Origin of the sequence: Streptomyces sp. NPDC096324, from assembly GCF_044763015.1 — a bacterium.
Classification (GTDB): domain Bacteria; phylum Actinomycetota; class Actinomycetes; order Streptomycetales; family Streptomycetaceae; genus Streptomyces.
This window is the reverse complement of the sequence record NZ_JBIWFK010000006.1, coordinates 228987-285845: the sequence shown is the minus strand read 5'-3', so window position 1 is coordinate 285845 and position 56859 is coordinate 228987. Positions and strand designations below refer to the sequence as shown.

The following is a 56859-nucleotide window of genomic DNA, read 5'->3' as shown; positions in this document are numbered from 1 at the left end:
TTGCCGCCCCGGGTGGGCAGGTCGGCGGCGGTGAGGACGGCGAGTTCGGCGAGAAGGTCGGCGCCGGAGCGGCCCGTCTCGGGCAGACCCGGGTGGGCGGCGGGTGCGTCGGTGGCGGTCTGCTGGGGAGTCGTCATCAGGGGGTTTCCGTTTCTCCTGCGGCGCGGCGACGGCCGTAGGCGCGCAGGGCGGGCAGGGAGAGCAGCATGAGCAGGGCGGGGACGAGGCTGAAGCCGAGGAGGATGCCGGTGCGTGCGGTGGCGGTCTGGGCGACCGGGTGGTCCAGGGTCGAGGAGACGAAGCCGGTGGCGGCCAGGGCGATCGAGTAGGCGCCGGGTCCGGCCGCGAGGCCGACGGTCTCCCCGGCCGTCCACAGTCCGGTGAACGCGCCCGACTGGACCTGTCCGGTCCGCGCCGTGTCGGCGTGCACCGTGTCGGGCAGCAGGGCGAGCGGCAGGACCTGCAGGGCCGCGTAGCAGACGCCGAGCAGCCCGCAGAGCGCGAGGGTCGCGGCGACCGCGGCGGTGCCGCTGCCGCTTCCGGCGGCCGGGAGCAGGGCCGCGGCGCCGAGGGCGTAGCCGCAGGTGGCGACGGTGAGGCAGCGCAACCGTCCCCAGCGTGCGGCGGCCCTGGCCCAGAGCGGGACGGCGACGGCGCTCGGTGCGACCAGACAGACGAAGAGCATCGAGGTCAGTCCGTAGCCGCCGAGCCGGTAGGTGGCTACGTACGGCGCGGCGGCGAGCATGATCGCGACGGCGGCGGCCTGGAGCACGAAGGAGAGCAGCAGCGCGAAGAAGGCGCGGTTGCCGCGTGCGGTACGGAAGGCGGCCGCGAGTCCGAGGGGTTCGGGTCCGGGCCGTGAGCGCACCCAGCGGGTACCGAGCGCGGGCACCAGCAGAACCGCCGCGATGACGAGGCCCACGGTCAGGCCCATCGTCGCGTATCCCTTGCGGCCTCCGCCCGCGGCGTCCACCACGAGGGGCGCCGCGCCGCCCGCGACGAGGATGCCGAGCGTCAGGAAGACGATCTGCCAGACCATGATCCGGGTGCGGACGGACGGCACGGAGGACATCTCGGCGGGCAGGGCGACGTAGGGCACCTGGAAGAGCGAGAAGGCACTGGCGGCCAGGACGAAGGTGACCGTCACCCACACCGCCGCGCCCGTGCCGGTCATCGGGGACAGGAACATCGCCGCGAACGCGGCGGGCAGCGCGAGTCCGCCGGCGACGAGCAGCCGGGTCCGCCGGCCGGTGCGGACGGCCTCACGGTCGCTCGCGGCCCCGACCACCGGGTTGAACACGGCGTCCCAGGCCTTGGGCAGGGCGACGACGAGTCCGGCGACGCCGGCGGGGACGCCGAGCGCGTCGGTCATGAAGTAGAGGAGGAGCAGGCCGGGAACGGTGGAGAAGAGGCCGGTGCCGACCGAGCCGAGTCCGTAGACGAACAGGCGGCGTCGGGTGAGTTCGCCGACGGCGGTCGGGGGGACCAGGGCGGTCGTCATCCTTGCTCCTGGTCACGCGGTTCCGGGGCACGGAGCCCGAGGTCACGCAGGACGAGGGCGCGCAGGTGGGCGCGGAAGCGCGGGACCTGGGCGCGGATGCCCGAACGGCAGAAGCCGTGGGTGCTCCACAGCACCGTATGAACGGTCATCTCGACGTCGGCGGGCTCGGTGGACGGTCCGGAGGGGATGACCTCGCGCACGGTGTCGCGGACCGACTCGATGAGCGGCCGTGCGTACGCGGCCTCCAGATCGGCGAACTCGGCGGCGTCCGAGAGCCAGCGGCGCATCCACAGGGCCGGGATGTGCGGCTGGTCGAGGCAGAAGTCGAGGTACCGGTCGACCAGGCCGGTGACGGCCGCGGCCGGATCGGTGGGCGCGAGGTCCCGGAACGCGGCCAGCGCGTCCGTCAGCACCCGCTGTTCGGCGAGGTGGGCGCGGAGCATGACCTCCCGGTAGAGGTCCGGCTTCCCGCCGACGTGGTAGGCGACGGTGGCCATGTTCAGCCCGGCCTCGGCGGCGATCCGCCGGGTGCTCGTGCCGTCGTAACCGTGGTCGGCGAAGAGGGCGGTGGCGGCGGCGATGATGCGTTCGCGGCTCGCGTCGGCGGGCGACGGGGCGGGGGGCGGTGAGGCCGGTGGAGAGTCGGGCATGGCGGGGAGAATATGCCGCCGACTCCCATCGATCAATCGATTGATGGAGAGAATCTCACGGGCGGCGAGGAGTGCGACGAGGAGTGCGCGCCGTCCGACCGCGCCGGACCCTCGACCTGCGCGCCGACTGTGACACACGACACACGGAAACGGTCAGTTTTTACCCGGCGGAATGATCAACGGGGCCGTGGCATCCGTACCCCTGATGACATCTGATCGATACGTCAGGAGGCATCATGCCCGTCTCACGCAACTTGGCAGGAACGGTCTTCGTGGGCGGCGCGGTGACCCTGACTCTCGCCGCTCTGGTATACCCGACCATGCTCGGCTACCAGACCACGTCCAGCGCCCAGACCCGCGTCATCGAGGACACCCAGTGGGGCCCCCTCACCGAAGGGGACCGTGACTTCGTGGTCAAGGTGCGCGCGGCCGGGCTGTGGGAGTACCCCTTGGGCGAGATCGCGCTGAAGAAGGGCTCGACTCCGGCGATGCGGGAGGCCGGCAAGCACCTGATCGTGGGTCACGCCCGCCTGGACGAGCTGGACCGCAAGGTCGCCATCCAGCTCAACATCACCCTGCCCAACCAGGCGTCTCCGCAGCAGCAGCAGTTCGTGGCGACCTCCGCGGCCCTGAGCGGCAAGGAGTTCGACAGGACCGCCGCCAACATCCTGCGTGTCACGCACGGTTCCATCTTCTCGGTGATCGCCAAGGTGCGCGCCAACACCAACAACTCCCTGGTACGAGAGCTCGCGAACCTCGCGAACGACACGGTGCTCGACCACATCACCATGATGGAGAAGACCGGCACCATCGACTTCCCCGCGGTCCTCGCCCAGCAGAGCGCCCCGCCGACGCTCCCCAAGGACCAGCTCACGCCGCCCCCGCCGCAGCCGGGTGCCCCGATCGTCGTCCTGACGCCGCGCCCCGACCTCAACGTGAACACCAACAGCCCGACCCCCAGTCCGACGGTCGGCTGACCCAGGCACCGAACCCCGGTGCGGAGCAAGCGCCTTCGGCCGCCTCTCCGCGCCGGGCGACGAGGAGTCCTTCCGCCGTTTCCCGTGGTGAAGCCAACACGCAATGCATGGAAGGACGTTGAAGGTTCGGAGTGCGTCCGATGGTGCTTGGCTTCGGGCAAGATCGCACAGTCGGCAAGGGCGAAGTCGGGTTACCCGCGAGCTTCCAGGGAAAGACCTCGAGTGCATCTCAGTGGGTCGGAGGGGGCTGCTCATGAGCGATACATCACGGGCGCGGCAGGACAGGACAGAGCCGGTGCCGCCGCCCGCGCGCGGCTCCGATCGCTTCAGCGATGGTCCTCCTGATCCCCTCGCCTCGCTGCTGGCCAAGGTCAACAACGGAGAACACATCTCAACTCCCGGAGACAATGCGAACACCGAAGACCGAGACCCTCATGACGAGGAATGGCGGGAACATGATCGCCACGGCCCCCATGCGCAGGGGCGTCGCCGGAAGAACTGACGCCCAGGGCGGAGTCCCCGTCTGCGACAGCGTGAGCAGGGACTTGGCGTGAGGGCTACACGTGGGCGGGAGCAAGCTCACGCCGCGTCGGACGAGTACGAGATTCCACGGCCGGGTTCCCCGCACGATCTGGCACGCGTCTGGCATGGCCCCTTCGTCCCGAGCTCTCGGCTGAGAAGGCATTGCGGTTGTTTCGGCTGGTGAGGGGGTCGGGGTCGCCGGAAATCCGCTCGCGTCGGGCGAGGGTGGCCCCGTACAGGCTTGCCACGAATCCCGACACCCCTCTCTTCTGGTTGGCCGTCGCCTCCTGGGCTTCCTCGCTTCGCTTCTGAGTACGTGTACTCATGCGCGACATGCACCGGGCCGACATGCTGGGCCGCGGGCGATCGACGGACCGGCGAATGAGAACAGACAGGGTGCGTATGGCGCGCGGGGCCGAGCCGTACATCGGCGCGCAGGTGATGATCGGCGTACTGCTGCTCGCCGTCGACCTGGCGTACATCGCCGGGTTGTGGTTCGCCTACGGGTTCGCGGGATGGACCGACGATGGCGGCATCGCACCCGAGGCGCACATGTTCGCGTGGCGGACCACGTGGTACTTGGCCGGTGGTGCCGTGGTCACGGGCGGTGGTTTGCTGGTCTTGCGATGGCGCATCCCCGGCGCGGTGCAGCTCATCGTCCTGGGGATCGGAGCGCTCGAGTTCCACTCCCTCGCCGCACATCACTAGTGCGGCGCCCTGCACTTCGAATTGCAGGCATCCGGCAGAACAGCGATGTCACGCATACGGCTCGGAGGCATTGCCTTGGCCGCTCCCCGAGCGGGCCGGTCAAATGAACAGTGGCTTCCGTGCTCACCTCGGTGCTGGGCGGCACGATCTTCCGTGATGACGGCCACCTGGTTGTTCACGGAGAAGCAGCGGACGCCGGCGTCGGTCGGCACGACGGGCCAGGCGCCACTGCGTCTGGTGGGAGCGGCGGGGCCTGGGTCCGGTAGTGGGGTCAGTTGGGCGGGTGGATGAGTGTGCCGGAGTCGGCGTCGTTGATGTATCGGCCGGCCAGGTCGACGTAGTACGCGTCGGAGGGGTTGCCGTCCGAGAGGTCGGCGGGCCTGACGGTCGAGGACGTGGCGGTGCCGTCGGTGGAGACCGCTGCGGCGAAGTCGATCAACTCGCCGGGGTAGTTGTCGAGCAGGTAGGTGTTGACCTGCGCGCGGGCGGCTTCCTGGGCCGCGGTGCCGGGGTGGGAGACGGTGAACGGCGGGATGGTGGCGAGATAGACGGTGATGTTGGAGTTCTGGGTGACCGGCTGCTGGTTGATGTAGATCTGGCTGTCGTCGGTGTAGTACGAGTTCAGCCGGGTCTTGAGGGACGCCAGTCCGTTCTCCACTTCGGTGGCGCAGGTGTTGGCGTCGCCGGCGCAGTTCAGCAGGTCGTCGGCGCCGGTGGAGACGAGGACGGTGCGCACGTTGCCTTGGACCAGCACGTCGCGGTCCTGGGGGTTGGAAGCGCTGACCGGATTGGGGCTGTTGGTGATCTGCGGCAGCCGGCTGTTGTTGTCGGTGCCCGCGTTGAGCACGCCGTAGTTCGCGGAGCTGTCCCCGCCGGGGTCATTGACCAGGGCGTTGGTGATCGCATCGCTCAAGTGGTGCCGGCCGTCGTCGCTCGCTGTGTCCCCGTTGACGCTCTGGTCTCCGTAGAGGACCAGCGAGCCGGTGGGGTTTGAGGTGGAGGTGGTGACGTCGATGCCGGAGAGGTACGGCAGGCCGGTGTACGTGGTCTGCGTGTAGTGGGCGGCGGCTGTGTCACCGGTGCGGTTGGCGTGGTCACTGATCCAGACGGGAGTCCGGGCCACAGAGTGGCCGGGCATCGCGGGCGCCTCGCCGCGCACCTGCAAGCTGACCAGCAAGGTCGCTTGCTGTTGGACGGTCAGAGTGACTGGGTCGCTGGTGACGTCGCCGCCCGCCGGAATGGTGACGGAGGGCGAACCGTCGAAGGTCAGCACCACTGGTGGCGCGGCTGCGGTGGCGCCGGCCGCGGTGGTGTCCTGCAGGGCGACGGAGGCCGCGTGGAAGGTCACCGGCGTGGCACCCATCGCGTTGGACAGGTGGATGCGCGCTCCGCTTCCGCTGTCGGTGCCGATGCTGACGTGGGCCGGGATCCGTAGGGTCTGGCTGTTGACGGCCGCTGTACTGCCGTTGGACGACCGCACCTTGTCGGTGTCCTGGACCGAGGCCCAGGTGCCGACCCAGTGCTGGGCGCTGGAACCGCTGCCGGTGGCGGTCGTCGGCCGGATGCCCAGTCCGAGGATGTGCAGGGCGGGTTGGCCCGCCTGGACACCGCTGGTGAACTGGGGAAGGGAGATGCTGCTGATGGCCGAGCCGGGGCAGACCAGCGGGACGCTGATGGCATAGACCTTCGGGCCGGAGCTCGGGCTGGTCTGGGTGTTGTCGCTGTGGTTCTCGTGCGCCAGGGTGATCGAGGCCGCGGAGGACGGGCCGGAGAGCCAGTCCGGCACGGTGTCCAGGCCATAGTCCTGGTTGGTGGGGTCGCCGTCGGGGTTCAGGCAGTTGTTCTTGGCGTAGGTGATGGTGCCGGTGGCGCCCTTGGCTGCGGCGCCGGTGGCGAAGGCGAGGAAGACCACGGCGTCGCCGGTGTTGACCACGCCGCTGCCCGGCAGGGTGAGGGTCTGCCCGGAGGCCAGCATGTTGTCGTGGGTGCCGGTGCCGAACTTCGGCAGCGTGATGGTGGCGCCGTCGATGGTGACGGTTCTGCCGCTCTGCCAGCCCGCTGTCCTCGTCAGGTCGGCGGCGTTGAAGCTGTTGCCGGAGCCGTCGGCGTCGGCGGGGCTGGTCGTGGTGGTGAAGGTGCTGGTGGCGGTGTTGTTCAGGCAGCCGCTGGTGTCGTTGATCGCACAGGTCAGTTGGGCCGCCGACGAGGAGGGAGCATTGTGCGACGTAGTACGGGGAGCCTGGGCCGGGGTGCCGGATGCCGCGTGGGCCGACGCCGTGGTCGTCAGTGACCCGGCGGCCAGGGCCGCGGCCACGACGGTGACGGCGACGATCGGCCTCGACGCGGGACGTCTGGAGGCAGGCATGAGTAAGCGAAAGACGGACATGGACGTCGGGATCCTTCCCGGGGCACGAGCGGTCCCCCGGTGGGTCCGCGCCGCTGTGCATTCTGGGAGGGCGCTCTGCGCGCGGTCCATCGCAATTCGATCTCCAAGGTCTCACCTGTAGTCCGTTTTTGACTCATGTGGCTGGAGATGCACGCCGAGTTGGGTGATTCCTTTGTTCTTCCAGGGAAGATTCTTTGCGCTCTGCGTTCGGCTTCCAGGAGGGTCAGTTCGGGTGCGTGGGTTGCCAGCCGTTGTGGTGCAGGACCTGGTCCAGGGGTTGCCTCGGGCCCGGGTGGAAGGTCGTCCGGAGGGGGTGGGCCGTCGGGAGCAGGGCGCCCTGGCGGACCGTCGGCGGCAGGCCCAGCAGGTCGGCGACCTCTCGTTCACGGTCCAGGTGGACGGTCGTCCAGGCGGTGACCAGGCCGCGGCTGCGGGCAGCCAGGGCGTAGCTCCAGGCGGCCGGCAGCAGCGAACCCCACAGCCCGGCCTGGTTGCCCGTGGGCAGCCGTCCGCCGGGCACTTCGAGACACGGGATGACCAGGGCCGGTACCCGGTGCATCCGGTCGGCCAGTCTCCGGGCGCCGGTGAGGACCGAGCGCGAGGCCTCGGGCAGCTCCGACAGCCGGTCGAGCCCGGCCGCGTTGCGTTCGTAGAACGCGGTCCGGTACACCTCGGCGACCTTCGCCCGCACCCCGGGGTCGGTGAGCAGGATCCAGCGCCAGTTCTGCCGGTTGTTGCCGTTCGGTGCCTGCAGGGCGATACGCAGACAGTCCTCGACGAGGGCCGGTGACACGGCCCGGTCCAGGTCGAGGCCATGCCGCACCGACCGCGTGGTGGTCAGCAACTCCTCACAGGTGAGGGGGGGTTCGCCGGTCACGGCAGCAGCACCGCCAGGACGGTCAGCGCGAGATAGGTGAATACGACGAAGGCGATCGCGACGGGCAGCGGCCACGCGCCGCGCCCGGCGGCCAGGAACCGCCGGGTGCCGTGGGCGGGAAGGACGGCCGCCAGGCAGGGCAGCAGCGCGAGCGGACCGCGCGGGGCGAACAGCAGGATCTCGCAGACGACGGCACCGGCCGCGAACCCGGCCGTCACCGCCGCGGCACGCCCCGGACCGAGCTCGGCCGAGTACAGCCGGGCGCCCGGCGGCGCCTCCCAGGCGGTCTTGCGCGCGAACTCGAAGTGCAGGAAGACACAGGCGCACAGGGCGAGCAGCGCGGCGCCGCGCCAGTCGGCGGTGACGGTCCCCGCGGTGGCGAGGGACCCGTAGATGTAGACGCTGAGCAGGAGTTGGACCGGATAGGTGACCGCCAGGCCGAGCAGTGGCCGGTCGGCCACAGCGGGAAACAGCCGTTCCAGCAGGGCGAGGAACAGTCCGTATCCGAGGGCCGCGAGGATCAGCAGGGCGTCGGCCGCGGAGCGGGCCGCGTTCAGAGCGGTCACCAGCACGGTGATCACCACCATCGCACCGCGCAGTTCGCCCGCGGTGATCGCGCCGGTGACGAGCGGCCGGTCCGGGTGGTGCACACGGTCGTGGGCGAGGTCCTTCTGTTCGTCCAGCATCCGCAGGAACAGCAGGGCCAGTACGACGCTGACGACCCGGATCGCGGTGGCGCCGTCGGGTCGCCAGACCGTACCCGTGGCGGCCACCGCCGTGCCCTCCAGGGCGAGGACCCACAGCAGTCCGTACGTGACGTAGATCTGCGGCCGGAACATGCGCAGCACGAACCGGCCCAGTCGGGCGGGGACGTGTGGCGCTGCGAGGGTGGTCACTCCGGAGACCTTCCGGTCGGGTGGGTGTCGATTCTGTGGGCCGAACTCATGCGGCCCTGTGGGTGGTTGGCGCCGCGAAGTCACGCGCGGGTCCGGCATCCGCGTCGGCGAGCCTGATACGGGCCTCGGCGGCCAGGGTGCCGGGCTGGCGCAGGGTGCACGCGATGTCGGCGCCCGGCACGGCCGGAGCGGCCCGGCACTCCAGCGGCAGATCCATCTCGGCGAAACGGCGGAACCGCGCGGCCAGGGCGACCGGCATCGGGCTGGGCGTGCGAACCGTTCCGGCGGACACGCAGGCGCGCAGGGCGAGTTGGCGGAAGGCCTCCAGTTCCAGCATGCCCGGCACGTGGTCCACCCAGTGGTCGTAGAGGGTGGGGTGGTCGGTCTCGGCGAGCAGGCGTGCCGTGTGGGTGCCGTCCTCCTCGGCGCGCGGCGGGGAGATCACCGTGTTGGCCCGGGTGCGCCGGCCGACGAGTGCGGGATCGGCGTGGGGTCCACGCAGTGCGACGGGCACGGCCGGCAGCCCTAGCGCGCGCCGCTGCCCGGCCCGCAGCCTCGTCCAGTCCTCGGGCGGCATCCAGGAGTAGTCGATGCGGGCCAGCAGGGCCTGGCGGCCGCCGATGGCGAGGGCGAAGCGGAGCCGCAGACCCCGCACTCCGACCGGGGTGCGGTACCGCCTCTCGATCCGGGTGGCGACGACCGCCTCGGTGGGCCGGTCGCCCCGGGTGAGGGCGGCCGGGTCCGGCACCTCGAACTCGACTGCCCGGAGCAGGAATTTGTGCCCCAGCCGGACGCCGAGGTGGCGGTGGGCCACCACGAAGATGCCCTGCCGGCACGCCTCCAGGAGCAGGAAGGGGTCGAGCCGGTCGCCGGGGCCGAGGGTGTCGTCGTAGAAGGCGTGGCGGTGGGGGAAGCGTGCGGCCAGCAGCATCTCGTCCTCGCCACGGCGCTCGGCGTCGGTCAGGAAGACCTCCGCGACCGCGGAGCGGTGCACCAGTTCCTTCGGGAGTGTCCGGGTGAACTGCATGGGCCGCTCCTCACTTCGCGGTCGCGTGGACGATGTCCAGGTGGCGGCGCCAGGTGTCGGCGTCGGCTCCGTCCAGCACGGGTGCCCGGCCCGGCTGCCGCATGGGAAGCACCTTCGAGCCGACGATGACGGTGTCCCACGGGTCGAGGTCGATGCCCAGCCGCCAGGCGGTCTCCAGCAGGGTGCGCGGGGTGGCGGAGGAGTCGGCTTCCCGGTGCCGGGCCATGGTGTCGCGCAGCCGGGCGACTGCGGGGTCGAAGTCGAGGTCCCGGGGTTCCGTGGCGGCGTACAGCAGGGCGGCCGACTCCCGTGCGTGCGGGGTGCGGTCCTCGTCGGCGAGGGCGGAGCGGAACAGGCGGTCGCGCTCGGCCTCGTCGAAGTGGACGGCCAACTCGCGCAGCACGTCGGCGGGTTCGTCGGGGGTGTGCACCAGGTTCAGCAAGTAGCTGTAGCGGCCCAGGAGATGACGGAGCTGTCCGGGTCGGCGGGCGTCCGGGTCCGTGGGGCCCTTGAGCCGGGTGAGTTCGACCGAGGCGGGCACGTCCAGGTCGTGGACGGGCCGGACGAGGAGCACGAGGGCGTCGGCGTCCTCCAGGAAGAGTGCGGCCAGGCGCCTGCGGTAGGGGGTGGCGAGGTTCCACTGGAAGTACCAGAGGGAGCGGATCATGGTGCGGGTCAGCCGGGTGACGGCCGCGCCGACGATCCTGAAGCCCTGCCCGGCCAGCCAGTCCGCGGCCGCCTCCAGCCGGCGTGCCACGACGGCGTCGGGCTTGAGCAGCAGCAGCGCGTGCCGGTGGGCGAAGCCGGTGATGTCCTCGGTGAGGGCGGCGAGTTGGCCGTGGCTCTCCTGGTAGTAGGTGTCGGCGCCGTACAGCCGCCGCTTGTCGGGATGGCAGGTCAGCAGTGGCGAGACGGGTATGCCGTACGAGGGTTCGGCGAGGTGGGCGGTGGTCATCGGTTCGCGCTCCCGTCGGGTCGGGCGGCCGGCTCCCTGGGCGGGGGCGGGCCGAGATAGCCGGTGGCGAGGCAGTGGTCGAGGAGGCGGCGCAGGTAGGCGTGCGCGCCCGTCGCGGGCGGGCGGTGGCCGAAGGCTTCGGCCTGGGTGGTGTCGAAGCGGACGCGACGCCGGAAGTAGGGGGCGTACAGGGAGACGACCCGGTCGTAGTAGGGGCGTTCGCGGCCGGGCAGGGCCGTGGCGGAGAACGCGGACGGGGGGACGAACCGGGGCACGTGGAGGGACGGGTACTCGGCGAGGACGTCGGACATGTCCCGCAGGGTCAGCGCGTGGCCGACGGCGTGCAGGGTGCGCCCCTCGGCGTCCGGGAAACGGGTGGCGGCCTCGGTCACCAGGTCGGCGACCCGGTCGACCGGGACCAGGTCGAGGACGGCGTCCAGGTGGCCTGGCACGGTGCGCACCAGGCCCCTGGTCAGCACCCGCAGCACGGGGTAGATGGTCTTGAGGTCGCGGACCCGGCCGGTGCGGGTGGCGCCGGTGACGATGCTCGGGCGGACCACGGTGACCGGCAGGCCGTCCGCCGCCGCCTTGCGGACCAGGGTCTCGGCGGCCAGCTTGCTCTTCTCGTAGTCGTTTCCGGGGCGTTGACCGAGGTCGAGTTCGTCCTCGTACGCGGTGCCGTCGCGTTCGCCGCACACGTAGGCGGTGCCGACGTGGACCAAGGGGGTACGGGCCGCCAGGGCTTGGACCAGGACGTGCCGGGTGCCCTCGACGTTGACGCGCTCGTACCGGCCCGGTGGCAGTCCGAAGTCGGTGACGGCGGCGCAGTGGACGATCCGGTCGGCGGTGGCGGCGAGCCGCCGGTCGGCCCCGCTCAGCCCGAGACCGGGGTGGGTGATGTCACCGGTCATCCGGGTGAGGGTGCCCGGCCCCGGGTCGAGTTTTCTGCCGTTGTTGCGGACGAGGTCGCCGTTGCGGTGCAGCACGGCCAGGACGGTGTGGCCGGCGGCCGTGAGCCGGGCGGTCACCTCGGCGCCCACGAACCCGCTGGCGCCGGTCACCAGCACGGTCATCGGCTCGGACCCCGGGGTGCCGGACGCCATCGGGTGGGGCACCGCGAGGCCGGTTGCCCTGGGCTCGGACGCCCTCGCACGGGACGCCCGGGGCTCGGCCGCCCTCGCACGAGACGCCCGGGGCTCGGCCGCCCTCGCACGAGACGCCCGGGGCTCGGCCGCCTTCGCACGATCCGGCTTGGGCTCGGCCGCCTTCGCACGATCCGGCTTGGGTTCAACCGTCTTCACACGAGACGCTTTGGGTTCGCCCGCCTGCGAACGAGACGCCTTGGTTTCGGAGTTCATCGGATCGGACATCGGTGGATCCTCCGCACGGAACGTCGGGTGGGATGCTCGGGCGCTCGGCGCCGTCACCGGGCCTGATGGGGCTGGGCCCCGTTGCCGGCCAGCAGGTCGCGGGCCTCCTCGATGGGCAGCTCCGCGCCGAGGTGGGCGCCCATGCGCAGCCAGTCGTGGCCGAGTTGCAGCGTGGCCCGCCAGGTGTACGCGGAGTCGAACGAGAGCGGGAAGGAGTCGGCGCCCACGGCACCGCGTACCCGGGCGATGAAGCGGCGCAGTTCCGCCCGGAGGGCCTCGCCGTCGTCCGCCGAGTCCACGCCGCGCCCCAGCAGTTCGACGGCGTGCGCTCCGATCGGCACGGTGGCGGCGGGCAGCAGGTCCATACGGCGTACGAGATCGGCGTCCGCGGGCAGCGGATTGACGCCGTAGGCGCTGAACAGCCCCCGCAGCGCGGCGTGCACGGCTCGGCGCGCGGTGAGCTCGGCCACCCGGCGCTGACCGCGCCGCAGCGCTCCGGTCAGGTCCTCGACGGCGTTCTCGACCACGACGTTGGACCACACCAGGGCCATGGCGGCGGCGGCGAACCGGTCGGCGGGCAGGGGCATCAGGTCGACCGAGCGGGATCCGCCGACGGCCGCGCCGCGTACGGACAGCAGCGGCTGGGCGGTGGAGGGGGGCGGGGTCAGGGGCCCGGGCGGGGCGGCGAGCGGGAGCGCGGGGCTGACGGTTCCGGCGCCCTTCCAGGCGAGACGGACCAGCCCGTAGCGCAGGAACGCGGCGAGCAGCGGGCCGGGGTCGGTGACGCCGGTGGCGGCGCTGTCCGCCAGTACGCGGGGCAGCGGCCGGCCGAGGACGAGGGAGCGCCAGACGGCTCCGGCGTCGGCGCCGAGGGCGAACACGTCGCGTCGGCCGCGCACGACGTGGATCCGTTCGCCGGTCTGCCAGGTGGTCACCTGGGCGACGCGTTCGACGGTGAGTCGCTCGGGCCGCCGGGGGACCTTGGCGAGTCCGAGGTCCTCGGCGAAGTCGAGACAGGCGGTCAGGTGGGCCTGGGCGGCATCGGCGTCGCCGGGCCGGACGACGGCGGATTCCAGCTCCCAGTAGCGGTCGCGTACGTCCGCCCGTCCCGCCCGGTCGAGCTGCATGGACAGCCACTTGGGTTCGAGATAGGTCTCGCCGAGGCCGGCCGCCCAGGACTTGACGCTCTGCACGAGCGCGGCGCGGGTCCAGTCGACCGCCTCGTCGCCCTCGCCGAGGCACTGGAGGGCCGTCGCGTGCCGCAGGGACTGCCGAGCCCGGTGTGCCCACCAGTCGGCGGTGATCCGGCGGAACCGCTCGACGGGCAGCAGGGACTTCACCTCCTCGATGAGGGAGTGGCCGCGCAGCGGGTGACTGTGCAGGATCCGCTGGCAGCGGTTGAGGAGGTCCTCGGAGAGCCGGCCCGGCCGTCCGGCTCCTTGCTCCACCGCCGTGAGCTGGTCGGCGAGTTGGCGCACGGAGCGGGTGCGGATCTCCACCCGCCTCCCGTCGAGGAACAGTAGGGACGGCATGGTCGGCAGCTCGTCGTCGAAGCGGCTCACGAGCAGGAAGTCGATGTCGGAGGAGGGGTTGCCGAACCCTTCGGCTATGGAGCCTTCCAGGGTGACGGCCCATTCGGTGTCCGGGGGGAGTTCGGCGAGGGACTTGTCGAGCAGGTCCTGCAGCCGTTCCTCGGTCAGAATCACGGGTGGGTCTCCGTTCGGGGGCTGTCCGGGGCCGCGGCCGTGCCGACGTGGGTCCGGTCCTCGATGACGGCGGCCGTGCCGCCATGGGTCCGGTCCTCGTCCTCGATGACGGCGGCCGGGTCGGCATGGGGCGGGTCGGCGAGGACGGTGCCCGTGCGGTCGGACGGCGCGTCGGCGAGCACGATGACCGTCCCGGCGGCCCCGTCGACGCGCAGCCGTGCGCCGGTGCGGATCTCGGTGGTGGCGCCCTTGACCTGGACCACGGTCGGGATGTTCAACTCCCTTGCCACGACGGCCACATGGGTCAGCGGGCTGCCCCGTTCGATGACGAGGGCCGCGGCCGAGGACAGCGCGGTCACCCATCCCGGGTCGGTCCGGTAGGTGAGCAGGACGCCGCCGCCGACGTCGCGCGGGGTGTCCGTGACCACGGCGGGCCCTTCGGCGACGCCGGGGCAGCAGGGGACGCCGCTCAGTTCGCGGGCTCCGCTGGGGGTGGCCGGGCCGCCGCCCCAGCCGGCCCTTTCGAGGTTTCCCCACCAGTACGGCGCGCCGCGGGTGGTGAAGCGGGACGGGGCGTGCAGCGCGCTGTCGGCGGCCTGTTGACGGCGGCGCAACACGACGAGGTCCCGCAGTTCGGTGTGGGCGATCATGCCTTCGTACGCGCCCTGGATCTCTTCCAGGCGCAGGAAGAAGACGTCGTCCCAGGTGTCGATGGCACCGGCCCGCGCCAGATCGCGGCCGAGGGCGCGCAGCATGCGCTTGGCCGCTCCGAAGGCGCGGGTGCGGCAGAACCTGAGCCGTTCCCGGTCGGCGAGCGCGGTCCGGGCCTTGCCCCGTACCCGTTCGTACACCAGGCGCCGCGGACGGCTCAGGTGCTCGTCGAGGTAGGCGTCGGCCTCGCCGCCCCGGTCCGGCGCGCCCCCGCCCCCAACCTCGCCGTCGCCGGGCTCCGGCAGGACGTCGCGCAGCAGGGTGAAGACGCCCGCCGGGTTCTCCCGCAGGTCGGGGACCTCCAGCTTGAGTTCGTCGGGGCTGCGGTAGCCGTAGTCGGCGATGTACGCGTCGACGGACCGCAGGAAGCCGGTGTACCCGGCGTCGAGCAGCGCCTGGCGCGCCTCGGGGTCGGGAGTGCGTTCCAGCAGGGCCAGGATCCCGGCGTCGGCACGCGCCTGGGCCGCCAACTCGCGCAGGGCCCATACCGGTTCGGCGGACTCGACCGCGCCGCCCGGGGCCGCCGCGGCCCAGGTGAACCACTCGGGCGCCTCGGGCAGCCATCTGCGGGTGAGCAGGGCGAGAAGGCCGACGGAAAGCAGGATCGTCGCGTCGAGGGTCTGCATCGGGCCCCATTTTTCGATGAGTTCCCGCTGGAGCCGCCGGAATCGGCGGTAGGTCTCGTCCCCCGGCAATGCGTCGTAGTCGACGTTGTTGAAAACCGTGTACGCGCGATAGAAATCTCGATGAAACGTGTCGACGGATTTTCGGATGGTGAGAAATCTTCCGGCAAAGATGACCGTACGTGTCAGACGCGCGACCTGACCGCGCAGTCCGGGCCGGGGCGTGAACGGATGGAGCGTGTCGGCGAGTTCGTCGGAAATACTCTCGGCGACCCCCAGGGATTTCTCCAGGACGCGCCGGTTGAGCGGGTACAGCGGCGCGAGACGCACCATGCGGTACCAGTGGAAGAGGTTGTAGTAGACCCGTCCGTGGACATGGCCGAGGAGGTACGGGGTCCACTCCCGCACCTCGCGCAGCCGCTCCCCGCGCACTCCCAGGGCGCGGGCGTAGCTGTCGTATACCTTCGCGTAGGTGTCCGCGGCGAAGCTGAAGGTGAGCGGGGAGACGACACCGCTGAAGCTCTCGATGATGTTGGAGTTGTCCCAGAGCCGCACGTTCTGCTCGGGCTCCGCCGAGGCGCCGGCGGCCGGGGCGAGGGTCGTGACGGGCCGGCTCTGGAGGATCCACAGGGCGTCGTCGTCGATGGCCCACTCGATGTCCTGAGGGGCGTCGTACCGGGCGGTGACGCGCCGCCCGGCCGCGTGCAGGCGGGCCAGTTGGGCGGCTGTCAGCGCGGGTCGGTCGCGGTCCTCGTCGGCGACGGGTGACACCTGGCAGCCGGGGCCGGATCCGGCGTCGTAGCGCTCCTGTTTGTCACCGATGACCGTGGTCAGCGGCTCGCCGGTGACGGCGTCCAGGACGACGGTGTCGGCGTCGACGGCGCCCGAGACCAGCCCCTCCCCCAGTCCGTGGACGGCGCTGACGACGTACCGGTCGGCGCGTCCGCTCGCCGGGTCGGCGGTGAACAGCACGCCGCTCAGTTCCGCGGCCACCATGCGCTGCACGATGACGGCGACGCCGCCGGTGTCGATCGCCAGCCCGTGCCGCGCGCGGTAGCGCAGGGAGCGTTCGCAGAAGGCCGAGGCCCAGCAGCGGCGGACGTGGGCGACGACCTCGTCGAGGCCGCGGACGTTGAGGAAACTGTCGAACTGGCCGGCGAACGAGTGGCGCGCGCCGTCCTCCTGGGCGCCGGACGACCGCACGGCCACCGCACCGCCGCCGGCCAGACCGTAGGCCAGTCCGATGGCATCGGTGAGGCGGTCGTCGAGCGGCGCGGCCTCGATCAGGCCGGCGATCTCGGCGGCGATCCGGCCCGCCTTCGGCTCCCAGCCGTCGACGAGCAGCCGTTTCAGATGCCCGTCAAGACCGCTGCCGCGGCTGAATTCGGCGAATACGTCGAGGCCGATGATCGACCAGCGCGGTACTTGAAATCCGGACGCGGTCAGCGTGTGCAGGTTCTTCCCTTTTCCGCCGGCCCATTCGGTGATAAGGGATGCGTCGCTGGACGATGTGAGGACGTGCGGGGACCGGTGTTCGGATCCCGTGGTGGGCGACAATGCGTTTCCCCTCCGAGGGTGGTGCTCGACCTCGCTCGAATGTTGCACAGCAGGGCCGGTCGAAAAAACTCCGGCGGCCCGCCACCGGCGTTTTTCGGTCGTCGTATCCCTTTCAAATTCTGATCACGCGCCACTGTCCAGGAGGAACGCCGGAGACTCGGTGGGAAACGGGATGATCCAGCCGAAGTGGGTCGAGCACGCTCCTGCGGTCAGCCACCGCGTGATGGCGATACGCGGCAGTACCACCGCGTACGTCCCCGCCACAGCCGTCCCGGCCACCCTGGGAAGCGGCGCCCCGAGCAGACCACCCCAGGAAGCGACGGGTACCACAAAGCCACAGGTTCGGACACGCATCGAGGGCCGAGCAGAAAGGAAAGCAACAAATATTGACGCAATCGACCAGCGCTTGTAACTTCCGTCTCAGTCGCCAGGCAGCCCTGAACTCGGCTGTCCCGAGGGCGAGTTGTAGCTCCACCCTCCACTCCGGGAGCACACATGCGCAGAAGAAGATCTGCCTCCTCGCGTCTCTTCCCCTCCCCCACGGCTGGTGCGTTACCCCGGCTGCGCCACGCCCTGCTGTCCGTCGGAGCCGTCCTCGGCCTCCTGGTGACCGTCCTCGTCGGCATGCCCGGCATCGCTCAGGCCGCGGGTTCCCAGCCCTGCGACATCTACGCCGCCGCGGGCACCCCGTGCGTCGCCGCCCACAGCTCCACACGCGCGCTGTTCTCGGCGTACAACGGCCCGCTCTATCAGGTCACCCGCGTCTCCGACGGCGCGACCGCCGACATCGGGCTGCTGGCGGCCGGCGGCTACGCGAACGCCGCCCAGCAGGACGGCTTCTGCGCGAACACGACGTGCAGCATCTCGAAGGTGTACGACCAGACGTCCCGTCACAACGACCTGTTCCCCGGTCCCGCGGGCACGGCCGGAATGGGTGCCGACCGGGGTGCGGACGCCGGTGAACTGTCCGTCACGGCGGGCGGTCACAAGGTCTACGGCATCTGGATCTCTCCCGGGGTCGGCTACCGCTCGCACGGCGCCGCGTCCGGCACCGCGGTCAACGGCCAGGCCGAAGGCGCCTACATGGTCGCCAGCGGCACCCATGTCGGCTCCGCCTGCTGCTTCGACTACGGCAACGCCGAGGCCACACCGGCCGACACCGGCAACGGCCACATGGACGCCGTGTCCATCGCCACCACCTGCTACTTCGCGCCGTGCAGCGGATCCGGACCGTGGATCGAGGCCGACCTGGAGAACGGCATGTTCCAGGGCGACAACGGCTCCAACACCGCGAACAAGGGCAATAGCAGCACGTACGTCACCGCCGTCCTCAAGAACAACGGCCAGACCACCTACGCGCTGAAGGGAGGCAACTCGCAGTCAGGGGGCCTGACCACCTGGTGGGACGGGGCGCTGCCCTCACGCGGCGGCTACCGGCCCATGCAGCAGGAGGGCGGCATCATCCTGGGCACGGGCGGCGACAACAGCAACTGGAACATGGGCACGTTCTTCGAGGGTGTCATGGTCTCCGGCTATCCGACCGACGCCGCCGAGAACGCCGTCCAGGCGAACATCGTCTCCGTGGGCTACGCGGGCCAGACCAACGTCCCCAACGGTCCGCAGGGCACCATCGGCGGCCCCGGCGGTCAGTGCGTCGACGTCGCTGCGGACGACACCGGGGTGAACGGCACCGCCGTACAGCTCTGGAACTGCCAGTCGTACGCCGAGGACCAGTTCTGGACGCACAACGCCAACGGCTCGCTCGGCACCATCGGACGCTGCCTGGACATCGTCGGCAACGGCACCGCCAACGGCACCCAGGTCGAACTGTGGGACTGCAACGGGGTCGGAGGTCAGAAGTGGGTGCAGCGCGCCGACGGTTCGCTCTTCAACCCGCAGTCCGGCCGCTGCCTCGACTCGCCGAACGGCGCCACGGCCAACGGCACCCGGCTGCGGATCTGGGACTGCAACGGCTCCGCTGCCCAGAGGTTCGCGGTCAACGCGGGCGCGCCCGTCATCGGGCCCGGTGGCACCTGCGCCGACGTGGCCGGTGACGACAACGGCTCCAACGCGACCGCCGTGCAGCTCTGGAACTGCCAGTCCTACGCGGTCGACCAGCACTGGTTCCACGGCTCGGACGGCCGGCTGCACACGCTGGGCCGCTGCCTCGACATCGTCGGCAACGGCACCGCCAACGGCACCCAGGTCGAACTGTGGGACTGCAACGGAGCCGGAGGTCAGGTCTGGCAGCAACAGGCCGACGGCTCCCTGCTCAACCCGCAGTCCGGCCGCTGCCTCGACTCCCCCAACGGCGCCACGGCCAACGGCACCCGGCTCCAGATCTGGGACTGCAACGGAGCCGCCGCCCAGAAGTTCGCCCTGGGCTGACCCCTCCGCACCACCCATCGGCCCGGCCGGACCCGACGTCCGGCCGGGCCCACCCGTCCCGAGGAACGGATGGCTCGCCCCGTACAGGGTCACAGGTGGCCCGCCCCTGACCGTGTCCCGTGGCGTCCCGTCACGTCCGGCCGAGGCGGACCGCGTGTCGGCCGACCGTGACGCTGTCGGCGCCGCCGCCGTCTGTGGTAATCGATCTGCATGCCCAAAAAGGCTCCACCGGACGCCGACGACCAGGACCGGCCGCCCACCGCGCGGTCACGGATGCGTGCGGCGCTGCGCGACTCCCCGGCCGGCCGGGGATGGCGGCACGGCAAGGCCATCGAACTGGGACAGAGGTCTCTCGGCTTCGCGGCCCTCGGCTTCCTCACCCTGGTGCCGCTCCTGATCGTCGTCTCCGCAGCCGATCCGGAGCACGGGCGGGGGTTCGCCGAGTGGCTGGGCGACGGCCTCGGCGTGTCGAGCGCCGCCCGCGACGAGGTCGCGCGGCTGTTCGCCGGGCCCGCGCAGGTACGGCAGACCACGACGGCCTTCGGTCTCGCCGCGCTCGCCGTCTTCGGCCTGAGCTTCGGCGCGGCGGTGCAGACCGGCTACGAGAAGATCTGGGACCTGTCCGCGGCCCGCTGGCACGCGAGATGGCGCCAGGTCCTCTGGCTGGCCGTGCTCATCGGATCGATCTACGTGACCGCGACGACCACGCTGTGGCGCCACTCGGCCGCCGGAACCGTGGCCGCGGCTCTGAGCGCCGTCCTGTTCTTCTGGTGGTCGCAGTGGATGCTGCTCGGCGGCAGGATCGCCGCCTGGGCCCTGCTGCCCGGCGCGGTGCTGACGGCTCTCGGCCTGCTGGGGCTCCGGATGTTCTCGCGCCTCGTCTTCTCGCCCCTGATCGCCTCCAGCACCGTCTCCTACGGCCCCTTCGGCACCGTCCTCGTCGTCCAGTCCTGGCTGGTGGGTGTCGGCGTCGTCGTCTTCGGCGGGGCGCTGCTGGGACGGCTGGCGCACGAGGAGATCACCACCGCCACGGAGACCCTCCTGCGCCGGGCCCGGCAGCGCGGGCGGTGAGTCCGGGCGACCGCTCCTCGGACTCCGGCCCCCGCCGGGTCAGTTGGGCGCGCCGGCCGGAACGGTGACCTCCTTGCCCGGCGGGGGTGTCGCGGACGGCTCACGGTCCCAGCGCAGGACGAGGATCGTGGCCGGGACCGCGACCAGGGCCCAGATGACCACGGTCATGATCACAGCCGTCCAGGTGTCCCAGAAATGCCCGGCACAGATGGCCGCGACGAACGGCACGGCCATCACGCCGAGAGGCGCCGCCTTGGCGAACGGGACCCGGGGCACGACGGGGCGGCCGGTCGCGAGGGAGCGGGCTCGGCGGGCGCTGCCGAAAGCGGCGATGAAAGCCAGGGCCGCCGACCAGACGACGACCAAGGCGGCCCCGATGAAGGTGATGGGGCCGTCGTCGGGCAGTCCGTCGAGCCGCTCGCGCACTCCGCCCTGGCTGACGGAGACCACGTCGTTCCGCCATGTGGTGACGTCCACCCGCTCCCCCGGCCGGACGAGTTCGGAGAGGTCGCCGTGCGCGTCGAGGTCGATGGACTGATCGGCGGGGGCGGGAACCGGCGGCCGCAGCCATACGCGGAAGGCCTTCGACTTGCCGCTCTTGACCGTCCTGGCGGAGAGGACCGTGCCGCGGATCGTGCGCAGGCAGCTCGTACCGTCGTCCCGCACCCCGGCTTCACCCGCGCACGGCCGGGCATCGCGGAAAGCCGTCTCCGTGGCGACCTTTCCGGGGACGTAGAGGCTCGGCCCCACCGCCACCACCGACAGCACCAGTCCGAGCAGGGTCCACGCTGCCGCGTGCCACCACTCCTGCCGGATCCGTGCCGAGAGCCAACGGTCCGTCGTCTGCGCAGCCACTGCTGTCTCCTTCGTTCCGGAGCATTAGGTCACACGCGTCCGGTCGACCGACACGGCAGGTCCCGGAAGCGTCGGCCCCGGGCTGAACTGCCGGTTTCCGGCAAGATCGCGGGGGCGGGCGGGGCCGGACCCGCCCGGCGGCGGCCGTGGCCCGACCGGCTCCCCGATCAGCCGGAGTTGTAGCCCCAGCGCGCGTGGCCGTCCCTGCCCATGAAGCACTTCGCGGGGCGCCCGTCGGCCGTGGTCGCGGTGGCACCCACGGGAGAGCAGTACTGCCCGAACCCGATGCCGAAGCCGCCGCCCGAGCCGCCGGTGCTTCCGCTCGAGGTGCCGGAGGAACCGCCGGAGGTGCCGGGGGAACCACCCGTGGAACCACCGCTGCCGCTGCCTCCTCCTGACGCTCCGCCCACCGTGGTGGAACCGCTCGTGCCCCCGGTGCGCGGCTTCGGCTCGGGTTTCGACTTGGCCTTCGGCTTGGGTTCGGGAGTGGGCTTCGGCTTCGGACTGGGCTTCGGGCTGGGCTCGGCGCAGGAGTCGCCCGGCCCGATCAGCCACAGGTCGGCCCGCGTCGACAGCATGACCTCGCGGTCGGGTTCCGGCTGCTGCCGGCACACCCTCCAGTCCTCCAGGTCCCGGGTACTGGCGCCGAGCCGGCCACCCGTGTGCGCGTGCCGGACGGCGGTGTACGTGAACCCGAGGTCGTCCAGGGCATCCGAGGCAGCGCCGTAACTCTCCCCCCGGAGGTCCGGCATGACCACGCGTCGGGGGGCGAGGAGGCTGTTGGGGCACGCCTCCTTCTCGGGGACCGCGTAGAGCGTCAGAGCGCGGACGGCCGGGCGGACCTCTTGCTTTCGAGAGGGCGTCTGGAAGCAGACCTTCCAGCCGGGCTCCGAGCCCTTCACCGGCCGGAAGGACGAGGAGGCGTCGGCCGTCGTCACCGACATCCAGGACTGGCGTCGTGCGTCCGCGACGGCCGTGGTGAGGGCCGTTCCCTTGAAGTCCCGCACCACCACGGCGCGGTCGGCGCGGGCGGGAGCCGACGAGTCGTGTCCCACACCCCAGACGGCGACGAGCATCGTGGCCGCGAGCATGCAAGCGAGGACGGGGCGTCTGTGCGCCCACTCCAGCACACGCGCTCCGCCGCGCGGGCGGGCGAAGGAGCCGGCGGGCAGGGGTTCACCCCTCGCCGCGAGGAGTTCTCCCTTGGGATCGAGCCGGGACCCGTGAAGACCGTACCCCTTGCCGTCGGTGACGATCACGGTGGAGTCGAGGGTGCCGTGCCCGCGGCGCACGATGGACACGGGTTCGGCCACCCGAGTCGCCTTGGGGGATATGAGACCGCGGAGAAGGACGAGTCCGTTGTCGGTGAGCGCAGCATAGCCCGAGCCGCAGTGGTAGAGGGCCCGGACGGATTCGCCCGGTCCGAGTTCCGCGAGGAGCACCTTCCTGTGGTCGTCGGGCAGCGACAGCTTCTCTCCGGCGACGACCGCGGCCAGGCGAGGATCGTCGGCGGGGGAACCGGGTGTCGCGCGGTCGATCCCCTGCACGAAGGCACCGGACGCGTCGATCCGCGACCCCCACACGGTGATCCGTCGTCCCTTCACGGCCAGGTCCACGCGCGACGCGGCCCCGTAGGCGGGGCGCAGAACCACCAGGGGCCTCGCGATCCGCGAAGGCTCCTCTCCGCTCAGCAGGATCAGCGCGCGATCGGTGAGAGCGGCGTACCCCAGCCCCTGGTGGTAGAGGGCCAGCACCGACTCCCCGGGCCGAAGCGTACGGAGCAGTGCCTCCGCCTTGGGGAGGGGCAGGGCGACTTCGCGGGCGGCCACCTCGGCGGTGCGCGGGTCGTCACGCAGCCGACGCTGCGCGGGGGTTGGGGACATAGGCGGAGAATAGCCGCTGTCGATCTTCGACAGAAACGCCGCCCCCTGAACCGATACACGGCCGTGACCTGCAAAGATGTCGTACGGGAAGCGGTCAGCCGATCAGTTCCGGCGTGAGCCGGTGATACCGCACCAGGATCACGTTGAGCGCCGCGATGATCAGGACCGCGGCGGCGATGGCGAGCAACGCACGACCCGTCCCCCACGGCGTGATGAGCGTGCCGAGGGCGCCGCCCGCGAAGATGCCGACGACGGTGGCGACGAGCCGAGGACGGATCGTGTGCCGTTCCGAGGTCGCGGGGACGGCTCCGGAGAGGCCGTGGATGAGACGGACCAGGGACACCTGGACCAGCAGGGTCGGCATGCCGGGAACAGCGGCACGCAGTGCGGTGTCGGCGCGCAGGCCCATGGCGAAGCCGACGATGGCGATGACCAGGTTGTCCGGGTGATCGGTGAGTGAGCCGGAACCGTGCCGCCACAGCGCTGTCGCACCGGCGAGCGCCAGCAGTGCCCCCTCGACCGCCAGCGCGGCCGCGAACCAGTGCCGGTGGTGTGCGACGAGACCCTTGGTGGCCAGGGCCCCGGCCAGGGCACCGAGGACGAACGCGCCCAGAGCGATGGCGGGGCGGGCCACCGGCACCTGTCCCTCTCCGGCGACGGCGAAAGACAGGAAGAGCACGTTTCCCGTGGCCAGGGCGGTGAACACGTGCCCCATGGTCAGGAAGCTGACCGCGTCCGCGGCGCCCGCCAGGACGGTGAGGGTCGCCATGACGACGGTCCGTTGGCGTTCACGTTGTTCGGCGGACGGTCGCGGTGCGGATTCTTCACTCATCCGGACAGTCTCGGCAACGGCGACTTCACAGCCGCAGTCCCCGGGCCGACACGCACCGACCGTGCCGCCAATGGACGGCGCGCCGGGGCCCGGCGGACGCCAGAGCCGGCGGAACCCGCGCCCACCGGAGCGTGGGGATCAAAGTGCCAGGCGGCGGATCGCGACGACGGCCGCGTCGTCGTCGAGGTGGCCGTGGACGTGGGCCAGCAGGTCGCCCCGGAGGTGGCGCAGCAGTACGTCCGGGTCGTCCTTCGTCCACTGCGGCGCCCGTTCGGTGAAGGGGTAGAAGACTCCGTCGGCGTCACGGGCTTCGATGACGCCGTCCGTGTAGAGCAGCAGGAGGTCGCCGACCTCGAAGGGGAAGGTCTGGACGTCGTAGGCGGCGATGCCGAAGGCCCCGCCGAATCCGATCGGGAGGTGGCTCGCCTCGGCCGTGAGGGGGGTGAGGTCATGTCCGCGAAGGAGGAGCGGGGGCGGGTGGCCGCAGGTGATGAGGTGAACGACCGGTTCGTGGTCGGGGATGTCGAGCAGCGTCACGGTGGCGAAGTCCTCGTTGGTGTCCTGCTCCGCCGGTGACCGCCACTGGCTGGTGTCCCAGCGGAACGCGGCGTCCAGATGGACGGCCAGGCGAGGGAGGGTGGCCTGCCGATGGGCGGCCGCGCGGAAGGCGCCGAGGAGCAGGGCGGCGTTGTTGATCGCGGCCAGGCCGTTACCGCGTACATCACCGATCAGGAGCCGGGTGCTGTCGTGGACGGTCCGTGCCGCCGCGTACAGGTCTCCGCCCAGGTCCGCCTCTTCCTCGGCGGGGATGTACAGGCCGGCGATCCGCAGTGGACCGGCATGTGTGGGCAATGGCCGCAGCAACACGCTCTGCGCCGCCTCGGCCACCGACCGCACTCGGTGCAACTGCCTCTCGCTGCGGTCCTGCACCACGCAGATGGCGACGCAGACGACGGAGACGATGATCAGGGCGGCGATCTGGGCCATGATGTTGGCGGTGGACAGGACCCCTCTGATAGCGCCGATCAGCACCTGGGCCACCACCGCGAGAGCTCCCATCAGCGCCGTGACGCGGGCCCCGGCGAACGCCACCGTGATCGCGGGCGCCGCCACCAGGAGCGGACCGAGGTGGATGTGCGGCGGAGACAGCACGTCCACCACACAGACCGCGACGATCAGCCCCACTGGGATCACGACCAGTGCGGGCGCGTGACCCGGCCGCCAGGAACGCCGCAAGTCCAGCCGTGGTCGAAGGGCCATGCCGCAAGCCTTCCACTTCCTTCCTCGTACAGGGATGTGCGCCGCTCCGAGGACCGGGAGGCGAACCTGGCGGTCCGCGGGGAGCGGGTCGACCCCCTTCGTGCAGTTACCAGCGGTTTGTCACCGGCAAGTCCTTGCCATGGCGAGGACTTGCCGTCGTTCTGCCTTCTCGCCGGTGGGGGGCGGCCGATAGACCCAGGGGCATGGTCTCTTCCTCCCTGTCCTCCGCCTCCTGGCGCAGGCGGTGGCATCTGATATCGGCTGCCGCCGTGGCGTCGTTGCTGGCGTCGGGGCTCGCGATGCTGCACGAGCCCGCGCAAGCCGCCCCGCTCAAGCCCACCGGTCCCGCCAAGTCCACGGCGACCCACAAGGTCACTCTGGTCACCGGCGACGTCGTCACGGTCACCACGACGGCCGACGGCAAACAGACCGCCGATGTCGACCGGCCGGACAACGCCGTCGGCGGTGTGAAAATGCAGACGGTCCACGGTGATCTGTTCGTCGTCCCGGACGAGGCGGTGCCCCTGCTGGGCGCGGGCAAGCTGGACCGGCGGCTGTTCGACGTCACCGACCTGATCGAGATGGGGTACGACGACGCGAAGACGTCCGCGGTGCCATTGATCGCGACGTACGCCACGTCGAAGTCCCGCACAGCCATCCAGCCGACGGCTCCCCGGGGCAGCAAGCTGACCCGCACGCTCAAGGGCATTCACGGTGCCGTGCTCAGCACCCAGAAGAGGCGGGTCCGGACCTTCTGGAACACCCTCGCGCCGAAGGACGGCAAGGCGATGGGCGCGGGGGTGGCGAACCTGTGGCTCGACGGCCGTGTGAAGGTCAACCTGAAGGAGAGCGTGCCGTTGATCGGCGCGCCCGAGGCCTGGGCGGCGGGCTACACCGGAAAAGGCGTCAAGGTCGCGGTGCTCGACACCGGCATCGACGTCAACCACCCCGATTTCGCCGGGCTGATCGACGGCACGGCCAGCTTCGTACCGGGTGAGGCCATCACCGACCTCAACGGGCACGGCACGCATGTGGCCTCCACCATCGTCGGTTCCGGCGCCGCCTCCGGGGGTGACTACAAGGGCGTCGCCCCCGGCGCCGACCTGTACGTCGGCAAGGTGCTCGGTGGCGCGGAGGGCTATGGCCAGGACTCCTGGGTCATGGCGGGCATGCAGTGGGCCGCCGAGTCCGGTGCGGACGTCGTCAACATGAGCCTCGGCGACTCCTACCCGACCGACGGCAGCGACCCGATGTCGCAGACGGTCGACGCGCTGTCGGCGAAGTACGGCACGTTGTTCGTCATCGCGGCCGGCAACGCGGGCCCGGAGAGCATCTCCGCCCCGGGCGCGGCCGCCTCGGCGCTGACCGTGGCCGCCACGGACAAGCAGGATCAGCTCGCGTCCTTCTCCAGCACCGGTCCACTGGCCTCCTCCGGCGCGATGAAGCCGGACATCGCGGCGCCCGGCGTGGACATCACCGCCGCCCGCTCGCAGGAGATGACCGACGGCGGGACGGGCCTGTACCGCACGCTCAGCGGTACCTCCATGGCCACTCCGCACGTGGTCGGCGCGGCGGCGATCCTGGCCCAGCGGCACCCGGACTGGACCGGCGCGCAGCTCAAGGAACAGCTGATGAGCACGGCGAAGGGCCTGGACCCGGGGTATTCGCCGTACGAGGTCGGCACCGGCCGCGTCGACGTGGCCGCCGCGGTGCGGACCACGGTCCGCGGCACCGGATCGCTCTTCTTCGGCAACTACACGTGGCCGCACAAGCCGGGCGACGTCGCCGTCACGAAGGATCTGGCCTTCACCAACACCGGTCCCGCCGACGTCACGCTGAAGCTGGCGCTGACCGACGACGGCGGACCGTTCACGCTCAAAGCCGCCGAGGTGACCGTCCCGGCGGGCGGCACCGCCGCCGTCCCGGTGACCGGTGACCCGCAGGCCGCCCCGGCAGGCCGGCATGTCGGCTACGTGATCGCCACCGACGCGGCCACCGGGAAGCCAGTGACCCGCACGTCCGTGGCGCTGCTCAAGGAGGAGGAGCGCTACGACCTGAACATCAAGCTGGTCGGCCGGGACGGTGCGCCGGCCTCCGGCTGGGTCGGGATCAACCTGGCCGGCGACGTCTGGCCGTGGAACATCTACGTCGACGGCTCGACCACCCTGCGCATGGCACCCGGCACGTACACCGTCGCGGGGTACGTCGACGTGGCCGGTGAGAAGGCGGACCGCTCCGGTCTCGCCGTGCTGGTCGACCCGGAGACGGTGCTCAAGGACGGCCCCATGGATGTGGTGCTGGATGCGAGCAAGGCCCGTCTGCTGCAGACCCGGGCGCCGCAGCGCACCGAGGACCGCCAGCGCAAGGTCGACTTCAACGTCCACTACAAGGGCCTCGACCCGTACACGGACTACCGCAGCGCGTATGTGCTGCCGCCGACGTACGACGACGTCTACGTCTCGCCGACGGAGCCGATGAAGCAGGGCGAGTTCATCCTGACCACCCGCTGGCGCAAGGGCGAGCCGCGACTCGCTCTGAGCGCGTCGGGCGGCCGCCTCCGCTTCGACGCACTGGTACAGGCGGGCAGCGCACTGGGCACCGGCGCGGAGACAACGGGCGCCGTCTACGCGGGGAACGGCTCGGCGGCCGAGTACGGGAAGGTCAGGGCCAGGGGCAAGATCGTCGTCATCAAGCGCAGTGACGGGGTCTCGCCGCAGGAGCGCGCCGAAGCCGCGGTGGCGGCCGGTGCCAAGGCGCTGATCGTCGTCAATGACGGCGTCGGCCCCTTGATGGAGTACGTCGGCGAGTCGGCCGTCCCGGTCGCCACCGTTCACCGTGACGCGGGCAGGGCCCTTGTCGCGATGGCCAAGGCCGGCTTCCTCGAACTGACGGTGAAACAGACCGAGTACACGCCGTTCGTCTACGACCTGACCCGGAACTACCCCGGCCGCGTGCCGGATCGCCCCTTGGTCTACGAGCCGACCAAGCGTGACCTGGCCCGGATCGACGCCCGCTACTACTCGGCCGCGGGCGGCAAGGCCGCGGAAGGCTACCGGTCCGACTTCACCCTCAGCCCGTCGTTCAACCTCCCCGAGGCCGAGTGGCACCCGGGCACCCGCACCGAATGGGTGACCCCGGGCCAGGTCTGGAGGGAGTTCCACGCGCAGGGCGTCGACGGCACCCTGCCGTGGGTGATGGTGTCGGGCGACAACACGTATGCCAAGGGCGGCACCACCCGTCTGGACTGGTTCGCTCCGGCGACCCGCCCCGGCCAGAGCGAGTCCTTCGGCGTGTACAACTCCCGCTGGCAGAACTACATGACCTGGAACGTGCAGGCGTGGGCCTCGGCCAGCGAGAACATGCGGTTGGGCGGCTTCCTGCCGTGGGGTGAGACACCGTCACACCTGCAGGTCTTCCAAGGCGACACGCGGATCTACGACAACCCCGGCGGCGGAGACATGCAGTGGCAGGAGGTACCGGCGGGCAACCTGCCCTACCGCGCCGTCCTCGACGCGGAGCGGCCCGGTGACGTCTTCCGGCTGTCGACGCGTACCCACAGCGAGTGGACGTTCCTGTCCGACACCGTCGAATCGGACTCCTTCGAGCCGTTCTCGGTGCTGAACCTGGACTACAGGCTGGAGTCGGACCTGCACGGTGACGTGAAGGCCGGCGCGACCCAGCGGATCGCGCTCAAGCCGGTGTCGATGGACCTCGGCACCGTACCGGGCAAGGTCACCACGGTGAAGCTGGACGTCTCGTACGACGACGGTGTCACGTGGCGGAAGGTGACCCTGGCCAAGGGCGCAGGCGGCTACTGGAAGGGCTCGTTCAAGACGGCCAAGAAACCTGGCGGTTTCCTCTCGGTCCGCGCGAGCGCCGGGACGAGCAGCGGCTTCGGTGTCAAGAACGACATCATCCGGGCGTACGGCCTGCGATGAACCACGCTGTCGGGCCCCGGGGAGGCAACTCTCCGGGGCCTCTCGGTCCGCACCCGCTTCCACCAGGGGCTATTCGAAGTCCGCCGCCATGGCGCATACTCTCCCCTCTGCGACAAGCGGAAGAGAGTCGGTCGCCGATGCTGGACGTTCTGGGCCTCGAACCGGATGACGAGCGCGTCTACCGGGCGCTCCTCGGACGGCCGAGCTCCACCGCGGGGACACTGTCGGATCTGCTCTCCCTGACGCGGGCTCAGGCCGACAACGCCCTGTCCCGTCTGGTCACATGGGGACTGGTGACCGGATCGGCGGACGATCGGTTCACCGCCGCGCCGCCCGCCATGGCGCTCGGCGCCCTCATCAGCCAACGCAGGGACGGGCTGCGTGCGGCCGAGCACGCGCTGGTCACCCTGGCCGAGGAGCACCGGGCGGCCACGAGCGCGAGCGGCATCGGCGATCTGATCGAGGTCGTCACGGGCGTCGACGCCATTCGCCATCGCTATCTCCAGGTGCAGCAAGCGGCCCGTACGCAGGTCCGCACCTTCATCACCGCACCGTTCGTCGCCCTGCCTCCGGACGAGAACACGGCCGAACCCGTGGCTCTCGGTCGTGGCGTGAGCTTCCGGGCGGTACTGGACCGGGCCGTCCTGGAGGAGCCGGGCATCGTCCACGACGCGATCGATTCCCTGCGCAACGGTGTGCAGTTGCGCATCGCCGACCATCTGCCCATGAAACTCATGCTGGCCGACACCGAACTCGGCCTCGTCCCGCTCGCGACCACGCCGGCCGGCGAACCGGGAGCGGTGCTGCTGCACCGCAGCGGCCTGCTGGACGCGATGGACACCCTGTTCGAGACGGTGTGGCGCACCGCCCACCCGCTGGCACTGACCGCCGACGAGGAGGAAGCCGGACCCACCGTCGAGCAGGAGGCGGAGGGCCCGACAGCCCTCGATCAAAGGATCCTCGCGCTCCTGCTGGCCGGCGCCACCGACTTGACCGCGGCGACACAGCTCGGCCTGTCACCACGCACGATGCACCGGAGACTGCGCCGCCTCATGGACATGGCCGGAGTACGGACCCGGATGCAACTCGGCGGCCACGCCGTCCGACACGGCTGGGTCGGGACGCCGGCGACGAAGCAGACGTGAGAACGCCTGACGCAATGCTTGACGGCGGTCGGCCCGGAGGGGCTCCGGCGGCGGACGCAGCAGCCGGTCCACCGCATGGTGCGCGAGACGGCTCGTCGGCAGTACGGCGGCACGTCGACGAGAAGCTGACGGCCGACCCCTCGCTGCCGTCTGACGGTCCGGTACCTTCCGAGCGCGCGGCCGTCGGCAGCGGCCGACCGCACACGCCACGCCGCGTCGGCCGTCCCGTGTTCCCGCCGACACGCCACGCGGAGGGCCGGTCACCCGTCGCCGAGGGCTGTTCGGGCTTCCCGGATGTGGTGTTCGACCGGCCCGAACGAGATCAGACCGCTCCCGGCACCGGCCCGCTCCCCTGCCGCGGCGGAGAGTTCGTCGCGGGCCCGGCGCAGGACCGGCCGGTGCCCGACGGCCACCGCCGCTCGGGCGAGTACACACCACAGGGCCTCCTGCAGGAGGTCGTGCGGAGGCCGGGGTACGGCCGTGAGCGCCTGCCGGGCCTGTTCCACGGCACCTGACTCGGCCAGCAGCAGGGGGTCGAGCCATGGCCGGTAGGGACCGGCGTCGAGGTGGGCGAAGTCCTGGGGGTCGAGCGGGGCGTCACCTCGCATGACCGGGACCAGCGCCACGAGGGCGGCCGCGCCCTGGACGAGGCCGGGCATGCCGCAGCCCGCGGTCTCCGCCAGGACATGTGCGTACGGGGAGCGGGCGGTGGGCCAGCCGTCGGTCTCGCGGGTCCGCAGGGCGCGGTACCAGGCGGTGAACGCTCCGGCCAGCGGCCGTTCGTTGCGGTACGCGAGCCGGTCGATCTCCTCGGCCTCGGAGTCCGCCGCAGCGAGTTCACCAAGGCCGGCGAGGGCCTGGAGGCGGACGATGCGGCCCAGGACGTCGTGACCGGGCATCTGGTGCTCGACGGCCAGCCGCGTCAGCTCACCGCCGAGGACGTCTCCGGTGGCGGCCGACCCGCAGTCGGCGAACGACCGCATGAAGGCGCCGTTGAGGGCGAACGCGAGGAGCGCGGGGTCGCCCAAGCGGCGGGCGATCCGGACGGCCTCCTCTGCGGCGCGTTCGGCGCGCCGCCGCCACGGTTCGGTGGCGCGGGCGTCGGACGCCCGGGAAAGCGGAGCGTGGCGGCGGCGTCGCCCCGTGACTCGACCGCCACGACGGACAGCAGCCGGGCACGCAGCGCGGCCGGCCCGCCGGGGCCGAACCGGGCGGCGGCACGGGCGGCGGCCCGGCACAGCTCGCCGGCGTCGTCGGGGTCGTCGGCGCGAGTCCACACCGCCGGGACGTCGTAGGAGCCGATGATCCTGGCGGCCAGCTCGATGTCGCCGGTCGTCTCGGCCGCCGCGACCAGATCCCCTCGGTGTCGGCGGGCTTCCTCAAGGCCGTCGGGGCCGGTCACCGCGAGGTCGCGGAGCAGGCCGGCGGTGGCATGCAGCCGTGCATTGGACCGGGCGGGCACCGAGCGGTCCCACGCGGCCGCGGCCCGGTCCCAGACGCTGTCGGCCATCCCGGCCGGTTCGGCCGCGGAGCCCGCCGTACCGCTGAGAATGCGCGCCTCGGTCCGCGCGAGGGCGCCCGCGGAGGCATGCACACCGCCAGGCCCGCGAGGGCGTCGCGGGCCTGATGCAGCGTCTGCAAAGCCTCGCCGCGCCTCCCGGCACGCTCGAGCGCCGTGGCCAGCAGGACCCAGCCGCCCTCCCGGCCGGGGTGGGCGGCGACATGGGCGCGCAGGTCGGCGACCGCATCGCGGGCGGCGCCGGTGGCCAGCAGGGCATCGGACCCCTTCTTCGCCTACTTCCTCGACGCCTGGACCAGGGACCCGGAAGCGATTCCCACCGACGTCCGCGCCGCGTCCGCGGCGGCCGTGCCCTCCATCGTCGCCGACTACCGCGCCCCGGCCGGTGTGGACGTGGACCACGACACAGCAGACAAGGAGGCGGGCAACCGGCTCGCCATGCCGGTGAGCGTCCTCCAGCAGGACTGGGGCGCCGCCCTCGGCTACCACGCCCAGGGTTTGTGGAGCGCCCGGGCCGACGACCTGCGACACCGCCCGGTGTCCTGCGGCCACTTCATGGCCGAGGAGGACCCCAAGCTGATCGCCGACGAGATCCGGGCGCTCGCCGACCGCTGAGCGAGACCCGCCGATGCCCCTTCCCTTCCCGCCGCCGGAGCCCGCCCTGCCGCAAGTCGCCAATACGCGAGCGCCTTCGATGGGAACTACGGGCACAGGGATTGCTGAGGTCTGCCGGACGTCAGACGGTCGCTCAGGTCGTTGATGGTCAGGCATCACAGGTCAGGGTCTTGGTTGAGTCAAAGGTTCTGGGTGCGATCAGGAGCCGAAGGAGTGCGGGGTCGGGTCTCTGACCTGTGCCCCTGCGCTCATTCAACGCTGCGAGCAGCAACTTGGCCGTGGATGGTGGTTGTCAGCGTCGGTCGTCGTTGAGCGCCCGCGGACGGCCCAGGGACGGCCCGAGTGGGGCGCCGCGTGTTGCACCTCAAGGCGAACTCGCCAGTGCCACACGGTCACGGTGTGCCGAGGGCGGCGTCGATGTCCCAAAGCAACAGCGACAGCATGAGGCCATTGGCATAGGCGGTGAAGTTGAGCGCGCCCTGGGCGTGATTACCGAATGTGACTGATTGAATATGCCTGGTGACTAGTCGTGACGTGCACGACGCCCGTAACCAAGGAGAGAACCCTCATGCGACGCGTGCTCATCAGGGCAGCCGGCCTGGCCGCCGTCGGCGTGCTGGCCTTCGCCACGGCACAGCCCGCTCAGGCCAACACCCTCAGCAAGCAGCCCGGCCACGCCGCCGCCGAGAGTCCCGCGTACTTCGTGATGACCGACATCACGCGGGAGCAATTCGTCATCAAGCTGACCAAGCCGGGGGACATCGAGCACGCCCGGGAACTCGTCAGCGGGGAGACGACCGACCGTCCCCACGTGCTCACGCGGATTCTCAAGCGGCAGGCCCCCTACAACCCGCGCTGGAGCTACCACAACAACCCCGACAACACGGAGTTCTTCGACCAGGCCATCGAAGTCTGTGACGCGACCATCCCGTACGTCGAAGACCACCTCGACGAAGCCGGCGGCGCCTTCCTGCCCGGCCTCTACTGGTGCGACTGGACCTCGCGCCTCATCAGGGAAATCCCCGCCCCGTAGCTGACCGGCAAGGTCGGCCGGCGCCGTTTCCTCGCGACGTCCCGACCTGCGCAGTGCTGCTCGGGCCGACCGTTCGCGTCGGTCCGAGCACACGTGCCCGATGGTCCCCCTGGCCGTGCTTCCCCGGGGTCGGCCGCACTCGACAAGAACGGCCCGGGCCGCTGACGCTACCGACGGAGAGCCTTGAAACCCTCGTGGCGCGAGTCACCGGTGAACGTTGCGTCGCCTGCTGCCCGGGAGTGCCCGTGGTTCACCGTTGCTGCCCGCTGGATCGGACACGACTGGGGCACGACGCCTTCTGATCCGTAGCGGGCATCATCACGCGGCATCGCGCGACGGAACGCTCCGACGCCGGACGAGACAGCGGTAACCGGGCACGCCACGCACGTGCCCGGCCGCCGGCGGTGGTGACAGTCGGTGGCGGGTGTCAGCCGCGAGCCGAGCGGGGCCCCTTCCGTTGCCTGGGACCGCGAACACCGTTCCCGCCCGGCTCAGGGCGTCAGCACGACCCTGCCGAATACCGTGCCCGCGTCCATCTCGCGGTGAGCCTGCACCGCCCGGTCCAGCGGCAGCACCTCGTGCACGACCGTGCGCAGGTCCCCGTGCGCGGCATCGGCGAACTGGGACGAGCGCACCGCCCGCCTGTCCGAGCCGAGCACGGTGTCGGCGCTGAAGGTGGCGAACGACAGTGACTTGCGGAAGGCGTCCATCAGCCGCGTGCCGAAGTCCGCCGGTGGCTGGCCGCCGACCACGCCGACAGCCACATACCGCCCGTTCGCGTTCAACTTGTCCAGGAACAGGGGAAGCTGGGGACCCCCAACGACATCGATCACCACGTCGAAACCCGCCGGTGTGTCCGAGCCGCCCTCGCCGGAGCGGTCGAGGACATGGGTCGCGCCCAGGTCCCGCAGGCGGCTGCCACGCTCCGCCGATGAGGTGGTGACCGCCACCGCGCCCGCACCGCCCTTGGCCGCGAGCTGGACCGCCGTGATCCCGATGCTGCCCGCCGAGCCACGCACGAGCACCGTCTCGCCGGGCGCGAATCGAGCGCGGTCCAGAGCGAAGTGGGCGACCACACCGGAACCGCCGAGGGTCACCGCGTCCGCGCCGGTCAGGCCGTCAGGCAGCACGAGGACGTCCTCGACCGAGGCGACCGCCTGCTCGGCATACCCACCGGACAGGCCGGTGAACGCCCACACCCGCCGCCCCATCCACGAGGCGTCCACGCCCTCTCCGACGGCGGTGGCCTCTCCCGCGACCTCGCTTCCGAGGAGATGGCCCTCCCGGAAGCCGTACGCGGCGAGCGTTCCCCGGCGGATCACGGCGTCCACGCCGCCTACCCCGATCGCCTCCGTGGTGATGCGCACCTGCCCCGGGGCAGGAACGGGCACGGGCAGGTCGACCACCTCCAGACCGTCAGGGTTTCCGAACTCCCTGATCACGACGGCTTTCATCTCTGCTCCTCAGGCCGGTGAACGAACGGGCCACAGCCGCGGCGACCGTGAGCGGCGAGCCAGGCCCCACAGCCCGAGGCATCACCCGCAGGGTGCCGGGACGGGGCGGCGTCACCGCCATCGGACCGTAACGAAGGCCCCCGTCCCCTTGGCTAAAGTGAGAGGCCATGACGGACCGTTTGTCTCACTCCGCGCGCTCCGACGCCCGCGACAACCGGGCCCGCATCCTGGACGCCGCCCGCGCGGTGTTCAGCGAGAAGGGCCTGAACACGCCCGTGCGCGAGGTCGCCCGGCAGGCTGGGGTCGGCCCCGCCACGCTGTACCGGCACTTCCCGACCAAGCAGGCACTGATCGTGGAGACCTTCGCCGAGCAGCGACGAGCCTGTCATGCCGCCGTCCGCGACGCCCTCGCGGACCCGGACCCGTGGCACGGATTCCGGAGCCTGGTCGAGCGCATCTGCGAACTCCACGCCCACAGCCAGGGATTCGCCGACGCCTTCATGGCAGCCTTCCCCGAGGCCATGGACTTCGCCGCCGACCGAGAGCGGACTTCGCGCGGGCTCGCCGAACTGACCCGCCGCGCCCAGGACACCGGCCGGCTCCGCCCAGGCTTCGTCGTCGACGACCTGATCCTCATGCTCATGGCCCACCGGGGCCTCCAAGACGCGCCCCGCGCCGCCCGGTTGACGTCCTCCCGCCGCTTCGCCGCCTATGTGATCGAGGCGTTCCGCGCCGCACCGGAGACGGGAGCGCCCGCACCGCTGCCGCCGGCACCACTCCTGCGGCTCGCGTACTCGCCGGGCGCGCGGTAGACCCGTCACCACGAGGTGCGTCATCCCTTCTGTCGAGGTCGGGCCCGGCATGAGGGAACTGGTCGTCGCCGGGATCGGGGAGGGGCCGGCCGGTCCCTCCCCGACTGCGTCGTCGGTCGTCAGGTCGCGGTGGCGGCCGCCGCCGCGCGTCCCGCCTGGCGGCCGGAGAAGAGGCAGCCGCCCAGGAAGGTGCCTGCACGGGGTACCGACCCAGGACGCCACGAGGGCTCACTACAGGTGTTACCGACGGTAGCTCATGAGGTTCTCGTTACAACAGCCCTTGATTCAGAGGGAGTTGAGCCATGTTGCATCGACTGGGATCCAGCACGCCGACCCGAACACGATCGACGCTGCGGCAGGCGACAGGGTCGCACCCCGGACCATCCACCATCGGGGGACGGCCCGCCGGGACCCGTCGGCTCGACGCGGTCCCCGACCCGTGTCAGGCGGACCGGACGGCGGCCTCGTCGAGGGCCTCTCGGGCCGCGGTCTCGGCGGCAGCCCGGTCCTGGGGGATCAGGCCGATGCGGGTGCGACGGTCCAGGAGGTCGGCCTCGTCGAGGGCGCCCTCGTGCAGCACGGCCCACCGCAGCGCGGCCAGCGTGACGGGATGTCCGGGCACCACGGGCTCGCCGAGCCGGGGGTCCCGGGCGGCGAGGGCGTGGACGGCGGGAGCCTCGGTGCCGTAGCGGCGGATCAGATGGCCGGGGGCGGCCAGCGATCCGAGCCGGTGCGGGGCCGCCGCGCCGACCAGCGGCAGGGAGGCGGTCGTCGAGGGGCCGGCGCGCAGCCCCCGGGCCACGACCGCGGCGTCGACGGCGTCCTGGGCCATGCGCCGGTAGGTGGTGAGCTTGCCTCCGACCACGGTGGTCACCCCGTCGTCGGAGGTGAGGACGGCATGCCGGCGCGAGATGTCGGAGGTGCGCGCGGCCTCCCCCGAGCGTCCGGGCGCGGTGTCGAGCAAGGGGCGCAGCCCCGCGAAGGCGCCGACGACGTCCTCGCGCCGCACCGGGGTGTCCATGGCGGAGCCGACGACGTCGAGCAGGAAGCCGACGTCCGACTCCGGCACTTCGGGGACGTCCGGGAGATCCCCGTCGACGGGTTCGTCGGTCAGCCCGACGTACACGCGGCCGTCGTCCTGCGGCAGCACGAGGACGAACCGGTTGGTCTCCCCCGGGATCGGGATGTGCAGCCCGGCGGGCAGCGGCCCGAACAGGTCGGCGCGCAGCACCAGATGGGTTCCGCGCGAGGGGCGGATACGGATGCCCTCGACGAGGTCGCCCGCCCAGACCCCGGACGCGTTGACGACCGCGCGGGCCCTGATCTCGCCCTCCTCCCCCGTCAGTTCGTCGCGGACGCGGGCGACGGTCCCGCCGGTCTCCAGCACCCTGACCCGGGTGAGGATCTTCGCGCCGTGGGCGGCGGCGGTGCGGGCGAGCGCCGTGACGAGCCGGGCGTCGTCGGTCACCTTGCCGTCCCAGGACAGCAGACCGCCGCGCAGGCCCGCGGGGCGCACCGACGGCGCCAGGTGACGGGCCTCCACCGCGGAGAGGCGGCGCGGCGCGGGCAGGGTGGCGCGGGAGGTGCGGGCCGCGAGGCGCAGGGTGTCCCCGGCGCGGAACCCGGCCCAGGCGAGGGAGGCCTGACCGCGTGACACCAGCGGCGTCAGGGGCAGGACGAAGGGCTGGGCGCGTACGAGGTGGGGGGCCGTGCGCTCCATGAGGACGCCGCGTTCGACCGCGCTCTCGTGGGCGACGTCGAGCTGTCCGGAGGCCAGGTAGCGCAGTCCGCCGTGGATGAGTTTGGAGCTCCAGCGCGAGGTGCCGAAGGCGAGGTCGTGGGCGTCGACGGCGACGACGCTCAGGCCGCGCGCGGCCGCGTCCAGGGCGACTCCCGCGCCGGTGGCGCCGAGTCCGACCACCAGGACGTCCACGATGCCGCCGCCGACGGCCTCGGCCAGTTCACGGCGGCGGCGGGCGGCGGAGAGCGAGGATCCGGGCACCGGGGCCGCCGGGCCGGACGGACTGCTCGTGGGACTCATGGCGTGAGGGTCCTCTCCAGAAGGGTGCGCAGTTCGTCGAGAAAGGCCGTGCTGGTCAGTTCGGGGTCGTCCTCGTCGGTCATGGTCCGCAGCGACAGGGTGAAGGACTGGACCACGAGCAGCACGGCACGGGCCTGTCTTCTCGTGGGGGCGAGCCGCACCGAACCGTCCGCGTGCCCCTCCGCCAGGGCGTCGGCAAGGAGTTCCAGGAGGGCTTCCTGACTGGCTCCGCGGCGGTCCAGTACGTAGGGGAGCAGGAGTTCGGGATCGACGTCGATGATCTTGCGGAAGAGCGGGTGGGCCCGGAAGCCCTCGACGCCGGCCACGAGGCCGTCCACGATCTGGGCCCGCGTCGGCCTGTCCGGGTGGGGTTCGGGCATGGCGCGGGTCGCCACGTCGATCCACTCACGGGTCATCAGATCGCCGACCAGCGTGCGCACATCGGGCCAGCGCCGGTAGAGCGTCATGCGCGAGACACCGGCGCGGCGGGCCACGTCGGTGAGGGTCGTACGCCGGACTCCGACCGCCAGGACGCAGTCGCGTACGGCGTCGAGGACGGGGTCGCCGTCCGAGTGCTTGTGACGAATAGGCGTCATGTGTAACAGTGTAACGCCCTGTGCGGCCGTCCGGGAGACGGCACGTCCCGCCGACCGATGAGGACTAGTTCATGGACATGCTGTGGAGTGGCTGGGGCGACCCGGCCAAGGCGGCGCCTTTGCCCGACTCGGTGACCGGCCTGCTGCGGGATCTGCTCGGCGTCAAGCCGCGGGACACCGCCCCGCACGCTCTCGAGGAGATCACCGTCCCCGAGCCCCCGTCGGCCCCGGTCCTGGACGCCCTGGCGGACGCGGTCGGCGGCGCGGAGCAGGTGCGCACCGACGCGGAGACCCGGATCAGGCACACCCGCGGGAAGTCCACGCCCGATCTGCTGAAGATCCGCGCGGGCGACGCCGGGGACGCCCCCGCGGCCGTCGTCCTGCCCGCCACCCACGACGAGGTGCTCGCCGTGCTGCGCGTGTGCGCCGAACACGGCCTCGCCGTCGTCCCGTTCGGCGGGGGCACCTCCGTCGTCGGCGGCCTCGCCCCGGAGCGGAGCGCCTTCGTCGCCCTCGACCTGCGCCGTATGAACGCGATGCTCGGCATCGACCCCGTGTCGCGGACCGCCACGCTCCAGCCGGGCCTGCGCGCTCCCGACGCGGAAGCGCTCCTTGCCGAATACGGCTTCACGCTCGGGCACTTCCCGCAGTCCTACGAGTGGGCGACGATCGGCGGATTCGCCGCCGCCCGCTCCAGCGGACAGGCCTCCGCCGGCTACGGCCGCTTCGACGAGATGGTCCTCGGGCTCACCCTCGCCACCCCGGAAGGCACCCTGGACACGGGCCGCGCACCCCGCTCGGCGGCCGGCCCCGACCTGCGCCAGCTCATCCTCGGCTCGGAGGGCGCCTTCGGGGTGATCACCTCCGTCACCGTACGGATCAAGCCGCTGCCGCGGACCCGCGTGTACGAGGGGTGGCGGTTCGCCTCGTTCGAGGAGGGCGCCACCGCTCTGCGCCGGCTCGCCCAGGACGGACCGCGTCCCACGGTGCTGCGGCTGTCCGACGAGACCGAGACCTTCGTCGGGCTCGCCCAGCCCGACGCCATCGGTTCGGCCGACGCGGCCACCGCGGGCTGCACGGCGATCGCCGGGTACGAGGGGACCGAGGAGGAGACCGCGCGCCGCCGCGAGGAGGCCGCGGAGGTCCTGCGCGCGGCCGGAGGCACCTACCTCGGCGCCGAACCCGGCGAACGCTGGGCGCACGGCCGCTACTCGGCGCCGTATCTGCGCGACGCGCTGCTCGACGCCGGGGCCTTCGCCGAGACCCTGGAGACCGCGACCTTCTGGTCACGCGTCCCCGAGCTCTACGCCGCCGTACGCACCGCCCTGACCGAGACGCTGTCCGCCGCGGGCACCCCGCCCCTGGTCATGTGCCACATCTCGCACGTGTACGAGAACGGCGCCTCGCTCTACTTCACGGTGGTCTCCGCGCAGGGCGAGGACGCCGTCGCCCACTGGGCACCGGCCAAGGAGGCCGCCAACGAGGCCGTGCTGAGCGCCGGCGGGACGATCAGCCACCACCACGGGGTGGGAACGGACCACCGCGACTGGTATCTCCGGGAGGCGGGACCGCTGGGCGTCGAGGCCCTGCGGGCCGTCAAGGAGCGGCTGGACCCCGAGGGCGTTCTCAACCCCGGGATCCTGCTGCCGCTCGACTGACGCCCGCCGCGATGATCCGGCGGCGGCCGGGGGCCGCCGCCGGATCGTCCGCTCCCGCCGGCCACCTCTGCGCCGTGCACCGCTTCCCCCTCTGCCCGCTCCGCCCCACCCGTCACTGCCCGGAGGCACACCGATGCGACAGTTCACCGCGGTCGTCAATCCCACCGCGGGCGGCTCCACCGGGGCGGCGGCACTGCTCCCGGTCGCCCGCCTGCTGCGGGAGGCCGGAGCCGGCCTGGAGACCGAGTACAGCCGCAGCCTGGCCCACGCGCAGGAGCTCGCGCTGCGCGCCGGGGAACAGGGCCGCGTCGTGCTCGCCGTGGGCGGCGACGGGATCGCGGGCGGGATCGGCGGCGCGCTGAGCGGGACGGACACCGTACTGGGCCTGGTCCCGGCCGGGCGCGGCAACGACTTCGCCCGCGCGCTGCGCCTGCCCACCGCCGCCGAGGACCTGGCGCGCGTCCTGCTGCACAGCGAGCCCCGGCGCGTCGACACCATCGAGGTGGAATCCGCGGTGCACCCGCGCACCGTGGTTCTCGGCAGCGTCTACGCGGGCGTCGACGCGCTGGCCAATCAGCACGCCAACCAGGCGCGCGTGCTGCGCGGGGCCGCCTCGTACTACGCCGGCGGTCTGCGCGCGGTCACCGAGTGGCGTCCGGTGTCGTACCGCGTCACCGTCGACGGGGAGGAACACCTCCACCGCGGCTACACCGTCGTGGCCGCCAACTCCGCCTACTACGGCTCCGGGCGCATCATCGCCCCGGCGGCGCTGACGGACGACGGCCTGCTGGACATCGTGATGATCCGCCAGGCGCCGCGCCGGCTGTTCTTCACCCTCATGAACGAACTCAAGACCGGCGCGCACACCGCGCGGCCGGAAGTGGTGATCCTGCGGGGCCGGGAGATCCGTATCGAGGCCGACCGGCCCGTGCCCTACGGCGCCGACGGGGAGGTCGAGGCCACCCTCCCCGTCACGGCCCGGGTGCGGCCGGGTGATCTGGCGATGCTCTTCTGATCACCCCGGCCCGGGCTCACCGCTCCGCGTCAGCCCGCGGTGGTCTCTCCGGCCGCGCTGCCCGCCAGCCACTGGTCCCAGCTCAGGTTGAACGAGGCGAAGCCGTTGTCGGCCGAGGCCTTCGCGCGCGGGGAGCCGGTGACGGACACCGGGTCGCCCTGCTTGACCTGGCCGTAGAACCACTTGGCGTCGGCGATCGAGAGGTGGACACAGCCGTGCGAGCCCCGGGCGCTGCCGCTGCCCGGGTTCGGGTCACCGGTCGAGTAGTGGACGTAGGTCCCGGACTGGGTCAGGTGGACGTCCCAGGGCAGGGTCAGGTCGTAGTAGTTCGCGTCGCCCTTGTTGCAGCTGATGCCGACGCTGCACGAGGTCATGTGGACCTTCTCCTGCTTGTCGATCACCGCCATCACGCCGTTCCACGTGGGGTATTCGGCGCTGCCCGCGTTGATCGACAGGGTCCGGACCGGCGCCCCGTTCTTGGTGACCTTCATCGTGTGACCGGTGACGGACACGTCCGCGCGGACGTCGTCGCCGACCGTGAAGTCGTGGACGTAGGAACGCGTGCCGTAACGGCCGTTGCCGTTCGCGACGCCCTTCAGGTCGGCGGTGACCTTCACCTTCGTACCGCTCGCCCAGTACGCCTTGGGCCGCCAGTCGGCGCGCCGGTCCCCGAACCAGTGCCACGCGCCCGTCATCGGCTGGGAGCTGGTGACCTTCATGTGCTTCTCGATGCCGGCGCGGGCCTTCTGGGCCACCGGATTGGTGAAGATGACCGAGATCGGCATCGCGACGCCGACCGTGGCACCGGTCTGCGGCGTGATCGTCTCCAGCAGCATCGGTGGCCCGGCGGGCTTCGATGGAGACGGCTTCGCACTGGCCGTCGGCTTCTTCGCCCCGGCCTTTCCGTCGTCTGAACTCGCCTTCGGCGTACCCCCGCCGCAGGCACTGGCCCCCGCCAGCACCGCAACCATGACGAGTGCCGTCGTTATCCCGCTACGTCGCTTCACTTTTACCCCGGCTCACAATCGTGCCTGCCTCACTGCTCTTTTGGACTGCGGGCACGGCTCCACGGTTGCAGTGGATGTGTAAAGCGCGATTCAAAACCCGACTCGGGAGGCTCTCGCCTGCACGAATCGGACGGACAGCGGGAGCGGCGCCGCCCCCGGCCGTCGCGGGCGCTGTCCTAGGAGAGCGTTCGCGGGGCCGAGTCGGCTCCTTCCGGCGCCTCCGCCGGTACTTGTACGGGCGTCCCGGTGCCGGACCGGACGAGCGGGACCAGCACCGCGGCTCCCGCCACGGAGAGCAGGGCGACGACCCGCAGCACCCCGTCGATCGCCGAGCCGTCGGAGGCCGCGCCACCGGCGGATCCGCTGACCTCCTCCAGTACGGTCGCGGCCACCGTGACGGCCACCGCGCCCCACAGCACCAGGGAGGTGAGCACCAGTCCCGACGCGGCCGCGAGCCGTCCGGCGGACACGTACGACTGGGTCGCCGCGTTGGTGAGCGCCCAGCCGAGTCCTACGCCCGCTCCGACCACGGCGAACACGGCGGCGTAGAGCGGCAGCGGACGGGCCCAGGTCAGCGCGGCGAGCGCCACCCCGCTGAGCAGCAGCCCCACCGCCATCAGCACCTCCGCCCGCCACCGGCGCGCCAGGGGTCCCGACCAGTAGCTCGCCGCGCCGACTCCCGCGGACAGCGCCAGGAAGACGACTCCCGATTCCAGCGGTGACAGTCCCCGTGCCTGCTGGAGATACAGCGCCGCCAGCACCGCGACGAGGCAGTACACGATGTTCGACACCGTCCCGGCCGCCGTCACGGTCACGAAGGGCCGGTTGCGCAGCAGGGACAGGTCGATCAGCGGTTCCGCCGCCCGCCGCTCGATCATGACGAACAGGGCCAGCGTCACCACGGCCACGGCGAAGCACACCAGGGTGGCCGCCGAGGCCCAGCCCCAGTTCGATCCCTGGTCGACGCCGAGCATGACGGCGGTCAGTCCGACGGCCAGCGTGACGGCGCCCGGCAGGTCCATCCCTCCCGCGGCCTCCTCGTCCCGTGACTCCGTCACGTAGCGCAGCATCAGCAGCACCGCCAGCGCGCAGAACGGCACGTTCAGCAGGAAGACCGCGCGCCAGCTCACGAGCTCGGCGAAGGAACCGCCGACGAAGGGCCCCAGCGCGGTGCCGACCGCGCTGAAGGCGAGAACGGTGCCGACGGCCCGGCCCTGACGGCCGTCACGGAAGTGCGCCGTCACCACCGCCACCGCGATGGGCAGGACCAGTGCCGCCGTCATCCCCTGGACCACGCGTCCCGCGGTCAGCCAGGCCGCGTTCCGCGCCGCGCTGCACACCACCGACATCACGGCGAAGCCCGTCAGCCCGAGGACGATGATCCGTCTGCGGCCGTAGAGGTCGGCCGCCCGCCCGCCGACGATCATCAGCGCCCCGAGGGTCAGCATGTAGCCGCTCACGAGCCACTGCAGGTTCGTGGCCGGTGTCCCGAAGTCGCGGGCGATCACGGGCAGCATCAGGTTCAGCGCGAACCAGTCCAGCTCCACCAGCAGCATCGCGATCGAGGCGGCGGCGATGACGGCGCGGTCCCGGCGCGAGAACAGTCGCGTCGTCCGGCCTGCGGATGCGCTCACGACGACCATCCCCTGGCACGGGTCACCCCTCCAGCCAGCGTGCGGGCGCTCACGGGGCCCCGCAACCGGAGCCCCGCCGGGCCGGGGGCGCGGAGCCGCGCCCGGCCCGGCCGTGCCACGTATCGCGCGGGCCCCTCGCCACCCTCTCAACTCCCGTACCGTGCCGACCACATGGCCGGTTCCGAGTAGGATGATCGAACACTTGGCCTGCCGCGTTTCCGTGGTGCGATGGGAGCTAGCATGACGATCGACCGACAGTCGGTTCCGCCGCTCGACACCAGCAAGGCGCATCCCGCGCGGGTCTACGACTGGCTGTTGGGCGGCAAGGACAACTACCCGGTCGACGAGGCGGTGGGAGAGAAGCTTCCGCCCGAGGCCAGGGACGCCGCCCGGCAGAACCGCGAGTTCATGCACCGGGCGTCCGCCTGGCTCGCCGGGCAGGGCATCGACCAGTTCCTGGACATCGGCACCGGCATTCCCACCCAGCCGAACCTGCACCAGATCGTCCAGAACATCACGCCGTCGGCGAAGGTCGTCTACACCGACTACGACCCGATCGTGCTGCGTCACGCCGAGGCGCTCCTGGTCAGCCGGCCCGAGGGCGTCACCGACTACATACAGGCCGATGTGCGGCGACCCGAGGACATCGTCCAACACGCCCGCCACGTCCTGGACTTCAGCCGTCCGATCGCGCTGTCGCTGATCGCGCTGATGCACTTCATCCCCGACGAGCAGGACGCCCACTCCATCGTCCGCAACCTGGTCGACACGCTGCCGTCGGGCAGTTACCTGGTGTTGTCGCACGCCTCCTCGGACGTGTTCCCCGAGCTCTCCGCCCAGGTCACCGCCGAGTACGCGAAGGGCGGCATCCAGCTCGGTTTCCGTACCCGGGCCGAGGTGGAGCGCTTCTTCCAGGGCCTCGACCTCGTCACCCCCGGCCTGGTGACGGCGACGCAGTGGGTCCAGTCGGGCGAGGTACCGGCGCCGGCGCCGGAGGACAGCGGCATCTACACGGCGGTGGCCCGCGTTCGCTGAACGACACGGGGCGGCGGTTCGCTGGACGACACGGGGGCGTCGGATGTGCCGCGCCCCCGGTGTTCCGTGCGACGCGGAGCGGTATCGCGTCCATGTGGGTGGCGTATGGGGCGGCGGCGAGCCCCTGACGGCATGACCGGCGTTGTGCAGGATGCCAACTCACGCCCCGTCAGAGAGGACGTCCCGTGCGTCGAACCATGCTGTTTTCTGTCTGTGCTCTCGTCGCCGCAGCCGCCACCGGGTTCTTCACCACCAGCGCCATCCGCAACCGCTGACACCGAGACGCCCCGCGCGGCCCCGGACAGCGCGCGATCGGACAGCGCGCGATCGGACGGCGCGCGACCCGGCGGCCGCCGGGTGGGACGGCCGGAACGGCCGTCCCACCCGGGGCATGTACCGGGGCCTGTTCGGCCGGTTCAGTGCGCCCCGGCGTCGTCGGCGTCTGAGCCCTCGGGCGCGCGGCGCCCCAGACGTATCCGGAGAGCCGTGGGGATGACGAGCCACCACAGGAGGTACAGCCCCGCCACGCCCGCGACGATCCAGGGCACGTACCCGTCGTCGTCGGTGGCCGTGCGCAGCACGAGCAGCAGGGCGGCGGTCATGGTCAGCAGCAGGAGCAGCAGACCGAGCAGGGTCAGCCTGGACGCCCACACGACGGCCTCCGGCTTGATGAAGCGGCCCGTCACGATGCGGTGGAACGCCACCGGGGCGACCAGTGCGCCCACGGCCGTGGCGCCGAGGACGATCGTCACCATGTAGAGCGTCTGGTCCGCGTCGGACAGCCGCCGGTAGGACGGCTGGAACACGACGGTCAGCAGGAAGCCGAAAAGGATCTGCACGCCGGTCTGGGCGACGCGGATCTCCTGGAGCAGGTCGACCCACTTGCGGTCGGCCCGCTCCTCGGGCGACTCGTCGCGCCCGTCCGCCCGTACGTCACCCTTCATCGGCGGTCTCTCTCCTCACCGTTCGGCGCCCCTGTACGTCCTTCAGCGGCCCAGGGCGTTCTTGAGCTGCTGCTTGCTCATGGACGAACGCCCATGGACGTCGCGTTTCCTGGCTTCTTCGTACAGCTGGTCCTTGGTGGGGCCCCGCGCGCCGGAGTGCGAACGCTCGCCGCCCCGCTGCGACGCCGACTTGGGGTCGCGCAGTGACGCCTTGCTCGCCGTCGCGGACTCGCCCGCCCTGGCCCGTTCCTTGTTGACCGTGCGCGCCGCGATCTCTTCGGCACGCTTCGTGGACTCCCCGCGCTCCAGCGCACTGTCCTTGATGTGTTCGTACTGCCGCTCGCGCTTGTTGTTCGATCCCGCGGGCATGGAGCACCTTCTTCCTGGACGCGGCCTGTCCGGTGTGCGCGTTCCTCCTTTTACCGTTCCTGGCTCGTCAGCCCGAGTCCCCAGCGGCGGACCGGCCAAACGGGACCCATCGGCGTCAAGGGAACCCCGGGACCTCGGAACCGGCGCGAGCCCCGGGCCGTGACGGCCCGGGGCTCGTCGGCGGGCGAAAGCACCGCGCCTCGCCCCCGAGAGTGTTCCGCGCGGCCGGCCGTTCACCCCTTCCGGTTGCGAACGGTCAGCCATACGAGGACGGCGGCGCTCGCGGCGGCCAGGATCAGCGCCCGGTTCTCGCGTGCCAGCCGGACTCCCTGGGCCGTCTGCTGCCGCAGCGGTTCCGGGGCCTTCTCCTGCCATACGCCGCCGGCCTTCGCGGCCGTGTCCCGCACCTGGTCCGCCGCCTGGGCCGCCCGGTCCCTGACCGGCTCGGGCACCTTGTCCTGGACCGCGTGCGCGGCCCTGGACGCCCTGGCCCTCAGCTCGCCCGCCTTGGCGGCTGCCTGCCCCGCCACCTCGGCGGTCTTCTCCTTGGCCTGTCCGGCCACCTCCACGGTCCGCTCCTTGACCTCGACGCCCTTGTCCTTCGCACGGGCCTTGACATCGGCCTTGTCGGCCAGTGCCTGGACCGTCTCTCCCAGTTCGGCACGGGTCCGCTCGACCTGTTCACGCACCTCGCCGGGTGTCGTGGTTGTCTGCTTGCCGTCGGACGGTTCGCTCATCGGTGGGCACTCCTCTTGATCTCGGCGACGTCGGCCTTCACGTTCTCGATCGTCTGCTCCGGCTTGGGCGGTGCCGCCCGGCCGGCCTGCTTCTTCCCGGTCAGCGCCATGGCGGTGGCGACGGCGCCCAGCACGGCGGTGACGATCAGGGCCGCCGCCCACACCGGCAGCGGTACGGCCAGCGCGGCGATCGCGGTGGCCACGAGGGCCTGAAGGGCCAGGAAGCCGACCACTCCCGCGCCGCCGAACAGACCGCCGCTCTTCCCGTAGCGCCTGCCCTTCTCCTTCATCTCCGTCTGCGCCAGACGGAGTTCGCCCCGCACCAGTTCGGTGAGCTGCTCCGAGGCCCGCTGGACCAGCTCCCCCACCGGTTCCGATCCGTTCCCTCGTGTCCGCTCGGCTGTTCCGTCGCTGCGCGCCCGTACGTCCGACACGGTGATCACCTCCTGTCCGTCTTCGATTCGGGCCGGGGCACTGCGGCGTGCTCCGGCCTTCGCTGAGACACCGGGTACCCCGAACCCGGCCGTCCAGGGCAGGTCCCGTCATTCCCGGCCGGCGAGGACGCCGGTGTCCGTTCCGGTCGAACGCGGAGATCAGTAGGGGGCGTGTCCTTCGGCCCGGCTACCGTTTGTCCCCGAGCCGCAGGTCGACCTCCTTCTCCTGGTCCGCCGACGCGGTCCCCCGCTCCTGCACGGCGAACGCTCCGTTCAGTGCCTCGCGCAGCAGGTCCACGGCGAGGCAGCCGCCCTGCAGCGTCGCGCTGACCGGGCCTTCCAGCGGGGCCGGACCGGTCGGGATGCGGTCGTCGGCGGGCGCGATCTCCGCGGTCCACACCGCGGGTCGCGAGCCGGGCGGATCCTCGGGTACGTCCAGACTCCGGTCGGTGGGGAACGCCGTTCGCAGTACGTCGAAGACGCTCGCGGCGTCCTCCCTGGACGTTCCGGTGAGGGAAACGGTGACCACGGGTCACTCTCCTTTCCGCTGGGGTACGACGGTGGATCGGGGGTCCTGCGCCGGGGCGATGCCCGCCGTGAAGACGCCGAAGCGGGTGCGGACCGACCCTCCGGGCGGGGCGAGCCCGCCCATCACGGCGACCCGGGCGGCCGCGTCCACCGGCCGGCGCCGCGGTCGCCGCGCCCGCCGGGGTCAGTGCGCGGGCGGTGGGCAGGCGATGCGCGGGAGTGTGCCCGCCCATCCTTCGTGCCGGGTCTCGGCCACCATGCCGAGGCGTCGCTCGGCCACCGCGCTCTCCCCGGCGGCCGCGAGGCGGGCGGGCGGACGATCGCGGGCCGCTCCCCGCGTCACCCGCCGGAGCGCTCGCGGCGCGCGAGGGTGTCAGGCGGTCGGCTCGTCCGGGACCGGGTGCTCGGGGCGGGAGCTGCCCGAGTGCGGGGCGCCCCTCCGGCCGGTGCCCGCCTCGTCCGTGTCGGGGACCTCGGTGTCCGGCTTCTCCGCGCCCTCGGCCTCGCCTTCCCCGCCGCCGCGCTGCGTCCCGGACCGGCGGCTCTCACTCGGCCGACCGGGTACCCCGACGACGTCCAAGGGGTCCTCGTCGGGTGCCGCCTGCTGATCGGGAAGGTCCCTCGGTACGGGCTTCGGCATCGGCCCCCGACCGGTCCCGGGGCCCTGCGGGCGGGGCTCGCTCACGACGTCCTCATTTCCTCGTACGGGTGTGGCGTGACGCGCAAGTACCCCTCTCGTTCGTGATGATGCAGCGATCACCGGACCGTCCCGCGTACGGGCCCGGCGCGGGACGGTCGGACAGCGGCACCGGCGAAGTCCGCGTGGGCCGCCCCCGCCGGAGCCGGATCCCGAACCTCGGATACGGGCGCTCCGCCCCGCTACTGCAACGCGCGGACCGCGGCGGTGAAGAGCGGGGGGAGCCGGGACGCCGTCGGGACGACCAGGCGGGCGGTGCCGGGGTGGCGGCTCGCGGCCAGGAGGACGCCGGTCAGCAGGCGGTGGCGCCGGGTGAGCAGGGTCCACGCCCGCTCGTACTCCCGTACCCGCCCGGCCGCGAGGCAACGGACGGCGGCACCGGCCGTCGCGAGGCCGAGGGCGATCCCCTCGCCGGTGAGGGCGTCGACATAGCCCGCCGCGTCGCCGACCAGCAGGACGCGTCCGGCGACCCTGCGGCGCACCCGCTGGAGCAGCGGCCCGGCGCCTCGCACGCCCGTCGCTTCGGTCCCGGCTCCGGCTCCGGCTCCCGCTCCGGCCGCGCGCAACGACGCGGTGAGGTCCGGGAAGTCGTGCAGGTGCTCGTCGTATCCGCGCCGGACCCGGCTGAGGACCGCGACGCCGACCAGGCCGTCGGCGACCGGGGTCACGTAGGCCTCGCCGACGCCGGACCAGTGGACCTCGACGAAGTCGGTCCAGGGCTCGACTCGGTAGTGCCGGCGCAGTCCGTAGCGCCGGTGCGCTCCGCCGGGCAGTTCCAGCCCCAGACCGCGGCGGACGGTGGAGTGCAGTCCGTCGGCGGCGATCAGCCAGCGCGCCGTGAGACCCGCGGCGCTGACGGAGTCCGCGCTCTGGCGCACCTCCCCCACCCTGCCCGGCACGATCCGTACCCCGAGGCCGAGCGCGCGCTCGTGCAACGCGCGGTGCAGCTCGGTACGGCGGATGCCCAGGCCACCGGGGCCGTGGAAGGACGCCTCGGCGCGAGCGGCGCCGGCCACGTACCGGATTCCGCGCAGTTCCCTCCCCGCCGGCTCGACGCCCAGCACCCGCAGCCCGGCGACGCCGCTCGGCATGACGCCCTCCCCGCAGGCCTTGTCCACCGGGGCGGTCCGCGGCTCGACGACCACCGCCTCGAGACCGGCGAGGGCGCTGTGGATCGCGGCGGCCAGACCGGCCGGGCCGCCACCGGCCACCAGGACGTCGATCACGCCGGAACGGACCCGAACGAGGGAGCCGGACCGGCCAGAGCCCGGTTCTCGCAGCGGATGCGCACCGTGAGCACGACGGCGTTGGCCAGCGTGAAGACGACCGCCGTGACCCAGGCGGTGTGCACCAGCGGGAGGGCCGCTCCCTCCGCGACGACCGCGACGTAGTTCGGATGCCGCAGCAGCCGGTAGGGACCACGGGCCACGAGCGGCAGGCCGGGCACGACGATCACCCGGGTGTTCCAGCGGAACCCCAGGGTGGCGATGCACCACCAGCGCAAGGCCTGGGCTCCCAGGAGCACGGCCAGCATGGACCAGCCGAGCGCCGGGACGAAGGGCCGGTCGCCCAGCCACACCTCGGCCGGGCAGCCGAGCAGCAGGGCGGTGTGCAGGGCGACCATCGCCGGGTAGTGACCCCTGCCCGCCTCGATCGCGCCGCGCGCTCTGCTCCAGCGCTCGTTGCGACGGGCGACGACGAGTTCGCCGACCCGTTCCGCGGCGACGGCGGCCACCAGCAGTACGTACCAGTCCATGTGTCCGTGTCCCACCGTTCCATGTCGTGCGCCGGGCGGCCTACCAGCGCAGCAGCACCATCTCGCAGGCGAAGCCCGGTCCCATCGCCAGCAGCAGACCCGGGGTGCCGGCGGGCGGGCGGCGGGCGGCCAGGGTGTCGCGCAGGACGTGCAGCACGGACGACGAGGAGAGGTTGCCCACGTCGGCCAGGTGGCGCCACGTCACATCCAGTGCCCCTTCGGGCAGTTCGAGCGCCTCGGCGACGGCCTCCAGGATCTGCGGCCCGCCCGGGTGGCACACCCACGCGCTCACGTCCTTCGTCTTCAAGCCGTGGTCACCCAGGAACCCCTGGACGTCGTCGGCGAGATGACGGCGCACCACGTCGGGGATCTCGGCGTCCAGAACGACCTGGAAGCCCGAGTCCTTGACCTCCCAGCCCAGGATGCGGCTGGTGTCGGGGTACAGCCGGCTGCGGGTGTCCACGATCGTGGGGCCCGCGGCCTCGCCCGTACGACGGGAACCGCACGCCACCACCGCGGCGGCGCCGTCACCGAACAGACCGGTGGCGACCAGGTTGGCCGGGGAGGCGTCGTCGCGCTGGAAGGTCAGCGAGCACAGCTCCACCGACAGCAGCACCGCCACCTGTTCGGGGCGGCCCAGCAGACAGTCGTGCACGAGGGACAGGCCCGCGGCGCCCCCGGCGCAGCCCAGGCCGAACATCGGCACGCGTCTGACGTCCGGTCTCATGCCGAGGCGGCCCGCCACCCGGGCGTCGACGGAGGGCGCGGCGATGCCGGTGACGGAGGTGAAGACCAGCAGGTCCACGTCGGCCGCGGACAGACCGGCCAGCCGCAGTGCCTCCCGGACGGCCTTGGCGCCCATGTCCGTCGCGGCCTGGATGAACGCGTCGTTCGAGGCGCCGAATCCGTCCAGTGCCTCGTACTCTCCGAGCGGGAGTGTCATGTGGCGGCCGCGGACCTTCGCGGCGCGGTGCAGCCGGTCGAGCGCGCGGCGGTCGGCTCCGTCGCTCAGACATCTGCGGGCCACCATGTCGGTGATCTCGGACTGGTCGTAGCGGTGCGGCGCGAGGGTTCCGTGAACGGCGGCGATCCGCGTCATAGGGCTCCCGTCCGAACCGGCTGGGGTGGGCTGCCCAACAGGCCTTCCCCGGACCGGCGCCGCGCCACCAGGGATCGCCCGTCCGGCCGTTCGTCCCGTGGCGCGCCCCGGCCCCGTGGACGCGGCCTCCTACCATCGGCGGGTGGGTACTCCCGAGCACACGACGGCCGGCGACAGCGCGGGACGCGGGTGGGGCCTGCCGGCCGGTCTGGCCCGTGCGTGCCACCCGGGCGCCGTCGTGGCCGTCACGACGCTGACGGCGGCCCTGGCCGTGATCAGCGGCCGCGGACCCGGGGGTTGTGTGCTGGTGTGGGCCGCGGTGCTCGCGGGTCAGTTGTCCGTCGGCTGGTGCAACGACGCGTTCGACGCGCGGCGGGACAGCGCGGCCGGCCGCCGTGGCAAGCCCGTCGTGGACGGCGCGATCGGCGTGGGCCGGGTGTGGGCCGCCGCGTACGTGGCCTTGGCCCTGTGCGTACCCCTCTCGCTCCTCTGGGGCCTCTGGGCGGGGGTCGTGCACCTGGCCGCGGTCGGTGCGGCGTGGGCGTACAACCTGCGGCTCAAGACGACCCGTTGGTCATGGGCGCCCTACGCGCTGGGGTTCGCCGCGCTGCCCGCCTTCGTCAGGCTGGGGCTGCCGGGCCATCCGTGGCCGCCGTGGTGGGTGCTCGGCGCCGGCGCGCTGCTGGGGATCGGAGCGCATCTGGGCGATGTGCTTCCGGACATCCGCGGTGATCTGGCGACGGGGGTACGGGGGTGGCCGCAGCGTCTCGGACCGGACCGTGCGCGGCTGCTGCTTCCGGTGCCGCTGGTGATCGCGTCCGCGCTGCTCGCCCTGGGGCCCCCGGGACCGCCCGGCCGACGCGAGGTGACGGCGCTGGCCCTGGTCCTCCTGGTGGCGGTGACGGGGACGGTGCTGGGACGGCGCCGGGAGCGGCTGGCGTTCGCGACGGCGGTCGTCGTGGCTGCGGTGGATGTGAGCCTGCTGCTCGGCGGCACCGGGATGGGGCCCGTCTGAGACACCGGGACACGCGGAAGGCCCGCACCGTGGGGTGCGGGCCTTCCTCAGCGAAGCCGTCCGGCGGGCCGAGTGATCACGGGGTCCGGCGGCGTCCGGCCTTCGGCCGGTCATCCACCATCATCCGGCCCTGAACGGGCGTGCCGTCAGGGTTGTTCAGTGGCCGCCGTGGCCGCGGTGGTCGTCACGGCCGTGACCGCGGTTGTCGTCGCGGTCGTGGTGCCGGCCCCAGGAGACGCTGTCGACGAAGCGGCCGCGCTCGGTGCGCAGCGTGGCGGCGTCGGAACGGTTGTCCCAAACCTCGTTGCGGCGGTCCTGGTAGAGGTCACGGCTGGTGTCACGGCCGTAGCCGGTGTGGATCCGGACCGTGGCACGGCCGCCCAGACGGTAGTGGTGGAAGGTGTAGCGGTTGCCGTCACGGTCCGACAGCGTCCAGCCGTCCAGGTTGATGCCACGACGCCCCGAGTTGGTGATTTCCACCCACTCCGCGTTCAGAGAACGAGCGGAGCGGTCGTCAAAGCCCGGCGCGTCGCTCTGGACCCTGCTGATGGCGACGTGCGAGCGGTCGGCGTGCGGCTGGGCGGCCGCCGAGGCCGACACGGACGCCGAGCCGACCAGTGCGCCGGCCGCCAGAACGGCGGCCGCCAGACGACGGGCAGTGACGGACGTGGAAACGGACATGATTGCTCCTCAAGGTTCGAGAGCCGGCACACCCCGTGCGGGCGCCCCTTTCGGGGAACCCGCACGGTGCGACCCTGTGCGAGTCCCGGCCCGGTGGCCGAGGACTCATAACTTGCTGCACATCCACGTCCAAGACGGGCGACACCCGACCGCTGTTACGAATTACGGACATGTCGGTTACAGATACTTGTATCGGCCCTTTAACTGCCGAAAGGCGATGAGTGACAGCTCATCATCGCCAACTCCCGTACTCCTACAGGATTTGCGCCATAGCCGCGCACCCCCTACGTCAACCTGGCAAACCGGGCGGTCACCCGAAAGTGAGTAACGTCGTTCCGGTCCGGACCGGCCTGCGCGACGGCCTCGGGAACACGTCGGAAGAGCGGGACGCGAAAGAGTCGGACGCGAAAGAGTGGGATCCGAGATCCGGGTCCGCGCGACGGAGGCCCGGGAGGCGGGGAAACGGTCGAGCCCGTGGGGGAATCATCGCCGTACCGAGCGGGCATCGGCGGGAGCGTCGCCGACGGCCGGACCGCAACAGGTCGTGCGCATCGCCACGACCCGTGCGAGGTCGTGAGGCGCTGACGAGGGAGGACAGCCGCCACGGGGGCCGTCGGAGCATCGGCGCCGGATGCGCCGGAAAGGGCGGGTACATGCCCGCACGCGGGCGTGTCGCAGGCTGCCGCCGTGTCAGTAAGCGGCCCGGCCGCCCCTCTTGGGGAGAACGGCGGGCCTTCGTCGTCCGCCGTCCGCACGGCGCCTCGATCGTGGATGTCCGACGAGGCGCCGTGCCGGCGTGACGCGGGATCAGGCGGGGGTGATGTTCTCCGCCTGCGGGCCCTTCTGGCCCTGCGTGATGTCGAACGTCACGGCCTGGCCTTCCTGGAGCTCACGGAAGCCACTGGCGTTGATGTTGGAGTAGTGCGCGAAGACGTCGGGGCCGCCGCCGTCCTGCGCGATGAAACCGAAGCCCTTTTCGGCGTTGAACCACTTGACAGTTCCGCTGGCCATGCCAGTGCCTCTCACTCGATGACGGGTCCGCACCGCGCGAACCCGGAGGTAGTCGTCCTGGTCCTCGGGCACTGCACAGCAAAACGCCCGCACCACGGCGCGGGCAGGTACTGCGAACCACGACATCTGTCGGCGACGTTACACGGCGAGAGCGCCTCTCACCAGAGAGCGAGGGCCGTCAGGTGGAGCGCCACTGCAGCCACACACGCCCCATCGTTGCTCGATACCCGCGCAGGGCCGCGGTCATCGGGCGACGCCGGAACGCGGCCGGCCCATGGCCCAGGGTCACGAACCACCCGTCAGGTCGGCGCCGAGCCGGGGCACCGGCCGGGTCGGGCCCACGTGACACAGAACACGATGCGAAACCCCTGCCCGAGGCGTCGTTGACGATGGCCGGCGCGGTGAGGGGCAGGTGGCGCGACGTGCGGGGCGGCTGTCGGCCGCTGTGATGGATGGGTCGTACCGGCTCGATGCGGGCTCTGTCGCGGGTGGCTGACTGTCCGTACGCTGACAAGTCAGGTAGCTTCAGGCGTGATCGACGGGGGGAACCGTCATGTCCTGGGATGGTCAAGGTGCTCGTGACGGCTTCGTCGTGCCGCCGATGCCGACCGCGCCACCGCCCGGTCCGGCTCATCCGTGGCGGGCCGTCGCGGTGGCATTGCTGAACCTCAGCGGGCTCGGGCTCGGTTACGCCGTCGTGCGCCGCTGGGCGCTCATGGCCGTGTGCTGGGTCGCGACGGGGATCCTGCTTCTGGTGGCCCTGCCCGCGGACCCCGACGGGGTCCCCGGAACGGCCGTCGTGGTCTACCTCGTCTTCCTGGTGCTGGCCGCCGCGCACGGCGCGTCCGTGGGCCTGCGAAGCCGGTTGGCCCTGCTGCCGAGCGCCTTGACCGCGGCCGTGCTCGGCCTCGTCCTGCTGGCCGTGCCCGCCACCGGCGTGGTCCTGTACGACGGAGCGCGTGACGAGGCGACGGAGCAGATGCTCCTCGACCGGCTCGACCGGGCCGACGAGCTCGTCGAGAAGTCCGGGAAGTCGGACTTCGCGAGCGGCGAAGCCGGCTATCGCCGCGCCCTGGCCGCCTACGGCGCGCTGCGTGACGACCATCCGGACTCTCGCGCGGCCCGGCGTGTGCCCGAAGCGCTCGAGACCTACTACGCCACCGTCGGCGCCCCGTACGCGCGCAAGGACTACTGCGCCGCCGTACAGCCCTTGAAGTACCTCCGTACGGTGCCCGGCACCGTGGGCAAGAAGGCGGTGGGAGACCTCGCCGACTGGCCCGACGACCGGCTGGCGACGTCGCTCTACGAGTGCGCGGCGGCGTCCCTGAGCGGCGGGGAGGCGGGCTGGACCGCGCAGTTCGGCGAGCTTCTGTCGACCTTCCCCAAGTCCTCGCAGGCCGGGAAGGTCGAACCCGCCGTGAAGAGCGCGGTCGACGAAGCGGTCGGCTCGGTGGGCGGCGACGACCCCTGTGCCGCGGTGAAGCAGCTCGACGGCCTCGCCACCCAGGTCCGGGGACTGCCCGGGGACGAGGCCGGTCTGTCCGACGCCCTCGGCAAGGACGCCGACCGGGCCTCGGGAAGCGCGCGTACGGGCGCGTACGCCTGCGGCCTGGACCAGTACAAGGACAAGAACTTCAGCGACGCCGTCACCACCATGACCGACTTCGCCAAGAACAACCCGCACCACAAGAACCGGACCCGCGCCCAGAAGATCGCCATCGCCGCGGAGGTCGCGCAGACCGTGCCCGCGGCCGGGAAGCGTCTGCCGACCACCGCCTCGGGCGGCAGCATCTCCGTCACGGTCAAGAACGACAGTCCCGACGAGATCACGGTCCTGTACACGGGCCCCGTGACGGGGAGCTTCAACCTCAAGGCCTGCAAGGGCTGCACCTCGTACTCGCTGGGCAGCACCCTGGGGATCGGCTTCAAGCCGTGCAGCGACAGCGGCAAGCACTACCCGCAGCGGACCATCCGGCTGCCCGTCGGCACCACCTACTTCGTGCACAAGTCCCGCAGCGCCACAGGCAAGTCCCCCGCCTCGGACACCGCCAAGCTGTCGCCGGGCTACGTCTACACGGAGTGCGCGTACACCACGTCGAGCTTCGGCTACTGAGGCGACGGCGGGGCGCCCGGCCCTGTGCCCGGTGCCCCGCCATCGCCGCAGGCCACGCCCCGGAGGACCACCTCACAAGCCCCGTGGTGGCGGTGTGTGGAGCGTGTAACCGCCGGTGATCGAGCCGTGTGACAACCGCGTAATGGGACCTTCGTAGCGTCGGTGGAGAAAGGTACCGATCACACGGAGGGCCGCTCGTGACCACGACCACCCAGCAGGTGCGGACGGTCTGCTCGTACTGCGGTGTCGGCTGCGGGATGGTTCTCGACGTCGCGATGGGTCCCGACGGACGGCGTACGGTCCTGAAGGCGTCCGGCGACAAGGCGCACCCCGCCAACTTCGGGCGTCTGTGCACCAAGGGCGCCACCACGGCCGACATGCTCGCCGCCCCCGGACGGCTGACCACGGCCCTCGTACGGACCGAGCGGGGAGCGGAGGCCGCGCCCGCGCCGCTGGACACGGCGATCGCCGAGACGGCCCGCCGGCTCCGGGCGCTGATCGACGAGCACGGCCCGGACGCCTTCGCGTTCTACGTGTCCGGACAGATGAGCCTGGAGGCCCAGTACCTGGCGAACAAGCTGGCCAAGGGGTTCGTCGGGACCAACCAGATCGAGTCGAACTCCCGGCTGTGCATGGCCAGCGCGGGCACCGGATACAAGCTGTCGCTGGGCGCGGACGGCCCGCCCGGCTCGTACCAGGACTTCGAGCACGCCGACGTCTTCCTCGTGATCGGCTCCAACATGGCCGACTGCCATCCGATCCTGTTCCTGCGGATGATGGAGCGGGTCAAGTCGGGCGGCGCCAAACTGATCGTCGTCGACCCCCGGCGCACCGCGACCGCCGACAAGGCGCACCTGTTCCTGCCGGTGCGGCCCGGAACGGACCTGGCACTCCTCAACGGTCTGCTGCACCTGCTGCACGAGAACGGACACACCGACCCCGCGTTCATCGCCGCGCACACCGAGGGGTGGGAGGCGATGCCGGAGTTCCTGGCCGACTACCCGCCCGCCGCCGTCGCCGGGATCACGGGTGTGCCGGAGGACGACATCCGCGAGGCGGCCCGGCTCATCGGCGAGGCCGGGGAGTGGACGAGCTGCTGGACCATGGGACTCAACCAGTCCACGCACGGCACCTGGAACACCAACGCGCTGGTGAATCTGCACCTGGCGACGGGCGCGATCTGCCGGCCCGGCAGCGGCCCCTTCTCGCTGACCGGCC

At 71.9% G+C, this 56859-nt stretch carries 48 protein-coding genes and 2 pseudogenes (2 of these 50 running past the window's edge); 16 read left to right on the top strand and 34 right to left on the bottom strand.

The genetic code is table 11. From position 1 onward, the window contains the following. The 3 genes in view from ACIQ7M_RS18285 to ACIQ7M_RS18275 are tightly spaced (each overlapping or abutting the next) and all read right to left on the bottom strand, a layout consistent with a single transcriptional unit that may run on beyond the window. Positions 1-137: the 5' portion of a pyridoxal phosphate-dependent decarboxylase family protein gene (locus ACIQ7M_RS18285; protein WP_403645135.1), read on the bottom strand. Its footprint begins 1366 nt before the window's first position; 137 of the gene's 1503 nt are visible here — the first part of the coding sequence; it begins with the start codon at positions 135-137; its stop codon lies off the left edge, out of view. Further along, complete coding sequence (locus ACIQ7M_RS18280) at positions 137-1501, bottom strand: MFS transporter (protein WP_403645132.1); 1365 nt, start codon at positions 1499-1501, stop codon at positions 137-139. The genes ACIQ7M_RS18285 and ACIQ7M_RS18280 overlap by 1 nt, the downstream gene beginning before the upstream one ends. Continuing rightward, positions 1498-2151, bottom strand: a complete 654-nt coding sequence (locus ACIQ7M_RS18275; RefSeq protein ID WP_355766862.1) for a TetR/AcrR family transcriptional regulator — start codon at positions 2149-2151, stop codon at positions 1498-1500. The genes ACIQ7M_RS18280 and ACIQ7M_RS18275 overlap by 4 nt, the downstream gene beginning before the upstream one ends. Positions 2152-2387: 236 nt before the next feature. Between ACIQ7M_RS18275 and ACIQ7M_RS18270 the strand changes: the two genes are divergently transcribed. From ACIQ7M_RS18270 to ACIQ7M_RS18260, 3 genes are all read left to right on the top strand, one after another. Continuing rightward, positions 2388-3128, top strand: a complete 741-nt coding sequence (locus ACIQ7M_RS18270) for a DUF4142 domain-containing protein (RefSeq protein ID WP_386976839.1) — start codon at positions 2388-2390, stop codon at positions 3126-3128. Between the two features lie 253 nt (positions 3129-3381). After that, positions 3382-3630 carry a hypothetical protein gene (locus ACIQ7M_RS18265; protein ID WP_403645128.1) on the top strand — a complete coding sequence of 83 codons (249 nt, stop codon included), beginning with the start codon at positions 3382-3384 and terminating at the stop codon, positions 3628-3630. 401 nt (positions 3631-4031) lie between these two features. Next, on the top strand, positions 4032-4358 hold the full coding sequence (locus ACIQ7M_RS18260; RefSeq protein ID WP_403645126.1) for a hypothetical protein: 327 nt from the start codon (positions 4032-4034) through the stop codon (positions 4356-4358). A 271-nt stretch (positions 4359-4629) separates the two neighbouring features. On the opposite strand, the gene ACIQ7M_RS18255 is transcribed toward ACIQ7M_RS18260, so the two are convergent. From ACIQ7M_RS18255 to ACIQ7M_RS18220, 8 genes are all read right to left on the bottom strand, one after another. Beyond that, a complete protein-coding gene (locus ACIQ7M_RS18255) occupies positions 4630-6723 on the bottom strand; it encodes a hypothetical protein (protein WP_403645123.1) in 2094 nt (697 codons plus the stop codon). 244 nt (positions 6724-6967) lie between these two features. Further along, positions 6968-7621: a nitroreductase family protein gene (locus ACIQ7M_RS18250; RefSeq protein ID WP_403645120.1), complete on the bottom strand. Its 654-nt coding sequence runs from the start codon at positions 7619-7621 to the stop codon at positions 6968-6970. Further along, the gene (locus ACIQ7M_RS18245; RefSeq protein ID WP_403645117.1) at positions 7618-8517 is read right to left on the bottom strand and encodes a hypothetical protein; all 900 of its coding nucleotides are present in this window, start codon (positions 8515-8517) and stop codon (positions 7618-7620) included. The genes ACIQ7M_RS18250 and ACIQ7M_RS18245 overlap by 4 nt, the downstream gene beginning before the upstream one ends. Positions 8518-8563: 46 nt before the next feature. After that, the gene (locus ACIQ7M_RS18240) at positions 8564-9544 is read right to left on the bottom strand and encodes a ScbA/BarX family gamma-butyrolactone biosynthesis protein (protein ID WP_403645114.1); all 981 of its coding nucleotides are present in this window, start codon (positions 9542-9544) and stop codon (positions 8564-8566) included. 10 nt (positions 9545-9554) lie between these two features. Then, positions 9555-10499, bottom strand: a complete 945-nt coding sequence (locus ACIQ7M_RS18235; protein ID WP_403645111.1) for a nucleoside-diphosphate kinase — start codon at positions 10497-10499, stop codon at positions 9555-9557. Further along, on the bottom strand, positions 10496-11602 hold the full coding sequence (locus tag ACIQ7M_RS18230; RefSeq protein ID WP_403645109.1) for an SDR family oxidoreductase: 1107 nt from the start codon (positions 11600-11602) through the stop codon (positions 10496-10498). Before ACIQ7M_RS18230 ends, ACIQ7M_RS18235 begins: the two co-directional genes overlap by 4 nt. A gap of 320 nt (positions 11603-11922) precedes the next feature. Continuing rightward, a complete protein-coding gene (locus ACIQ7M_RS18225; protein ID WP_403645107.1) occupies positions 11923-13575 on the bottom strand; it encodes a hypothetical protein in 1653 nt (550 codons plus the stop codon). Continuing rightward, on the bottom strand, positions 13572-16466 hold the full coding sequence (locus tag ACIQ7M_RS18220) for a phosphoenolpyruvate synthase (RefSeq protein WP_403645104.1): 2895 nt from the start codon (positions 16464-16466) through the stop codon (positions 13572-13574). Before ACIQ7M_RS18220 ends, ACIQ7M_RS18225 begins: the two co-directional genes overlap by 4 nt. A gap of 495 nt (positions 16467-16961) precedes the next feature. Here ACIQ7M_RS18220 and ACIQ7M_RS18215 point away from each other — a divergent pair, with 495 nt between their 5' ends. Together ACIQ7M_RS18215 and ACIQ7M_RS18210 are read left to right on the top strand one after the other, a co-directional pair. Then, positions 16962-18854 (top strand): arabinofuranosidase catalytic domain-containing protein, encoded by a 1893-nt coding sequence (locus tag ACIQ7M_RS18215; protein WP_403645102.1) that lies wholly within the window; start codon positions 16962-16964, stop codon positions 18852-18854. Positions 18855-19064: 210 nt separating this feature from the next. Beyond that, the gene (locus ACIQ7M_RS18210) at positions 19065-19925 is read left to right on the top strand and encodes a ribonuclease BN (protein WP_389842652.1); all 861 of its coding nucleotides are present in this window, start codon (positions 19065-19067) and stop codon (positions 19923-19925) included. Between the two features lie 39 nt (positions 19926-19964). Here ACIQ7M_RS18210 and ACIQ7M_RS18205 read toward each other — a convergent pair whose 3' ends face one another. The 4 genes from ACIQ7M_RS18205 to ACIQ7M_RS18190 all read right to left on the bottom strand — a co-directional run bounded on the left by ACIQ7M_RS18205 (position 19965) and on the right by ACIQ7M_RS18190 (position 24755). Continuing rightward, positions 19965-20780 carry a hypothetical protein gene (locus ACIQ7M_RS18205; protein ID WP_403645098.1) on the bottom strand — a complete coding sequence of 272 codons (816 nt, stop codon included), beginning with the start codon at positions 20778-20780 and terminating at the stop codon, positions 19965-19967. A 167-nt stretch (positions 20781-20947) separates the two neighbouring features. Continuing rightward, positions 20948-22663, bottom strand: coding sequence for a hypothetical protein (locus ACIQ7M_RS18200; RefSeq protein WP_403645095.1), 1716 nt, complete (start codon positions 22661-22663; stop codon positions 20948-20950). A 94-nt stretch (positions 22664-22757) separates the two neighbouring features. Then, positions 22758-23495 (bottom strand): YoaK family protein, encoded by a 738-nt coding sequence (locus ACIQ7M_RS18195; protein WP_403645092.1) that lies wholly within the window; start codon positions 23493-23495, stop codon positions 22758-22760. 138 nt (positions 23496-23633) lie between these two features. Further along, positions 23634-24755, bottom strand: coding sequence for a PP2C family protein-serine/threonine phosphatase (locus tag ACIQ7M_RS18190; protein ID WP_403645089.1), 1122 nt, complete (start codon positions 24753-24755; stop codon positions 23634-23636). Between the two features lie 203 nt (positions 24756-24958). Between ACIQ7M_RS18190 and ACIQ7M_RS18185 the strand changes: the two genes are divergently transcribed. Both ACIQ7M_RS18185 and ACIQ7M_RS18180 read left to right on the top strand, forming a co-directional pair. Next, entirely contained in the window at positions 24959-28693 is a 3735-nt protein-coding gene (locus tag ACIQ7M_RS18185; protein ID WP_403645086.1) for a S8 family peptidase, read from the top strand. Between the two features lie 137 nt (positions 28694-28830). Next, a complete protein-coding gene (locus ACIQ7M_RS18180; protein WP_403645083.1) occupies positions 28831-29838 on the top strand; it encodes a helix-turn-helix domain-containing protein in 1008 nt (335 codons plus the stop codon). A gap of 260 nt (positions 29839-30098) precedes the next feature. Here the strand turns inward: ACIQ7M_RS18180 and ACIQ7M_RS18175 are convergent, their stop codons facing one another. From ACIQ7M_RS18175 to ACIQ7M_RS18165, 3 genes and pseudogenes are all read right to left on the bottom strand, one after another. Then, the gene (locus ACIQ7M_RS18175; RefSeq protein WP_403645080.1) at positions 30099-30866 is read right to left on the bottom strand and encodes a hypothetical protein; all 768 of its coding nucleotides are present in this window, start codon (positions 30864-30866) and stop codon (positions 30099-30101) included. Further along, the gene (locus tag ACIQ7M_RS18170; RefSeq protein WP_403645077.1) at positions 30761-31432 is read right to left on the bottom strand and encodes a hypothetical protein; all 672 of its coding nucleotides are present in this window, start codon (positions 31430-31432) and stop codon (positions 30761-30763) included. The genes ACIQ7M_RS18175 and ACIQ7M_RS18170 overlap by 106 nt, the downstream gene beginning before the upstream one ends. Before the next feature lie 71 nt (positions 31433-31503). Then, positions 31504-31572: pseudogene (locus ACIQ7M_RS18165) on the bottom strand (hypothetical protein); the annotation flags it as partial. Between the two features lie 40 nt (positions 31573-31612). Between ACIQ7M_RS18165 and ACIQ7M_RS18160 the strand changes: the two are divergent. Continuing rightward, positions 31613-31972: pseudogene (locus ACIQ7M_RS18160) on the top strand (alpha/beta hydrolase); the annotation flags it as partial. Positions 31973-32540: 568 nt separating this feature from the next. Continuing rightward, positions 32541-33005: a calmodulin-binding protein gene (locus tag ACIQ7M_RS18155; RefSeq protein ID WP_403645074.1), complete on the top strand. Its 465-nt coding sequence runs from the start codon at positions 32541-32543 to the stop codon at positions 33003-33005. Between the two features lie 491 nt (positions 33006-33496). On the opposite strand, the gene ACIQ7M_RS18150 is transcribed toward ACIQ7M_RS18155, so the two are convergent. Next, positions 33497-34459 carry a zinc-dependent alcohol dehydrogenase family protein gene (locus ACIQ7M_RS18150; RefSeq protein ID WP_403645071.1) on the bottom strand — a complete coding sequence of 321 codons (963 nt, stop codon included), beginning with the start codon at positions 34457-34459 and terminating at the stop codon, positions 33497-33499. A gap of 167 nt (positions 34460-34626) precedes the next feature. Between ACIQ7M_RS18150 and ACIQ7M_RS18145 the strand changes: the two genes are divergently transcribed. Next, on the top strand, positions 34627-35271 hold the full coding sequence (locus ACIQ7M_RS18145) for a TetR/AcrR family transcriptional regulator (protein ID WP_403645068.1): 645 nt from the start codon (positions 34627-34629) through the stop codon (positions 35269-35271). 442 nt (positions 35272-35713) lie between these two features. On the opposite strand, the gene ACIQ7M_RS18140 is transcribed toward ACIQ7M_RS18145, so the two are convergent. Together ACIQ7M_RS18140 and ACIQ7M_RS18135 are read right to left on the bottom strand one after the other, a co-directional pair. After that, on the bottom strand, positions 35714-37312 hold the full coding sequence (locus tag ACIQ7M_RS18140; RefSeq protein ID WP_403645065.1) for an FAD-dependent oxidoreductase: 1599 nt from the start codon (positions 37310-37312) through the stop codon (positions 35714-35716). Further along, on the bottom strand, positions 37309-37908 hold the full coding sequence (locus ACIQ7M_RS18135) for a TetR/AcrR family transcriptional regulator (protein WP_403645062.1): 600 nt from the start codon (positions 37906-37908) through the stop codon (positions 37309-37311). The genes ACIQ7M_RS18140 and ACIQ7M_RS18135 overlap by 4 nt, the downstream gene beginning before the upstream one ends. A 71-nt stretch (positions 37909-37979) precedes the next feature. Between ACIQ7M_RS18135 and ACIQ7M_RS18130 the strand changes: the two genes are divergently transcribed. Together ACIQ7M_RS18130 and ACIQ7M_RS18125 are read left to right on the top strand one after the other, a co-directional pair. Beyond that, positions 37980-39566, top strand: coding sequence for an FAD-binding oxidoreductase (locus ACIQ7M_RS18130; protein ID WP_403645059.1), 1587 nt, complete (start codon positions 37980-37982; stop codon positions 39564-39566). 133 nt (positions 39567-39699) lie between these two features. Then, the gene (locus ACIQ7M_RS18125) at positions 39700-40581 is read left to right on the top strand and encodes a diacylglycerol kinase family protein (RefSeq protein WP_403645056.1); all 882 of its coding nucleotides are present in this window, start codon (positions 39700-39702) and stop codon (positions 40579-40581) included. A 29-nt stretch (positions 40582-40610) separates the two neighbouring features. On the opposite strand, the gene ACIQ7M_RS18120 is transcribed toward ACIQ7M_RS18125, so the two are convergent. Next, positions 40611-41552, bottom strand: a complete 942-nt coding sequence (locus ACIQ7M_RS18120) for an Ig-like domain-containing protein (RefSeq protein WP_403645053.1) — start codon at positions 41550-41552, stop codon at positions 40611-40613. A 212-nt stretch (positions 41553-41764) separates the two neighbouring features. Next, positions 41765-43222 (bottom strand): MFS transporter, encoded by a 1458-nt coding sequence (locus ACIQ7M_RS18115; protein WP_403645050.1) that lies wholly within the window; start codon positions 43220-43222, stop codon positions 41765-41767. 240 nt (positions 43223-43462) lie between these two features. On the opposite strand from ACIQ7M_RS18115, the gene ACIQ7M_RS18110 reads away from it, so the two are divergent. Continuing rightward, positions 43463-44257: an SAM-dependent methyltransferase gene (locus tag ACIQ7M_RS18110; RefSeq protein ID WP_403645047.1), complete on the top strand. Its 795-nt coding sequence runs from the start codon at positions 43463-43465 to the stop codon at positions 44255-44257. Between the two features lie 416 nt (positions 44258-44673). Here the strand turns inward: ACIQ7M_RS18110 and ACIQ7M_RS18105 are convergent, their stop codons facing one another. The 9 genes from ACIQ7M_RS18105 to ACIQ7M_RS18065 all read right to left on the bottom strand — a co-directional run bounded on the left by ACIQ7M_RS18105 (position 44674) and on the right by ACIQ7M_RS18065 (position 50821). Then, positions 44674-45201, bottom strand: coding sequence for a DUF6328 family protein (locus tag ACIQ7M_RS18105; RefSeq protein WP_403645044.1), 528 nt, complete (start codon positions 45199-45201; stop codon positions 44674-44676). A gap of 42 nt (positions 45202-45243) precedes the next feature. After that, positions 45244-45570: a plasmid stabilization protein gene (locus ACIQ7M_RS18100; protein WP_403645042.1), complete on the bottom strand. Its 327-nt coding sequence runs from the start codon at positions 45568-45570 to the stop codon at positions 45244-45246. 233 nt (positions 45571-45803) lie between these two features. Continuing rightward, positions 45804-46307, bottom strand: coding sequence for a DUF3618 domain-containing protein (locus ACIQ7M_RS18095; RefSeq protein WP_403645039.1), 504 nt, complete (start codon positions 46305-46307; stop codon positions 45804-45806). Further along, positions 46304-46675: a phage holin family protein gene (locus ACIQ7M_RS18090; protein WP_403645900.1), complete on the bottom strand. Its 372-nt coding sequence runs from the start codon at positions 46673-46675 to the stop codon at positions 46304-46306. The genes ACIQ7M_RS18095 and ACIQ7M_RS18090 overlap by 4 nt, the downstream gene beginning before the upstream one ends. Before the next feature lie 253 nt (positions 46676-46928). Further along, positions 46929-47270 (bottom strand): hypothetical protein, encoded by a 342-nt coding sequence (locus ACIQ7M_RS18085; protein ID WP_403645036.1) that lies wholly within the window; start codon positions 47268-47270, stop codon positions 46929-46931. 372 nt (positions 47271-47642) lie between these two features. Further along, the gene (locus ACIQ7M_RS18080) at positions 47643-47954 is read right to left on the bottom strand and encodes a hypothetical protein (RefSeq protein WP_403645033.1); all 312 of its coding nucleotides are present in this window, start codon (positions 47952-47954) and stop codon (positions 47643-47645) included. A 194-nt stretch (positions 47955-48148) separates the two neighbouring features. Next, entirely contained in the window at positions 48149-49192 is a 1044-nt protein-coding gene (locus ACIQ7M_RS18075) for an NAD(P)/FAD-dependent oxidoreductase (RefSeq protein ID WP_403645030.1), read from the bottom strand. Then, positions 49189-49722, bottom strand: a complete 534-nt coding sequence (locus ACIQ7M_RS18070; RefSeq protein ID WP_386976952.1) for an isoprenylcysteine carboxyl methyltransferase family protein — start codon at positions 49720-49722, stop codon at positions 49189-49191. The genes ACIQ7M_RS18075 and ACIQ7M_RS18070 overlap by 4 nt, the downstream gene beginning before the upstream one ends. 40 nt (positions 49723-49762) lie before the next feature. Continuing rightward, positions 49763-50821, bottom strand: coding sequence for a type III polyketide synthase (locus ACIQ7M_RS18065; RefSeq protein ID WP_403645026.1), 1059 nt, complete (start codon positions 50819-50821; stop codon positions 49763-49765). 142 nt (positions 50822-50963) lie between these two features. Between ACIQ7M_RS18065 and ACIQ7M_RS18060 the strand changes: the two genes are divergently transcribed. Next, positions 50964-51836 (top strand): UbiA family prenyltransferase, encoded by an 873-nt coding sequence (locus ACIQ7M_RS18060; protein ID WP_355775415.1) that lies wholly within the window; start codon positions 50964-50966, stop codon positions 51834-51836. 156 nt (positions 51837-51992) lie between these two features. Here ACIQ7M_RS18060 and ACIQ7M_RS18055 read toward each other — a convergent pair whose 3' ends face one another. Both ACIQ7M_RS18055 and ACIQ7M_RS18050 read right to left on the bottom strand, forming a co-directional pair. Further along, the gene (locus tag ACIQ7M_RS18055; RefSeq protein WP_403645023.1) at positions 51993-52517 is read right to left on the bottom strand and encodes a lamin tail domain-containing protein; all 525 of its coding nucleotides are present in this window, start codon (positions 52515-52517) and stop codon (positions 51993-51995) included. An 807-nt stretch (positions 52518-53324) separates the two neighbouring features. Continuing rightward, positions 53325-53528 (bottom strand): cold-shock protein, encoded by a 204-nt coding sequence (locus ACIQ7M_RS18050; RefSeq protein WP_037751662.1) that lies wholly within the window; start codon positions 53526-53528, stop codon positions 53325-53327. A 553-nt stretch (positions 53529-54081) separates the two neighbouring features. Here ACIQ7M_RS18050 and ACIQ7M_RS18045 point away from each other — a divergent pair. Beyond that, positions 54082-55641 (top strand): hypothetical protein, encoded by a 1560-nt coding sequence (locus tag ACIQ7M_RS18045; RefSeq protein WP_403645020.1) that lies wholly within the window; start codon positions 54082-54084, stop codon positions 55639-55641. A 257-nt stretch (positions 55642-55898) separates the two neighbouring features. After that, positions 55899-56859, top strand: partial view of a molybdopterin-dependent oxidoreductase gene (locus ACIQ7M_RS18040; RefSeq protein WP_403645897.1) — the 5' portion only. The gene runs 3149 nt beyond the window's last position; the window shows 961 of its 4110 coding nt (coding positions 1-961); its start codon is at positions 55899-55901; its stop codon lies beyond the right edge, outside the window.

Bases quoted from the DNA above. Each gene is read 5' to 3' on its own strand.
- ACIQ7M_RS18230 (WP_403645109.1), bottom strand. From the start codon at position 11,602: ATGGCGTCCGGCACCCCGGGGTCCGAGCCGATGACCGTGCTGGTGACC.
- ACIQ7M_RS18070 (WP_386976952.1), bottom strand. From the start codon at position 49,722: ATGGACTGGTACGTACTGCTGGTGGCCGCCGTCGCCGCGGAACGGGTC.
- ACIQ7M_RS18255 (WP_403645123.1), bottom strand. From the start codon at position 6,723: ATGCCTGCCTCCAGACGTCCCGCGTCGAGGCCGATCGTCGCCGTCACC.
- ACIQ7M_RS18280 (WP_403645132.1), bottom strand. From the start codon at position 1,501: ATGACGACCGCCCTGGTCCCCCCGACCGCCGTCGGCGAACTCACCCGA.
- ACIQ7M_RS18240 (WP_403645114.1), bottom strand. From the start codon at position 9,544: ATGCAGTTCACCCGGACACTCCCGAAGGAACTGGTGCACCGCTCCGCG.
- ACIQ7M_RS18110 (WP_403645047.1), top strand. From the start codon at position 43,463: ATGACGATCGACCGACAGTCGGTTCCGCCGCTCGACACCAGCAAGGCG.
- ACIQ7M_RS18105 (WP_403645044.1), bottom strand. From the start codon at position 45,201: ATGAAGGGTGACGTACGGGCGGACGGGCGCGACGAGTCGCCCGAGGAG.
- ACIQ7M_RS18265 (WP_403645128.1), top strand. From the start codon at position 3,382: ATGAGCGATACATCACGGGCGCGGCAGGACAGGACAGAGCCGGTGCCG.
- ACIQ7M_RS18180 (WP_403645083.1), top strand. From the start codon at position 28,831: ATGCTGGACGTTCTGGGCCTCGAACCGGATGACGAGCGCGTCTACCGG.
- ACIQ7M_RS18125 (WP_403645056.1), top strand. From the start codon at position 39,700: ATGCGACAGTTCACCGCGGTCGTCAATCCCACCGCGGGCGGCTCCACC.
- ACIQ7M_RS18145 (WP_403645068.1), top strand. From the start codon at position 34,627: ATGACGGACCGTTTGTCTCACTCCGCGCGCTCCGACGCCCGCGACAAC.
- ACIQ7M_RS18050 (WP_037751662.1), bottom strand. From the start codon at position 53,528: ATGGCCAGCGGAACTGTCAAGTGGTTCAACGCCGAAAAGGGCTTCGGT.
- ACIQ7M_RS18195 (WP_403645092.1), bottom strand. From the start codon at position 23,495: ATGAGTGAAGAATCCGCACCGCGACCGTCCGCCGAACAACGTGAACGC.
- ACIQ7M_RS18100 (WP_403645042.1), bottom strand. From the start codon at position 45,570: ATGCCCGCGGGATCGAACAACAAGCGCGAGCGGCAGTACGAACACATC.
- ACIQ7M_RS18130 (WP_403645059.1), top strand. From the start codon at position 37,980: ATGGACATGCTGTGGAGTGGCTGGGGCGACCCGGCCAAGGCGGCGCCT.
- ACIQ7M_RS18190 (WP_403645089.1), bottom strand. From the start codon at position 24,755: ATGGCCCTTCGACCACGGCTGGACTTGCGGCGTTCCTGGCGGCCGGGT.
- ACIQ7M_RS18260 (WP_403645126.1), top strand. From the start codon at position 4,032: ATGAGAACAGACAGGGTGCGTATGGCGCGCGGGGCCGAGCCGTACATC.
- ACIQ7M_RS18095 (WP_403645039.1), bottom strand. From the start codon at position 46,307: ATGAGCGAACCGTCCGACGGCAAGCAGACAACCACGACACCCGGCGAG.
- ACIQ7M_RS18045 (WP_403645020.1), top strand. From the start codon at position 54,082: ATGTCCTGGGATGGTCAAGGTGCTCGTGACGGCTTCGTCGTGCCGCCG.
- ACIQ7M_RS18270 (WP_386976839.1), top strand. From the start codon at position 2,388: ATGCCCGTCTCACGCAACTTGGCAGGAACGGTCTTCGTGGGCGGCGCG.
- ACIQ7M_RS18120 (WP_403645053.1), bottom strand. From the start codon at position 41,552: ATGGTTGCGGTGCTGGCGGGGGCCAGTGCCTGCGGCGGGGGTACGCCG.
- ACIQ7M_RS18210 (WP_389842652.1), top strand. From the start codon at position 19,065: ATGCCCAAAAAGGCTCCACCGGACGCCGACGACCAGGACCGGCCGCCC.
- ACIQ7M_RS18065 (WP_403645026.1), bottom strand. From the start codon at position 50,821: ATGACGCGGATCGCCGCCGTTCACGGAACCCTCGCGCCGCACCGCTAC.
- ACIQ7M_RS18150 (WP_403645071.1), bottom strand. From the start codon at position 34,459: ATGAAAGCCGTCGTGATCAGGGAGTTCGGAAACCCTGACGGTCTGGAG.
- ACIQ7M_RS18135 (WP_403645062.1), bottom strand. From the start codon at position 37,908: ATGACGCCTATTCGTCACAAGCACTCGGACGGCGACCCCGTCCTCGAC.
- ACIQ7M_RS18275 (WP_355766862.1), bottom strand. From the start codon at position 2,151: ATGCCCGACTCTCCACCGGCCTCACCGCCCCCCGCCCCGTCGCCCGCC.
- ACIQ7M_RS18140 (WP_403645065.1), bottom strand. From the start codon at position 37,312: ATGAGTCCCACGAGCAGTCCGTCCGGCCCGGCGGCCCCGGTGCCCGGA.
- ACIQ7M_RS18155 (WP_403645074.1), top strand. From the start codon at position 32,541: ATGCGACGCGTGCTCATCAGGGCAGCCGGCCTGGCCGCCGTCGGCGTG.
- ACIQ7M_RS18200 (WP_403645095.1), bottom strand. From the start codon at position 22,663: ATGTCCCCAACCCCCGCGCAGCGTCGGCTGCGTGACGACCCGCGCACC.
- ACIQ7M_RS18215 (WP_403645102.1), top strand. From the start codon at position 16,962: ATGCGCAGAAGAAGATCTGCCTCCTCGCGTCTCTTCCCCTCCCCCACG.
- ACIQ7M_RS18185 (WP_403645086.1), top strand. From the start codon at position 24,959: ATGGTCTCTTCCTCCCTGTCCTCCGCCTCCTGGCGCAGGCGGTGGCAT.
- ACIQ7M_RS18235 (WP_403645111.1), bottom strand. From the start codon at position 10,499: ATGACCACCGCCCACCTCGCCGAACCCTCGTACGGCATACCCGTCTCG.
- ACIQ7M_RS18055 (WP_403645023.1), bottom strand. From the start codon at position 52,517: ATGTCCGTTTCCACGTCCGTCACTGCCCGTCGTCTGGCGGCCGCCGTT.